Origin of the sequence: Streptomyces sp. rh34 (assembly GCF_002551245.1) — a bacterium.
In the GTDB taxonomy this organism is placed as follows: Bacteria; Actinomycetota; Actinomycetes; order Streptomycetales; family Streptomycetaceae; genus Streptomyces.
Window position 1 is genome coordinate 1 of record NZ_NTGZ01000022.1, and the last position, 50,210, is coordinate 50,210.

Annotated in this window: 41 protein-coding genes, 2 tRNA genes and 2 pseudogenes; 37 read left to right on the forward strand and 8 right to left on the reverse strand. The window is 71.8% G+C overall.

Annotated elements, in window-relative coordinates; all coding sequences use genetic code 11:
• The first annotated feature begins 243 nt into the window (after positions 1-243).
• The 6 genes from CR470_RS07435 (at position 244) to CR470_RS07460 (ending at position 8,466) form a co-directional block, all read left to right on the forward strand.
• On the forward strand, positions 244-3,012 hold the full coding sequence (locus tag CR470_RS07435; RefSeq protein WP_097866770.1) for a CDP-glycerol glycerophosphotransferase family protein: 2,769 nt from the start codon (positions 244-246) through the stop codon (positions 3,010-3,012).
• Positions 3,013-3,183: 171 nt separating this feature from the next.
• Positions 3,184-4,338, forward strand: coding sequence for a glutamate 5-kinase (proB, locus tag CR470_RS07440; protein ID WP_179892174.1), 1,155 nt, complete (start codon positions 3,184-3,186; stop codon positions 4,336-4,338).
• A 128-nt stretch (positions 4,339-4,466) separates the two neighbouring features.
• Entirely contained in the window at positions 4,467-4,958 is a 492-nt protein-coding gene (locus CR470_RS07445; RefSeq protein ID WP_097866772.1) for a hypothetical protein, read from the forward strand.
• A gap of 167 nt (positions 4,959-5,125) precedes the next feature.
• Positions 5,126-6,409: a glutamate-5-semialdehyde dehydrogenase gene (locus tag CR470_RS07450; RefSeq protein ID WP_097866773.1), complete on the forward strand. Its 1,284-nt coding sequence runs from the start codon at positions 5,126-5,128 to the stop codon at positions 6,407-6,409.
• Between the two features lie 95 nt (positions 6,410-6,504).
• A complete protein-coding gene (locus tag CR470_RS07455; protein ID WP_097866774.1) occupies positions 6,505-7,110 on the forward strand; it encodes an SCO2584 family spore wall biosynthesis protein in 606 nt (201 codons plus the stop codon).
• A 207-nt stretch (positions 7,111-7,317) separates the two neighbouring features.
• Positions 7,318-8,466, forward strand: a complete 1,149-nt coding sequence (locus CR470_RS07460; protein WP_097866775.1) for an SCO2583 family membrane protein — start codon at positions 7,318-7,320, stop codon at positions 8,464-8,466.
• Here CR470_RS07460 and CR470_RS07465 read toward each other — a convergent pair.
• Positions 8,381-9,529, reverse strand: a complete 1,149-nt coding sequence (locus CR470_RS07465) for a M48 family metallopeptidase (protein ID WP_097866776.1) — start codon at positions 9,527-9,529, stop codon at positions 8,381-8,383. The two genes, CR470_RS07460 and CR470_RS07465, sit on opposite strands and share 86 nt — an antisense overlap.
• A gap of 111 nt (positions 9,530-9,640) precedes the next feature.
• On the opposite strand from CR470_RS07465, the gene CR470_RS39445 reads away from it, so the two are divergent.
• The 16 genes and pseudogenes from CR470_RS39445 to CR470_RS07530 all read left to right on the forward strand — a co-directional run bounded on the left by CR470_RS39445 (position 9,641) and on the right by CR470_RS07530 (position 24,058).
• On the forward strand, positions 9,641-9,793 hold the full coding sequence (locus tag CR470_RS39445) for a hypothetical protein (protein WP_003969217.1): 153 nt from the start codon (positions 9,641-9,643) through the stop codon (positions 9,791-9,793).
• A gap of 84 nt (positions 9,794-9,877) precedes the next feature.
• Positions 9,878-10,039 carry a hypothetical protein gene (locus CR470_RS39450; RefSeq protein ID WP_018961242.1) on the forward strand — a complete coding sequence of 54 codons (162 nt, stop codon included), beginning with the start codon at positions 9,878-9,880 and terminating at the stop codon, positions 10,037-10,039.
• A gap of 38 nt (positions 10,040-10,077) precedes the next feature.
• Positions 10,078-10,695 (forward strand): nicotinate-nucleotide adenylyltransferase, encoded by a 618-nt coding sequence (gene nadD / locus CR470_RS07470; RefSeq protein WP_026291102.1) that lies wholly within the window; start codon positions 10,078-10,080, stop codon positions 10,693-10,695.
• A 19-nt stretch (positions 10,696-10,714) separates the two neighbouring features.
• Positions 10,715-12,505 (forward strand): LCP family protein, encoded by a 1,791-nt coding sequence (locus CR470_RS07475; protein ID WP_097866777.1) that lies wholly within the window; start codon positions 10,715-10,717, stop codon positions 12,503-12,505.
• A gap of 211 nt (positions 12,506-12,716) precedes the next feature.
• Positions 12,717-13,148 (forward strand): ribosome silencing factor, encoded by a 432-nt coding sequence (gene rsfS, locus CR470_RS07480; protein WP_007449662.1) that lies wholly within the window; start codon positions 12,717-12,719, stop codon positions 13,146-13,148.
• Complete coding sequence (locus CR470_RS07485; RefSeq protein WP_097866778.1) at positions 13,145-13,798, forward strand: histidine phosphatase family protein; 654 nt, start codon at positions 13,145-13,147, stop codon at positions 13,796-13,798. Before rsfS ends, CR470_RS07485 begins: the two co-directional genes overlap by 4 nt.
• 139 nt (positions 13,799-13,937) lie before the next feature.
• Positions 13,938-14,010: transfer RNA gene (locus tag CR470_RS07490), tRNA-Ala, on the forward strand.
• A gap of 132 nt (positions 14,011-14,142) precedes the next feature.
• The gene (locus tag CR470_RS40390) at positions 14,143-14,331 is read left to right on the forward strand and encodes a hypothetical protein (RefSeq protein ID WP_257138486.1); all 189 of its coding nucleotides are present in this window, start codon (positions 14,143-14,145) and stop codon (positions 14,329-14,331) included.
• 3 nt (positions 14,332-14,334) lie between these two features.
• Positions 14,335-14,568, forward strand: a complete 234-nt coding sequence (locus CR470_RS07500) for a hypothetical protein (protein ID WP_097866779.1) — start codon at positions 14,335-14,337, stop codon at positions 14,566-14,568.
• Positions 14,569-14,699: 131 nt separating this feature from the next.
• Positions 14,700-14,772, forward strand: a tRNA-Ala gene (locus CR470_RS07505).
• 395 nt (positions 14,773-15,167) lie between these two features.
• Entirely contained in the window at positions 15,168-18,035 is a 2,868-nt protein-coding gene (leuS, locus tag CR470_RS07510; protein ID WP_179892175.1) for a leucine--tRNA ligase, read from the forward strand.
• 191 nt (positions 18,036-18,226) lie between these two features.
• Positions 18,227-19,003: a hypothetical protein gene (locus tag CR470_RS07515; protein WP_097866781.1), complete on the forward strand. Its 777-nt coding sequence runs from the start codon at positions 18,227-18,229 to the stop codon at positions 19,001-19,003.
• A 144-nt stretch (positions 19,004-19,147) separates the two neighbouring features.
• A complete protein-coding gene (locus CR470_RS07520) occupies positions 19,148-19,993 on the forward strand; it encodes a DegV family protein (RefSeq protein WP_097866782.1) in 846 nt (281 codons plus the stop codon).
• A gap of 739 nt (positions 19,994-20,732) precedes the next feature.
• Positions 20,733-21,077 (forward strand): annotated as a pseudogene (locus CR470_RS41115) (SLBB domain-containing protein); the annotation flags it as partial.
• Between the two features lie 159 nt (positions 21,078-21,236).
• Positions 21,237-21,422 carry a ComEA family DNA-binding protein gene (locus tag CR470_RS41120; RefSeq protein ID WP_306667791.1) on the forward strand — a complete coding sequence of 62 codons (186 nt, stop codon included), beginning with the start codon at positions 21,237-21,239 and terminating at the stop codon, positions 21,420-21,422.
• 218 nt (positions 21,423-21,640) lie between these two features.
• Positions 21,641-24,058: a ComEC/Rec2 family competence protein gene (locus tag CR470_RS07530; RefSeq protein ID WP_257138490.1), complete on the forward strand. Its 2,418-nt coding sequence runs from the start codon at positions 21,641-21,643 to the stop codon at positions 24,056-24,058.
• Between the two features lie 11 nt (positions 24,059-24,069).
• Here the strand turns inward: CR470_RS07530 and CR470_RS07535 are convergent, their stop codons facing one another.
• Positions 24,070-24,528: a pyridoxamine 5'-phosphate oxidase family protein gene (locus CR470_RS07535; RefSeq protein ID WP_097866783.1), complete on the reverse strand. Its 459-nt coding sequence runs from the start codon at positions 24,526-24,528 to the stop codon at positions 24,070-24,072.
• A gap of 121 nt (positions 24,529-24,649) precedes the next feature.
• Between CR470_RS07535 and CR470_RS07540 the strand changes: the two genes are divergently transcribed.
• Both CR470_RS07540 and CR470_RS07545 read left to right on the forward strand, forming a co-directional pair.
• Positions 24,650-25,504 (forward strand): arylamine N-acetyltransferase family protein, encoded by an 855-nt coding sequence (locus tag CR470_RS07540; RefSeq protein ID WP_179892176.1) that lies wholly within the window; start codon positions 24,650-24,652, stop codon positions 25,502-25,504.
• Positions 25,505-25,798: 294 nt separating this feature from the next.
• Positions 25,799-26,680: a YceI family protein gene (locus CR470_RS07545; RefSeq protein ID WP_097866784.1), complete on the forward strand. Its 882-nt coding sequence runs from the start codon at positions 25,799-25,801 to the stop codon at positions 26,678-26,680.
• A gap of 64 nt (positions 26,681-26,744) precedes the next feature.
• Here CR470_RS07545 and CR470_RS07550 read toward each other — a convergent pair whose 3' ends face one another.
• Positions 26,745-26,990, reverse strand: a complete 246-nt coding sequence (locus tag CR470_RS07550; RefSeq protein WP_032791316.1) for a hypothetical protein — start codon at positions 26,988-26,990, stop codon at positions 26,745-26,747.
• Between the two features lie 101 nt (positions 26,991-27,091).
• On the opposite strand from CR470_RS07550, the gene holA reads away from it, so the two are divergent.
• Positions 27,092-28,078 carry a DNA polymerase III subunit delta gene (gene holA, locus CR470_RS07555; protein ID WP_097866785.1) on the forward strand — a complete coding sequence of 329 codons (987 nt, stop codon included), beginning with the start codon at positions 27,092-27,094 and terminating at the stop codon, positions 28,076-28,078.
• 348 nt (positions 28,079-28,426) lie between these two features.
• On the opposite strand, the gene rpsT is transcribed toward holA, so the two are convergent.
• Complete coding sequence (gene rpsT, locus CR470_RS07560) at positions 28,427-28,693, reverse strand: 30S ribosomal protein S20 (protein ID WP_097866786.1); 267 nt, start codon at positions 28,691-28,693, stop codon at positions 28,427-28,429.
• Between the two features lie 216 nt (positions 28,694-28,909).
• Between rpsT and lepA the strand changes: the two genes are divergently transcribed.
• The 4 genes from lepA to hemW all read left to right on the forward strand — a co-directional run bounded on the left by lepA (position 28,910) and on the right by hemW (position 36,503).
• Positions 28,910-30,784: a translation elongation factor 4 gene (lepA, locus tag CR470_RS07565; protein ID WP_097866787.1), complete on the forward strand. Its 1,875-nt coding sequence runs from the start codon at positions 28,910-28,912 to the stop codon at positions 30,782-30,784.
• 256 nt (positions 30,785-31,040) lie between these two features.
• Positions 31,041-32,930 carry an AMP-dependent synthetase/ligase gene (locus CR470_RS07570; RefSeq protein ID WP_097866788.1) on the forward strand — a complete coding sequence of 630 codons (1,890 nt, stop codon included), beginning with the start codon at positions 31,041-31,043 and terminating at the stop codon, positions 32,928-32,930.
• A 208-nt stretch (positions 32,931-33,138) separates the two neighbouring features.
• Positions 33,139-35,139, forward strand: coding sequence for an ATP-binding SpoIIE family protein phosphatase (locus tag CR470_RS07575; protein ID WP_097866789.1), 2,001 nt, complete (start codon positions 33,139-33,141; stop codon positions 35,137-35,139).
• Between the two features lie 122 nt (positions 35,140-35,261).
• Positions 35,262-36,503, forward strand: coding sequence for a radical SAM family heme chaperone HemW (gene hemW / locus CR470_RS07580; RefSeq protein WP_097866790.1), 1,242 nt, complete (start codon positions 35,262-35,264; stop codon positions 36,501-36,503).
• A 15-nt stretch (positions 36,504-36,518) separates the two neighbouring features.
• Here hemW and CR470_RS07585 read toward each other — a convergent pair whose 3' ends face one another.
• The 3 genes from CR470_RS07585 to CR470_RS07595 all read right to left on the reverse strand — a co-directional run bounded on the left by CR470_RS07585 (position 36,519) and on the right by CR470_RS07595 (position 41,213).
• A complete protein-coding gene (locus CR470_RS07585; RefSeq protein ID WP_097866791.1) occupies positions 36,519-39,395 on the reverse strand; it encodes an ABC transporter substrate-binding protein in 2,877 nt (958 codons plus the stop codon).
• Positions 39,396-39,565: 170 nt separating this feature from the next.
• Positions 39,566-40,384, reverse strand: a complete 819-nt coding sequence (locus CR470_RS07590) for a DUF3097 domain-containing protein (protein WP_097866805.1) — start codon at positions 40,382-40,384, stop codon at positions 39,566-39,568.
• Positions 40,385-40,457: 73 nt separating this feature from the next.
• On the reverse strand, positions 40,458-41,213 hold the full coding sequence (locus CR470_RS07595) for an MBL fold metallo-hydrolase (RefSeq protein WP_097866792.1): 756 nt from the start codon (positions 41,211-41,213) through the stop codon (positions 40,458-40,460).
• 163 nt (positions 41,214-41,376) lie between these two features.
• Here CR470_RS07595 and hrcA point away from each other — a divergent pair, with 163 nt between their 5' ends.
• From hrcA to CR470_RS07630, 7 genes are all read left to right on the forward strand, one after another.
• Positions 41,377-42,393 carry a heat-inducible transcriptional repressor HrcA gene (gene hrcA, locus CR470_RS07600; protein WP_097866793.1) on the forward strand — a complete coding sequence of 339 codons (1,017 nt, stop codon included), beginning with the start codon at positions 41,377-41,379 and terminating at the stop codon, positions 42,391-42,393.
• On the forward strand, positions 42,394-43,536 hold the full coding sequence (dnaJ, locus tag CR470_RS07605) for a molecular chaperone DnaJ (protein ID WP_097866794.1): 1,143 nt from the start codon (positions 42,394-42,396) through the stop codon (positions 43,534-43,536).
• A 133-nt stretch (positions 43,537-43,669) separates the two neighbouring features.
• On the forward strand, positions 43,670-44,743 hold the full coding sequence (locus tag CR470_RS07610; protein ID WP_097866795.1) for a nitronate monooxygenase: 1,074 nt from the start codon (positions 43,670-43,672) through the stop codon (positions 44,741-44,743).
• The gene (locus CR470_RS07615) at positions 44,740-45,486 is read left to right on the forward strand and encodes a 16S rRNA (uracil(1498)-N(3))-methyltransferase (RefSeq protein ID WP_097866796.1); all 747 of its coding nucleotides are present in this window, start codon (positions 44,740-44,742) and stop codon (positions 45,484-45,486) included. The genes CR470_RS07610 and CR470_RS07615 overlap by 4 nt, the downstream gene beginning before the upstream one ends.
• Positions 45,487-45,573: 87 nt before the next feature.
• Positions 45,574-45,933, forward strand: a complete 360-nt coding sequence (locus tag CR470_RS07620; RefSeq protein ID WP_097866797.1) for a histidine triad nucleotide-binding protein — start codon at positions 45,574-45,576, stop codon at positions 45,931-45,933.
• A 14-nt stretch (positions 45,934-45,947) separates the two neighbouring features.
• Positions 45,948-46,862, forward strand: a complete 915-nt coding sequence (locus CR470_RS07625) for a ribonuclease Z (protein ID WP_097866798.1) — start codon at positions 45,948-45,950, stop codon at positions 46,860-46,862.
• A 29-nt stretch (positions 46,863-46,891) separates the two neighbouring features.
• Positions 46,892-47,884: an adenosine deaminase gene (locus CR470_RS07630; RefSeq protein WP_097866799.1), complete on the forward strand. Its 993-nt coding sequence runs from the start codon at positions 46,892-46,894 to the stop codon at positions 47,882-47,884.
• Here the strand turns inward: CR470_RS07630 and CR470_RS07635 are convergent.
• Complete coding sequence (locus tag CR470_RS07635) at positions 47,848-49,209, reverse strand: MFS transporter (protein ID WP_097866800.1); 1,362 nt, start codon at positions 49,207-49,209, stop codon at positions 47,848-47,850. The genes CR470_RS07630 and CR470_RS07635 overlap by 37 nt on opposite strands.
• Positions 49,210-49,609: 400 nt before the next feature.
• On the opposite strand from CR470_RS07635, the pseudogene CR470_RS07640 reads away from it, so the two are divergent.
• A pseudogene (locus CR470_RS07640) lies at positions 49,610-50,176 on the forward strand (PfkB family carbohydrate kinase); the annotation flags it as partial.
• Positions 50,177-50,210: the final 34 nt, after the last annotated feature.

Sequence of the window (50,210 nt, forward strand, 5' to 3'; positions counted from 1 at the left end):
GCGCAAGGCCCGCCGGGCGCTGCTCAGCGCCGTGCGCGCCCCCCGCGGCCACCGCGTCTGACCCGGTGTCCGGGGGGTCCAGGCCCCTTCTCCCCGCCCCGGCGACGACCGGGGCGGGTTCGTCCTGTGAGAGGTGTCACGTCATACTGTGGGGCAACCATGAGACGGTTGGAGACGTCTCATTAACGCCCCGTCCTCCTGGGGTTCATCATCTGCACGTCCCCCCGGAAAGGCCCTCCACCCGTGGCGTCCCTCGAAGCGATCCCCGACGAGCTCAGCCGGCTCATGAAGTACTTCCCGGAGACTCCGGTCGAGGAGCGCCCCGAATTCCACCGAGCGGCCAAGGACTTCCTGGCCCGTGCCGCCCCCAAGGTCGTACGGCAGTTCTCCCCGATGGCCCGGGTCAAGTGGCACCTGGCGGCCAGCGGCCGCGGTGACGAGCTGGTGGACCTGCTGCACTACGAGCGCGAGAACCCGGGAGCCTTCTCCGTCCGCGGTCTGCGGCGTGCCCGCATCGAGCTGCCGGGCGTCGAGAGCTCCTCGCTCCCCTCCTCGGTGCGCAACTTCAACCGCAGCGAACTTCCCGTACGCGGCAAGCTCCTCGACCTCGGCTGGGAGGACGGCAAGCTCCTCGTCAAGGGCTACGCCTACATCCCCAACGTCCCCTCGGCCACCGGCAAGCGCTCGCTGCGCGTCGCCGCGCTCCGCCGCCAGGGCAGCCGCTCCGCCCTCCCGCTGCGCATGCGCACCGTCCTGGAGCCCCGCGCCACCGCCGAAGCCAAGGGCGCCCTGCACAACTACGACTGGTCCGGCTTCGAGATCGGCATCGACCCGTCCCGGCTCCGCGTACGCGGCCAGTGGCAGCCCGGCACCTGGCGCCTGGGCATCGGCATCCCGCGCCCCGGCGGCATGTCCGTGGGCAGCATCACCAAGAACAACGCGGGCGCGGCCGGCCACAGCTACACCCGGGTCCTGGACGACGGCGTCCGCCTCGTCGCCGGCTTCGACCGCAACCGGCTCAAGCTCTCCGTGGACGTCGTCCCCGCCGAGATCGTCGCCCAGGAAGCCGACGGCGAGACCCTCACCGTCACCCTGCGCTCCCGCGTCACCACCCCCGCGGGCAAATACCCCACCGCCCTGCGCATCGACCACGAGCCGAGCGGTTTCGCCACCGACCTCCCGCTCCAGCAGGGCGAGACCGGCGCCGACGGCTGGCTCCGCCACACCGCCCGCCTGGACTTCGCGGACCTCCCCGTCGGCGGCGTACGCCCCGGCAAGGCCGTCAAGTACCGCGCGCTGATCGTCTTCGCCGACGGCACCACCCGCCGTGCCACGGGCGGCGCGAAGCCCGTCACCGGAGTCCACCCGCTGCCCGAAGGACGCGAGTTCGCGATCCTCACCGACGGCGCGGGGAACTTCACCCCGCAGGTCCGCACGGTCCAGCCCCTCGTCGACAGCGTCGAGTGGAGCGCCGAGGGCGAACTGGTGCTGTCCGGCGCCTACACCGGCCCCGCCGAGCAGATGAAGATGGTCCTGCGCCACACCGGCCGCAACGAGGACCGCCCGCTGCCCGTCGAGTTCGCCGACGGCCGCTTCACCGCCCGCCTGCGCCCGGACACCATGCCCACCTACGAGGGCACCGTGCCACTGCGCGCCGGCCGCTGGATGCCGCGCCTGCGCCTGCGCACCGAGTGGGACCACACCCGCGACCTTCCCGTCACGATCCGCCCCGACCTCGTGAACACGCTGCCGCTGGCCCACCGGGGCGAGCACCGCACGTACACCGTCGAGCGGCTCGACTTCGACCGGATCTTCGTGGAGTCCGGCCCCGTCCTCGACCCGGAGCTGCGCGGCGCCTACCGCCAGCGGCTGATGCGCGACGTCTACACCCCCGAGCAGCGCAAGCTGCCGCTGCGCGAGGCCGTGCTCTACAACAGCTTCGGCGGCAAGCAGTTCTCCGACTCGCCCCGCGCGGTCTACGAGGAGCTCAAGCGCCGAGGCACCGAGGTCGAGCACATCGCGATGGTCCACGACCAGCAGGTCGTCCTGCCGCCCGGCGTCCGCGGCGTCGAATGGGGCAGCAAGGAGTGGTACGAGGCGCTGGCCCGCAGCCGGTACGTCGTCACCAACGGCGGCATCCGCGAGTGGTTCGTCCGCCGTGAGGGCCAGGTCGTCGTCCAGACCTGGCACGGCACCCCGCTCAAGCGCATCGGCGCCGACCTGCTCGGCACCCCGAAGGCCAACCTGGCCTACATCGCGAGCCTCCCGCAGCGCTCCCGCCAGTACAGCCTGTTCATCACGCCGAACGCCTTCACCACCCCGATCATGACCAACTCCTTCCGCCTCCAGTGCGAGGTCCTGGAAGCGGGCTACCCGCGCAACGACGTCTTCCACGCCCCCGACCGCGTCAAGCGCGCCGCGGCCGTACGGGAGAAGCTCGGCATCCCCGCGGGCAAGAAGGTCGTCCTGTACGCGCCCACCTGGCGCGACGACCAGCGCTACGGCGGCCGCCGCTTCAAGCTCGACAACCAGATCGACGTCGAGGCCGCGAAGCGCGAGCTCGGCGAGGACCACGTGCTGCTCTACCGCAAGCACCACAAGGTCCTCGACTCCATCCCCGGAGCCGGACAGGGCTTTGTCTACGACGTCACGTACTACCCGGACATCGCCGACCTCTACCTGATCGCCGACGTGCTGATCACGGACTACTCCTCGGTGCTGTTCGACTTCGCGCACTCCGGGCGGCCGATGCTCTTCTTCACGTACGACCTGGAGCACTACCGCGACACGCTGCGCGGCTTCTACTTCGACTTCACCTCCCGCGCCCCCGGGCCGCTGATCAAGACCTCCGAGGACCTGGTCTCCGCGATCCGGAACATCGACGCGGTGAGCGAGGAGTACAAGGAGAAGTACGCCCAGTTCCGGGTCGACTTCTGCGAGCCCTCCGACGGCCGCGCCGCCGCCCGGGTCGTGGACCGGATGCTCGCCGTCAAGGACGAGCAGCAGAGCTGAGCNCGCGGCCGCCCCCGCCGCCCGCCCGCACCCCGTTCACCGGCCGTCCTTCGACGTCCACCGGGCGGAACGGGCAGGCGGCGGGGGCGGCCGCTCGCGTACTGTGCTGTGCCGGGGCGGCACGCGGGCCCCGCATCGGAACCGGGGCGATCCAGAGCAGCGAGGAAGCACGTGGCAGAGCAGAGGCCGTCGGGCCGCGAGCCGGCAGTGACCGGCGCCCGCAGGGTCGTCGTCAAGGTCGGCTCCTCCTCGCTCACCACGGCGTCCGGCGGCCTCGACGCCGACCGGGTCGACGCCCTCGTCGACGTCCTGGCCAAGGTCAGGGACGGCGGCGAACGTGAGGTCGTCCTCGTCTCCAGCGGAGCCATCGCCGCCGGACTCGCCCCGCTCGGCCTTGTCCGCAGGCCCAAGGACCTGGCTCGGCAGCAGGCCGCCGCCAGCGTCGGCCAGGGCCTCCTCGTGGCCCGCTACACCGCCTCGTTCGCGCGTTACGGCGTCCGCGTCGGCCAAGTGCTCCTCACCGCCGACGACACCAGCCGCCGCGGCCACTACCGAAACGCCTACAGCACCCTGGACAAGCTCCTGGAGATGGGCGCCGTCCCCGTCGTCAACGAGAACGACACCGTCGCCACCGACGAGATCCGCTTCGGCGACAACGACCGGCTCGCCGCCCTCGTCGCGCACCTCGTCCACGCCGACCTGCTCGTCCTGCTCTCCGACGTGGACGGCCTCTACGACGGACCGCCCGGCACCCCCGGCGCCTCCCGGATCGCCGAGGTCACCGGCCCCGCGGACCTGGCCGGCGTCACCATCGGCAGCGCCGGGAAGGCGGGCGTGGGCACCGGCGGCATGGTCACCAAGGTCGAGGCCGCCCGCATCGCCACCGCCGCCGGCATCCCCGTCGTCCTCACCTCCGCCAGCCGGGTCGCCGACGCGCTGGCGGGCCGCGACACCGGCACGTACTTCCACCGCACCGGACGCCGCTCCGCCGACCGGCTCCTGTGGCTGGCCCACGCCTCCACCCCGCAGGGCGCGCTCATCCTCGACGACGGCGCCGTACGGGCCGTGGTGGAGCGCCGCACCTCGCTGCTGCCCGCCGGGATCTCCGCCGTCGAGGGCGAGTTCAGCGCCGGCGACCCGGTCGAACTGCGCGATCCGCACGGCACCCCGGTCGCCCGCGGGCTCGTCAACTTCGACGCGAAGGAGATCCCCCAGCTGCTCGGCCGCTCCACCCGGGATCTCGCCCGCGAACTGGGGCCCGCCTACGAACGCGAGGTCGTACACAGGGACGATCTGGTCCTCCTCGCGCCGCGCCTCACCCCCTGAAACGGCTGAAAGTCCCGCCTTCCAGCGGGGACCTTCCCCAAAAGCACCCCACGCCCGGCTGTGGACTGGTCCACTTTGTAGTGGGGAAACAGGGGTACCGCACAGCAACACATCACAGGAGGCCGCCGGTGAGACGAGCGCGCCCGGGGGCGCCGCCCCGAGGCACGGCCAACCGCGCCCTGACGAGCGTCGGAGCGGGGGCGGATTTCGACCGGAATCCGACCCCGGCGGACACCGTCGAACAGGAGCCGGTCACGACGGCGAAGGAGGAGTCCCCGCAGTCCAAGCTCTGGCACATCACGCTCAGCGTGTCGGGCGCGGAGACTCCGCTGGGGGAGGTCAGACGGGGCCTGGAACAGCTCGCGCACGACCATCCCTTCCTGCTGACCAGCCGCTACGCGGGCGATCACGCGGAGATCCGCTACTGGGAAGAGGCCCGCGACCTGCACGACGCGGCCGCGGTCGCGCTGCGGCTGTGGGGCGAGCACCGCTCCAGCGCCCAGCTTCCGCCCTGGGAGATCGTCGGCCTCGAAGTCATCGACCGCGAGACCTACCACCTGCGGATCGCCGAGGGTTACGGGCCGCCGCCCGCGGCCCCCGTGGGCGTGCACCCCTACTGACCCGGGGGCTCCGGACCGACCACGGGCCGGCCCGTGGGTGATCACGGGGGATCCGCGAGTGTTCCCGGGTGATCCGGGGGTGATCCGGTCGTCCGCCCCTCGGGTCGTCCGTCTCGCATCACGGGATACGTGACGGATGCCCGCAGAGTGCGCATTACTCTGCGGGCATGACCACGCTCTCGCCCTACGACAACCTCTCCCCGGTCGCGCAGACCGCCTACCGGGCCCGTGCCGCCGCCGCCGACGTCGCGCCGCTTCCGCGCGCGGCCAAGGACGACGCGCTGCTGGCCATCGCCGACGCCCTCGAAGTGCGCACGAGTGAGATCGTCGAGGCCAACGCGAAGGACGTCGAGCGCGCCCGCGAGGCCGGGACGAGCGAAGGCATCATCGACCGCCTCACCCTCACCCCGGAACGCGTCCGCGCCATCGCCGCCGACGTACGGGACGTCGCGGCCCTCCCCGACCCCGTCGGCGAAGTGGTGCGCGGCTCGACCCTGCCCAACGGCATCGACCTCCGGCAGGTGCGGGTCCCGCTCGGTGTGGTCGGCATCATCTACGAGGCCCGGCCCAACGTCACCGTCGACGCCGCCGCTCTCTGCCTGAAGTCCGGCAACGCGGTCCTGCTGCGCGGCTCCTCCTCCGCCTACGCCTCCAACACCGCCCTCGTCCGCGTCCTGCGGGACGCGGTCGGCGGCTCCGGACTGCCGGCCGACGCGGTGCAGCTCGTACCGGGCGAGAGCCGTGACTCCGTGACGGAACTGATGCGGGCCCGCGGCCTGGTCGACGTCCTCATCCCGCGCGGCGGCGCCTCGCTGATCCGCACGGTCGTCGAGGAGTCCACCGTGCCCGTCATCGAGACGGGCACCGGCAACTGCCACGTCTACGTCGACGCGCAGACGGACCTGGCCATGGCGGTCGACATCCTGATCAACTCCAAGGCCCAGCGCCCCAGCGTCTGCAACGCGGCCGAGACCCTGCTCGTCCACAAGGACGTGGCGGACGCCTTCCTGCCGCTCGCCCTGGACGCGCTGGCCGAGGCCGGGGTGACCGTCCACGGCGACGAGCACGTCCTCGCCCGCGCCGAGGGGTCCAAGGCCACCGTGGTCGCGGCGACGGCGGAGGACTGGGAGACCGAGTACCTGTCGTACGACATCGCGGCGGCGGTCGTCGACTCCCTGGACGCGGCGGTCGCCCACATCCGGCTCTGGTCCTCCGGCCACACCGAGGCGATCGTCACCACCTCGCAGGCCGCCGCCCGCCGGTTCACCCAGTTGGTCGATTCGGCCGCGGTCGCCGTGAACACCTCCACCCGCTTCACGGACGGCGGGCAGTTCGGCTTCGGCGCCGAGATCGGCATCTCCACGCAGAAGCTGCACGCCCGCGGCCCGATGGGCCTGCCCGAGCTGACCTCGACGAAGTACATCGTCACGGGGGACGGACACACCCGCTAGGGCATCCTCGGCCGACCGCGCGTTCCTCCGTGCCGATCCGGGGGAGTTCGCGGGGATCCCTGCCCAAATGGTCCCGGCCGGGCTACGCTGAATCCGTGCCGGACGACGTGGGGGGCAAGCCGTTTCCTGACGGCTGGGAGCCCGACGACGACCGCGGGGGCGCGGACGAGGACTTCGCCTCCGTGGTGTTCGACGAGGATTTCGTCCGGTCGGCGCCCGTCCACGAGCCCACCGCCGTGGAGCGCCTGCTCGCCGCCGCCGAGGCCCGCGCCGAGGCCGACGCCGCCCGCGCCCGCCGGAGCCGTCGCGCGGACGACGACGTGTGCGACCCCTACGGCGGCCCCCGGGGCTACCACGACCCCCAGGGCCTCGATGACGACCCGGACCGCGGCAGCGGGGTGGGCCACGACAGCGGGGACGACGACTCAGCCCCGGGACCCTACGGACGCCACGGCGGCTCCCTGCGCCCCTACCGCAACTCCGCCCGCTGGCACCGCCCGGTCGCCTGGCTGCTCGCCCTGGTGATGGGCATCGGCATGGTCTCCCTCGCCTTCACCGCGGTCTACCGGGGCGCATCGAACAACCGCCAGGACCAGGTGCCGCCGCCCGTCACCAGCGGCGTGGACAAGCCCGGGGCCGCTCCGTCGGCCTCCGCGGACTACTCCCGCCCCACGGTCCCCGCCGAGCCCCGGGTGCCCTGAACCCCTCCCTTCCGTCACCCGTTCGCCGACGGCCGCCCCGGACGCTCTCGCGGTTCCCGGCTGTCTCCGCGTTTACACGGGCCGCAATCGACCTACCCTCAAGATGTGACCCCTCGTTCCCAGGGGGGCTTCTCGCTGCGGACGCCGCTCGGCCGAAACAGACCGTTGCGCACCGAACCGACCGGTGTGGAGATCGGGAGAGAAGTCATGACAGGCCGCTCAGAACCACCGGACGGTGCGCCCGAGAACCCCGCGGGCGGTGAGGACGAATACCGCTCGCTCGTCTTCGACGAATCGTTCGTCCAGGCTGCGCGGATGCAGGAGTTCTCGGCGCGGGAACGGATGGGCGAGCACGCCCGTGCCGTCCGGCCACTGCCCGACGCGCAGGTCTCCATCCGCAGCGGCGGCGGCTCCCGGGCCGCCATAGCCCTGGTCGTCCTCATCGCCCTGGCCTTCGCGGTGGCCGTGTACATCGGATTCCGGAGCCCGTACCCCCAACCGGCCACCCGACGCGCCGAACCCCTGCGGACCACCGTCGTCCCCCTGGCCCCCCGCGGCGCCGTACCGGGCGGGTCACCCGAGCGGCTGTACCGGGCCGAGCCGGTCTCCGGATTCCGCGCGGGCGCGGCAGGCATCAACTACCCCACCGTCGAGCGCACACAGAACTTCTCCGACAGCCAGATCACCGCCGCTCTCGCCACCGCCAAGGACTACCTGGTGGAGTCCTCCCTGAACCCCGACGTCCTCACCGGCTCCGTCCGGCGGCCCGTCGAGCACCTCCTCGACCCGGACCAGCGCGCCCAGTTCGAACAGAGCCTGAGCAGCCCGGCGGACGACGGGAGCCACGCCGCCACCGGCTGGCTGGTGCGCTTCGACCCGGAGCGGGTGGAACTCGCGGACCCGCAGATCCGGGTCGAGGGGACCCTCAGCTATGAGGAGGAGGCCCCCGGCGTCCTCGGCGTCGTCTCGGACCACACGTTCACCTACGCCCTGCGCCCGGCGGACGGGCCCCACCGGGACGACGACGCCTCCCTGTTCACCGTCCGGCGCGAGCTGCACTTCCGCTTCGACCGGGAAGACCTGCGACTCCACCGCCTGGAGGTGCGCACCGCCCATGTCCAGGCCGGGCCGCAGTCCTGCTCGGCCGACGCGACCGGGATGTTCCGCCCGCTCCTCGCCGGGGAACGGGCGGACGCCCGCGGACCCGCCGCCACCGACCCGTACGCCACGGGCCGGCCCGTGGCGGCGCTGTGCGGGACCCTGGAGGCCGTCAGCTCCCCGACGGCCCCGACGACGCCCCCGGGCTCCCCTCCTCAGGGTCCTGCGGACGACCGGACGTCTCGCCCCCGTCCGTAGCGGAACCGTCGGACGGGGACTGCGCCCCGCCCTTCGCACCCCCGGTCCCGGTGAACCGGTCGCGCAGCTTGCCGCCCAGGTCTCCCGCGCCGCCGGCGATGTCGCCGACCAGCTTCATCAGCGGGTCCTTGCTGGTGCGCACCGTGTCCGCGTAGTGCGACGCGGACTCCCGGAACGAGTCGGTCACCGAGGTGTCCTTGTCCGCGTCGCGCCGCGGGTAGTGGCCGTCCATGATCCGCTGGAAGTCGCGGGTCTCCGACCACTTCTTCAGCTCGGCGGCCCGCACGGTGGTGAACGGGTGCGTGCGGGGCAGCACGTTGAGGATCTTGAGGACGGAGTCCCGGAGGTCGCCGCCCTTCTCGTACTCGTCGGCCTGGGCGAGGAAGGCGTCCACGTTCATCTCGTGGAGGTGATTGCCGCCCGCGATCTTCATCAGCCCCCGCATGGAGGCCGTGATGTCCTGGCCGACCAGCAGCCCGGCCCGGTCCGCGGACAGCTCCGACTTGCGGAACCACTCGCGCAGCGCCGTCACTATCGCCATGATCGCCACATTGCCCAGCGGGATCCAGGCGACCTTCACGGCGAGGTTGGTCAGGAAGAGCAGTATCGTCCGGTACACCGAGTGACCGGAGAGCGCGTGGCCCACCTCGTGGCCCACCACCGCCCGCATCTCCTCCTCGTCGAGCAGTTCGACCAGGCCGGTGGTGACCACGATGATCGGCTCGTCCAGCCCGATGCACATGGCGTTGGGCTGCGGGTCCTGCTTCACGTACATCGGCGGGACCTTCTCCAGGTCCAGGATGTAACACGCGTCCCGCAGCATGTCGTTGAGGTGGGCGAACTGCGCGTCGCTCACCCGGACGGAGTCGGAGAGGAAGAGCAGCCGCAGGCTGCGCTCCGGGAGCAGCCCGCTGAGCGCCTTGAACACGGTGTCGAACCCGGTCAGCTTGCGCAGGGCCACCAGGGCCGAGCGGTCGGCGGGGTGCTCGTAGGCCCGGGAGGAGATCCCGGGGAATCGCCGGCGCTGCCTGCTCGGCACGTTCTCGTGACTGTTGTCGGTCATGGATGGCCCCCTGTTCGTACGAGACGTTGCTCGTCCCCCGGACAAAACCCAGCGTATGCGCTGGCGCTACGGTGTGCGGGGGGCTGTGGATAACTTTGAGGAGCGCCCGAAATGCCGCACACCGCCGTACTTCTCGCCGCCGCGTCCGAGGAGCAGGGACCGGGTGACACCCTCCGGATCGTGCTGCTCGTCTCGATCCTCGGAGCGGTGCTGCTCGCTTGGTTCCTGCTGCGTGGATACCGCAACGACGACAACAACGACTGAGTCGCCGTGAGCGTGCCCGGGGGTCCCGCATACGATGTGACCGACGTCTTCCTTCCGACTCACGATCGATAGGTCCTGCCGAAGATGAGCCTCACGAGCACCGCACACCAGCTGGTCACTCTCGCCTCCGAGGGCGGCGAGGGCGGCAACCACGAAAGCCTCAACCCCTACTTCGTCGGCGCCGGGGCGTTCCTCGCGCTGATGTTCCTGCTGTGGGTCACCACCCGCTTCAACCGCGACCGCTGAGTCAGGGGCGTACAGCTGTGCCAGTAGGCTCTGCACGCATGGGAGAGCAGGAAGTGCCTACCGGCCCCGGCAAACGCCGTATCGGCGTGATGGGCGGGACATTCGACCCGATCCACCATGGACACCTGGTGGCGGCCAGTGAAGTGGCCGCCCAGTTCCATCTCGACGAGGTCGTCTTCGTCCCGACCGGGCAGCCGTGGCAGAAAAGCCACAAGAAGGTCTCCCCGGCCGAGGACCGCTATCTGATGACGGTCATCGCCACCGCGTCCAACCCGCAGTTCTCCGTCAGCCGCAGTGACATCGACCGTGGCGGACCGACGTACACCATCGATACGCTGCGGGATCTGCGCGAGGTCCACGGCGACGCGGACCTCTTCTTCATCACCGGCGCCGACGCGTTGTCCCAGATCCTCACCTGGCGCGACGCGGAGGAGCTGTTCTCGCTCTCCCACTTCATCGGTGTGACCCGCCCGGGTCACGTGCTCACGGACGACGGGCTGCCCGAGGGTGGCGTCTCCCTCGTGGAGGTGCCCGCGCTGGCGATCTCGTCCACGGACTGCCGTGAGAGGGTCGCGCAGGGGGAGCCGGTCTGGTACCTGGTGCCGGACGGCGTGGTCCGCTACATCGACAAGCGCCAGCTGTACCGCGGCGAATGAGCCACGGAGAGGGGCACCGGTGAACGACCGACAGAACTCGTACGACCCGTACTACCAAGAGCCGCGGATCATCGGCTACGACGCGTACGGGCAGCCGGTCTACCAGCAGCAGGGGCAGCAGCAGTACGACCAGCAGGGTCAGCAGGGTCAGGGTTACGACCCCTACGCCGCCCAGTCGGGTCAGGGGCAGCACCAGACCCAGGACACCAGCTACGGCTACGACGCGTACGGCACCCCCCAGCAGCAGCCCCAGAGTTACGACCCCTACGTCGGCCAACACCCGGGGCAGGCGCCTCAGCAGCCCCAGACGCAACAGGGCCAGGGCGCCGATCAGGGGTACGGCTACGACTCCTACACCGACTACGGCTACGCCACCGGGCAGCAGCCCGCCGCCGTCGACACCGACCAGCACTGGAGCGTGCCGCAGCAGGGCGTGGCCCCCGCACCGGAACAGGCCCCGCAGCAGGCTCCCGCACAGCAGCCGCAGCAGCCGCAGCCGTCACCGGACGCAGCGGAGGCGGAGCCCGCGCTTCCGGGGCAGCGCAAGCCCGCCCCCGACTACCGCACCGAGCAGTTCTCGTTCATCGAGGAGCCCGACGAGGACTCCGAAGACGTCATCGACTGGCTGAAGTTCACCGAGAGCCGCAGTGAGCGGCGCGAGGAGGCACGGCGCAAGGGCCGCAACCGGATGGTCGCCCTGATAGTCGTCGCCGTTCTCGTCGTCGTCGGCGGGGCCGGTTATCTCTGGTCCGCCGACATGATCCCGGGTCTGTCCGGATCGGACGAGAAGAAGGCCGTGGCCGCCGGCGCCCAGCAGCGCGACATGATGGTGGTGCACCTGCACGACACGAAGAAGGGCGGCACCTCGACGGCGCTGCTCGTCGACAACGCCACCACCAAGCAGGGCACCACCGTCCTGCTGCCCAACTCCCTCGCCGTCGCCTCCGACGACGGAACCACCACCACACTCGGCAAGTCCGTCGAGGACGACGGCAGGACCGGCACCCGGGAGTCGATCGACACCCTCCTGGGCACCCGGATCACCGGCACCTGGCGGCTGGACACCCCGTATCTGGAGAACCTCGTCGAGCTGGTCGGCAACATCGAGGTCGACACCGACACCGATGTGCCCGGCGCGAAGAAGGGCGAGTCGCCCCTGGTGAACAAGGGCGAGGGCCAGACGCTCAGCGGCTCGATGGCCGTCGCGTACGCCACGTACCGTGCGCCGGGGGAGCCCGAGGCCAAGCAGCTGACGCGGTTCGGCGAGGTCATGCGGGCCACATTGCGCAAGATCTCCGAGGACCCCAAGGCCGCGACCGTCACCATCGAGACGCTCCTCCAGGTGCTGGACCCGTCGCTGCCCGAGAAGGACCTCGGGGCCTCGCTCGCCAAGCTGGCCTCGCGTGCCAAGGTCGGCGACTACAAGACGGCCCTGCTGCCGGTCCAGGAGGACGGCACGCTCACCGAGGCGGACACCCGTGGCGTCGTCAAGGACATCCTCGGCGGCACGGTGAAGGCCCCCGAGGCGGGTGCTCCGCTCCGGGTCGCCGTCCGCAACGCCACCGGGAACCAGAAGGCCGCGGAAGCCGCCAGGGTCCGGCTGGTCAACGGCGGTTACGCGTTCGTGGACAGCGGCAAGGCAGAGGCCGAGTCGTCGTCCGTCGTGCTCTACCGGTCCGCCGAGGACAAGGAGAAGGCCGTCGAGGTGGCCAAGACCCTGGGCCTTTCCGCAGGTGACGTGAAGAAGGGCGAGCCGGCCGCCAACGCCGACGTGTCCGCGGTCCTCGGTCAGGACTACGAGGTCCAGTAGCCCGCTCGGGGTCGGCGGCCGACGCTCCGGCGTCGGCCGCCGACCCCGATGCGGCCGGTGACCGTCGTGAAAGCCCGGCGGTATCCGCCGGTGAGTCCGGTGAGTCCGGTCGGCATCCGCGTCCGAAGCCCGCCCGTGAAACGCAGTACGGCTCTGTCGGTGGTCCGTGAGACCCTAGAGGTTGCATCCGACCGCCGACGAAAGCCTGCATGTGACCGCCACGGACCGCTCCATCGAGCTCATCAACGCCGCCGCTCAGGCGGCCGCCGACCGGCTCGCGCACGACATCATCGCCTACGACGTCAGCGATGTGCTGTCGATCACCGACGCCTTCCTGCTGGCCTCGGCCCCCAACGACCGCCAGGTCAAGTCGATCGTCGACGAGATCGAGGAGCGGCTCCAGAAGGAGCTCGGCGTCAAGCCGGTGCGCCGTGAGGGCGACCGCGACGCCCGCTGGATCCTCCTCGACTACGTCGACATCGTCATCCACGTCCAGCACAGCGAGGAGCGTGTCTTCTACGCGCTGGAGCGCCTGTGGAAGGACTGCCCGGAGATCGCCCTCCCCGAGGACGCGATCAAGACCCGCGGCAAGGCCGAGGAGCACGCACAGCTCAACGGCGGCACGGAAGGTGACCAGAGCTGAACGGCAGCAGCAGCGGCACGGGCCGCAGGATCGTCCTCTGGCGGCACGGCCAGACGGCGTGGAACCTGGAGCGCCGTTTCCAGGGCTCCACGGACATCGAGCTCACCGAGGCCGGCGTCGGGCAGGCCCGCCGCGCCGCCCGGCTGCTCGCCTCGCTGAAGCCGGACGCCATCGTGGCCTCCGACCTGCGACGGGCGGCGGCCACGGCCGCCGAGCTCTCCGCCGTCAGCGGCCTCACCGTCGCCCACGACGCCGCACTCCGTGAGACGTACGCCGGTGCCTGGCAGGGGCTGACCCACCAGGAGATCATCGAGCGTTACGGCGATCAGTACGCGGCATGGAAGCGCGGAGAGCCCGTACGCCGGGGTGGCGGCGAGCTGGAGACCGAGGTCGCCGACCGGGCGGCCCCGGTCGTTCTGGAGCACGCCGAGAAGCTTCCCGAGAACGGCACGCTCGTCGTGGTCAGCCACGGCGGCACGATCAGGACGACGATCGGCCGGCTGCTGGGCCTGGAGGCGCACCACTGGGAAGGGCTCGGCGGGCTGTCCAACTGCTGCTGGTCCGTCCTCGGCGAGGGTGCACGCGGCTGGCGTCTGCTGGAACACAACGCCGGCACGCTCCCTGAGCCGGTCCTCGGCGACGACGACTAGACGCCGCCGGAAGGCAGTTGAGAGGCCGCGCGCGGGCAGCCCTCGGGCGGCCCGGGCCGGATTTCACTTTCCGGCCGGTCGCACGCTAAAGTTCTTCTTGTTCGCAGCGCGGAAACGCAGGGAAACAACAGCGAACAGCGGGGCTATAGCTCAGTTGGTAGAGCGCCTGCATGGCATGCAGGAGGTCAGGAGTTCAATTCTCCTTAGCTCCACAATCAGGATCCCGTCCCCAGCAGGGGGCGGGATCTTCCGTATGGGGGGTGCCGAGCGGGCTGACCCCCTTGCGGGGTCATGGCAGAATCGGAACGCCGGAGGGGGCGACGTACCGATCGGGAGGGAGCGCGATGTCTGCGAGTCGCGAACACATCCCCGACCAGCCCCTTGTCGCCGCCCCGTTCCCCGGCCCCGTACCGTTCGAAGATCGATCCCGTCCCGGCTGTCCGTCCTGCGGTTCGTCCCATGTGGCCCAGGTTCTGGGTGACAACGGAGGGGTCTCCTACGTGTGCACGGCCTGCGGCCACAGCTGGAGCTGACTGATGGGTGCACACAGGCGTAAGTGCGACTGGTGCGGCAGTGGTACGCCCATCGTCAGGGACATGGACCCGCTCAATGCGGAGTACCAGTACTGGTGCGAGGAATGCGCGCGGGCGCTGATCATAAAAGGCGACCCCATCGAGACCTACCGGGAGCTGGAGGGGGAGCCGATCTACGGGAGGCTCCTGGAGGAGCACTGCACCCTCAAGCGCTTCTACTCCTTCGCGACCGCCTGACCTGCGGCCGGCGATCCACCATCCGGGATGATTCGGGCGTATTGGTGCGGACCGGAAACGATTTGGTGAAGCACCGGGGGGACCGTGTAATGTTCTCGATGTCGCCAGGGAAACCGGGCGGCACGCAGCGAGGGGCTATAGCTCAGTTGGTAGAGCGCCTGCATGGCATGCAGGAGGTCAGGAGTTCAATTCTCCTTAGCTCCACAAGATCGACAGTGAAGAAGCGGGCCATCCGGATCGGGTGGCCCGCTTCTTTGTTCGGGTCAAGTCTGTCCGGATGGCTTCGCGCCGCTCGGAATCGACTCCTCCACGCCTTTGGCGGCCGACAGGGGCGTCACGCGTCGGCCACGGAGAGCGACGGGCGGTCGGCGGGGTTTCCGGCTCGCGCGCGCGGTGTCCGCCCCCTGGTTACTCCCCGCTCCCCTCCGGGCCCGTGCGGTACCCTGACGCCATGCGTGCCGTACGCCTTCTGCTTAGCGAGCCGCGCTGAACCGTCCCGACCGGTGAGAACGCCTGGTCGGAGTCAGCGCGGCGTCCCCTCCTGTGCGAGGGGATTTTTCGTTTCCCGGCAGATGACGATCGATGGAGCTTTGAGGATCATGAGCGAGACGAATTCCGCAGCCGAGACGGCCGCGCCGCACCGCTACACGGCGGCGATGGCCGCCGACATCGAGGCACGCTGGCAGGACTTCTGGGACGCCGAGGGGACGTACGAGGCGCCGAACCCCACCGGTGACCTGGCGGGCGACCCGGAGCTGGCCGCCAAGCCGAAGAAGTTCATCATGGACATGTTCCCGTACCCCTCGGGTGCGGGCCTGCACGTCGGACACCCGCTGGGCTACATCGCCACCGATGTCTACGCCCGCCATCAGCGGATGACCGGCCACAACGTGCTGCACACCCTGGGCTTCGACGCCTTCGGTCTGCCCGCCGAGCAGTACGCCGTCCAGACGGGCACCCACCCCCGGGTCTCCACCGAGGCCAACATGGTGAACATGAAGGTCCAGCTGCGCCGGCTGGGTCTGGGCCACGACAACCGCCGTTCCTTCGCGACGATCGAGTCCGAGTACTACAAGTGGACGCAGTGGATCTTCCTGCAGATCTTCAACTCCTGGTACGACACCGAGGCCGACCGGGCCCGCCCGATCGCCGAGCTGGTCGAGCAGTTCGAGAGCGCCGCGCGGGCGACCCCCGACGGCCGTGAGTGGAGCGCGCTGAGCGCCACCGAGCGCGCCGACCTGCTGAGCGAGTACCGCCTGGCGTACGCCTCCGACGCCCCGGTGAACTGGTCGCCCGGTCTGGGCACCGTCCTGGCCAACGAGGAGGTCACCGCCGACGGCCGCTCCGAGCGCGGCAACTTCCCCGTCTTCAAGGCCAAGCTGCGCCAGTGGAACATGCGCATCACCTCCTACGCCGACCGGCTGCTGAACGACCTGGACGGGCTGGACTGGCCCGAGGCCATCAAGCTGCAGCAGCGCAACTGGATCGGACGCTCCGAGGGCGCCCGGGTCGAGTTCCCGGTGGACACCGCCGGCGGCATCACCGTCTTCACCACCCGCCAGGACACCCTGTTCGGCGCGACGTACATGGTGCTGGCGCCCGAACACGACATGGTCGAGCGGATCATCCCTGCCGCCTGGCCCGAGGGCACCCACCCGGTGTGGACCGGCGGCCACGCGAGCCCGGCCGAGGCCGTCACCGCGTACCGCAAGCAGGCCGCCGCCAAGTCCGACGTCGAGCGGCAGGCCGAGGCCAAGGACAAGACCGGCGTCTTCACCGGTGCGTACGCGACCAACCCGGTCAGCGGCGAGAAGGTCCCCGTCTTCATCGCCGACTACGTCCTGATGGGCTACGGCACCGGCGCGATCATGGCCGTACCGGCGCACGACGCGCGCGACTTCGCCTTCGCGCGCGCCTTCGAGCTGCCGATGCGCTGCGTGGTCCAGCCGTCGGACGACCGCGGAACCGACCCCTCCACGTGGGACGACGCCTTCGGTTCGTACGACGCGAAGCTGGTCAACTCCGCGAACGAGGAGATCTCGCTGGACGGCCTGGGCGTCGTCGAGGCCAAGGCGAGGATCACCGACTGGCTGAAGGAGCACGGCGTCGGTGAGGGCACCGTCAACTTCCGGCTGCGCGACTGGCTGTTCAGCCGGCAGCGCTACTGGGGCGAGCCGTTCCCGATCGTGTACGACGAGGACGGCATCGCCCACCCGCTGCCCGAGTCGATGCTGCCGCTGGAGCTGCCCGAGGTCGAGGACTACTCCCCGCGCACCTTCGACCCGGAGGACGCGACCGCCCAGCCCGAGACCCCGCTGTCGCGCAACGCCGACTGGGTCAACGTCACGCTGGACCTGGGCGACGGCCCGAAGAAGTACCGCCGCGAGACCAACACCATGCCCAACTGGGCCGGTTCCTGCTGGTACGAGCTGCGCTACCTGGACCCGAACAACGACCGGCAGCTGGTCGACCCGGCCATCGAGCAGTACTGGATGGGCCCGCGCGAGGGCCGGCCCACCGGCGGTGTCGACCTGTACGTCGGCGGCGCCGAGCACGCTGTGCTGCACCTGCTGTACGCGCGCTTCTGGTCCAAGGTGCTGCACGACCTGGGTCACATCTCCTCCGCCGAGCCGTTCCACAAGCTGTACAACCAGGGCATGATCCAGGCCTTCGTCTACCGGGACAGCCGGGGCATCGCCGTCCCCGCCGCCGAGGTGGAGGAGCGCGACGGCGCGTTCTACCACGAGGGCGAGAAGGTCAGCCGCGTCCTGGGCAAGATGGGCAAGTCCCTGAAGAACGCGGTCACGCCGGACGAGATCTGTGCCGAGTACGGTGCGGACACCCTGCGCCTGTACGAGATGGCGATGGGCCCCCTGGACGTGTCGCGCCCCTGGGACACCCGGGCCGTGGTCGGTCAGTACCGGCTGCTGCAGCGCCTGTGGCGCAATGTGGTCGACGAGGAGACCGGTGAGATCACCGTCGTCGACACGGAGCCCGGCGAGGAGACGCTGCGTGCCCTGCACAAGGCCATCGACGGGGTCGGCCAGGACATGGCGGGGATGCGGTTCAACACCGCCATCGCCAAGGTCACCGAGCTGAACAACCACCTGACGAAGGCCGGCGGCCCGCTGTCGCGCTCCGTCGCCGAACGACTGGTCCTGCTGATCGCCCCCCTGGCTCCGCACATCGCGGAGGAGCTGTGGCGGCGGCTGGGCCACACCGAGTCGGTCGTGCATCAGGACTTCCCGGTGGCGGACCCGGCGTACGTCGTGGACGAGACCGTCACCTGTGTCGTCCAGATCAAGGGCAAGGTCCGGGCCCGCCTGGAGATCTCGCCCGCCATCACGGACGCGGAGCTGGAGGCGCTGGCCCTGGCCGACGAGGCGGTCGTCGCGGCGCTGGGCGGGGCCGGGATCCGCAAGGTGATCGTGCGCGCGCCGAAGCTGGTGAACATCGTTCCCGCGTGACCACGGCCGTGTGACGACCGCTGGTGACGACCGCCGGGCGACGGCAGCCGCGCGACGGTCCCTGTGCGTGGTGAGGGCCATCCCCTACGGGCAGGTTGGGGGTTCCGAAGGAACCCTCGGCCTGCCCGTTCCGTTTACGGTGGAGGGGGCGTCCGGTACCGGCGGCCGCATCGAGACATCGAGGGGCATTCATGGAAGCCGCGATCACGATCCTGGCGTTGTTCTTGGTCGCGTTCGTCGCGCTGGGTGTCTACGCGACGGTGAAGGCCGTCGGCGCGGCCAAGCGCGGTGTGGACCGCACGATCACGCAGGCCCGGCGCACGGTGGAGGACACCACGCTCCGGGCCAAGAGCTTCGGGCAGACGGGTGTCGCCGGCGAGCTGGCGCAGCTCCGGCTCGCCCTGCGCACCTCGATGCGGGCCACGCAGGACGCGCTGCACGCCGGTGTCGCCGAGGACGCGTCCCTGGCGGAGTCGGTGGCGCTGTTCCGGAGGCTGAGCGAGCACGGTCTCGAACTGGACGACGAGCTGAAGCGGCTGGAGCGCGAGCCGGACCGGGCGACGGTCGCGGGCCTGCTGCCCAAGCTCAAGGAACGCACGCAGCGGATCACGCACTCGGCGGAGTCGCTGCGCTGGGCGGCGCGGGACCGGGCGCGGCAGTTCGCCGACGACGACCTGGACGCGCTGAACGCGCAGATCGACATCGAGGCCGGCGCGCTGCGGCACTGGACCGTCGAGGAGCCGTCGGGGGCATCCGGCGCCGGGGCGTCCGCCTCGACACCGGACCACGGCCCCGGGACGGACTGGCCCGAGCCGGCCGCCTCGGCGGACCCCGCGGCCGGGACGGCCGACCAGGCGTGGTCCGGACCGGCCCGTGAGGAGAGCCCGCAGGCGATCACCGCACCGGACCCCCGGCTGCGCACGACCTACCCCTGGCAGAAGTCCACCCGGCCGGAAACGACGAACTGACGCACACCGGTCCGAGCGACTCCGCCCGTGCGACTCCGCCCGAGCGGGTACGACCCGACCGGATACGCTCCGAAGCGGCCATGAATGATCAGAGGGCCGGGGCCGGGCTGCCGCACTCCCACCACGCCAGGTAACCTCCGGCTCATGTCCCGCCATGTCGCTATCGTCACCGATTCCACGGCCTACCTGCCGCGCCCGACGATGGAACGGCACGGCATCACCGCAGTGCCGCTGACCGTCGTGCTGGGCGACCGGGCGCTGGAGGAGGGCACGGAGATCTCGGCCCGCTCGCTCGCCCTGGCTCTGCAGAAACGCCACTCCGTGACCACGTCCCGTCCCAGCCCCGAGGTCTTCGCCGCGGCCTACCGGACGGCGGCCGAGGGCGGGGCGGACGCGGTGGTGTCGCTGCACCTGTCGTCGGAGTTCTCCGGCACGTACGACGCCGCGCTGCTCGCGGCGAAGGACGCCCCCGTTCCGGTACGCGTCGTGGACACCGGCATGGTCGCCATGGCCCTGGGGTTCTGCGCTCTGGCGGCGGCGGAGACCGCCGAGGCGGGCGGCGGCCTGGACGAAGCGGTGTCGGCCGCGGAGAAGCGTGCCGCCGGCACCTCGGCGTATTTCTATGTCGACACTCTCGACTATCTGCGCCGGGGCGGACGCATCGGCGCGGCGCAGGCCCTGCTGGGATCCGCGTTGGCGGTGAAGCCGATCCTGGAGCTCGACGGGGGACGGATCGAGATGCTGGAGAAGGTGCGGACGGCGTCCAAGGCCATCGCCCGCCTGGAAGAGATCGTCGCTGAGCGGGCGGGTACGGCCCCGGTGGACATCGCCGTCCACCACCTCGCCGCCCCGGAGCGCGCGGAGCGCCTGGCCGAGCGGCTGCGCGAGCGCGTTTCCGGCCTGGTCGATCTCTACGTCAGCGAGGTCGGCGCGGTGATCGGGGCGCACACGGGGCCGGGGCTGCTCGGTGCGGTGATCTCGCTGCGGTGATCCGGCCCCGGTGAAGGCGCGGGTCGCGTCGTGTTGAGCGGCTGACGGCACGGAGCTTCACTCCGACGGGTGGCCGAGTTGTCCACAACTGCCGGACTGTCCACAGGAATCGGCGCTGTTCAGCGGGGTCGGGCGGATGTGCCTAACGTCGTGAGGCATGGCCCTTCGATCTCCTCGGGCGTCGACTCCCGACGCTCCACCCACCCCTGCCCCGTCGTCCGATTCCTCGTCCACCTCCACCCCCAGCGCCCCTTCCTCTTCCCCTTCCTCCTCAACATTCCTGCCTCCGCCCGGCCCGTTGCCCGGGCGGACGCCCGTCCGGGCGCGGCACGGATCCGGCACTCGCCCGAGCGGCCGTGCAGGTGCGGGCCCCGGCGCCCGTTCCGGGGCCCGCACCCGGGGGCGGCGGTCCGCGCAAGGTCGTTCCGCCCTTGCGGTGGCGGCCGCGCGGCGCCGGGCGGATGCGCTGATGGCGGGTGCCACCGGGCTGGGGAGCGTCGCCGAACCCGTACCGGTGAGCGAGCCGGAACCCGTACCCGCACGTGAGCCGGACCCCATTCGCACACGTGAGCCGGAACCCGTACCGGTACGCGAGCTGGCACCCGTACCCGTACCCGTACCCGAACCCGCGCCCGTATCCGAGATCGCGGGGGAGGTGCCCGGTGGCACGCCGAGGGTGCGCCGTCTCGTGTCTGCCGTCCGGGAGCGGCTGCCGTTGTGGGTGCGGCTCCGGTGCGGGATGGCGCCGCGCACGCCGGTGGTGCTCGCCCTGGTACTGCTCGCTGCCGTGGGTGTCGCCGCGTTCCACTTCTGGTCCGTACGTCCCCAGGCCGTACGTGCGCCGGAGCCGGTCGCGGACGAAGCGGCGGCGTCCGCGTTGCCACCGGATCCGTTACGTTCCGGGGCACCCGGTCCGGTCCCGCGTCCGGCGGCGGGGGAGGCGCCGGACACGGGCGGGAAGGCGGGCGGGAGTGGGCAGATCGTCGTCGATGTGAGCGGCAAGGTGCGTCGGCCGGGGGTCCGTCGGCTTCCGGCGGGATCACGGGTGGCGGACGCGCTCGACGCGGCGGGCGGTGTGCGCGCAGGCACGGATGTCACGGGGCTTAATCGGGCACGGGTCCTGATGGACGGTGAGCAGGTTGTCGTGGGTCTACCGCCCGGCCCGCCGGTCTCGGGGGCGGGCGGTAGCGGGCGCCACGGGGCCGACGCGTCGAGTGCCGGGCCGGGCGGGTCCTCGGTACCGATGAGCCTGAACACGGCGACGGCGGAGCAGCTCGAAACGCTGCCCGGGGTCGGGCCCGTGCTGGCCCAGCACATGATCGACTACCGCGCGGAGAACAACGGATTCCGGTCCGTCCACGAGCTCCGGCAGGTCCATGGGATCGGCGACCGCCGTTTCGCCGAACTACAGCCGCTCGTACGCCCGTGAGCAGCCGGGAGGCCCGGCTCGACTCCCGGGGCACGGGCAGGGACATCTTCGGAAGCGGCCACCGGCCCGATGGCGCGGGCGACGGCGCGGGCAGTCCGGCGTGTGCGCCGCGCATTCCGGGGACCCCGCGTGCCCCGGGGACCCCACGTCCTCCGCGTGCTGCGGGTGATTCGGGTGCGCCGGGTGGAACCGGCTCGCGAAGGGAAGGCCCCACGGACCTGCGGCTCGTTCCGCCCGCGCTGGCGGTCTGGGCGGCTGCGGCGTCGACGCTGGGGCTGCCGGGGAGGTGGGTGGCCGCCGTGGCCGTCGCCTGTCTGGTTCCGGCGGTCGTTCTGCTGGTGGCGGCCGCGCGCACCTCTCGGGAGGGGCGGTCGGCCGGGTGGTCCCGGGGCGTCGCCGCCGGGGGAGCCGTCCTGCTGTGCGCGGCGGCGGGCGCGGCCGTGGCCGGACTTCACGGGGCCGATGTGCGGCGCGGCCCTGTCCCCGGGCTGGCGGGGGAGTACGCGCGGATCGACGCCGACGTCCGGGTGACCTCGGATCCCCGGACGACCCGCCCGGCGGTACGGGGCAACCACAGCGTCCCGGCCCTCCTCCTGATCGACGCCGAGGTCATGGAGGTGCGGACGCCGGACGGCCCGAGCGTCCGGGTCCGGACACCGGTGCTGCTCATGGTCGCGCCGGGCGACCACCGGGCGGACTGGCAGAAGCTGCTGCCGTCCACCCGACTCCGGCTCAGCGGCCGGCTCTCGCTCCCCGCCCACGAGGGCGAACGTCTGGCGGCGGTCCTGCGGGTGGACGACGAGGGGGCGCCCCGGATCACCGGGCCGCCGACGTGGATCCAGCGCGCGGCCGGGGAACTGCGCGCCGGCTTGCGGGAAGCGACGGACGAGCTGGACGCGGACGCGCGGGCGCTGTTGCCGGGACTGGTGGTCGGTGACACCTCCAGGGTCCCGTCCGAGCTCCACGACGCCTTCAAGTCGACTGATCTGACACACCTCTTGAGCGTGTCCGGGGCCAATCTCTCGATTCTGCTCTTTCTCCTCGTCGGGCCGCCGGGGTCGGCCCTGAGCGCCGAACGGCGTGGTCTGGCACCCCTGTTGGGACTCTCCCTGCGGGGGACCGCGTTGATCGGTGGTGGGCTGACCCTCGCCTTCATCATCGTCTGCCGTCCGGAACCGAGCGTGCTCCGCGCGGCAGCCTGCGGTCTCATCACGCTCCTCGCGATCGGAACGGGCCGTCGGAGGTCTCTGGTTCCCGCGCTGGCGGCGGCTGTCGTCCTCCTGGTCCTCTACGATCCGTGGCTGGCCCGGAGCTACGGCTTCCTGCTGTCGGTGCTGGCCACCGGTGCGCTGCTGACCCTCGCGCCACGGTGGAGTGTCGCCCTGCGGGCGCGGCGGGTGCCGGGCAGGCTCGCCGAGGTGCTGGCCGCTGCGGCGGCCGCGCAGGCCGTGTGCGCACCCGTGGTGGTGGTCCTGGCCTCGCGGGTCAGCCTGGTGGCGGTCCCGTGCAATCTGCTGGCGGAGTTCGCGGTGGCGCCGGCGACGGTGCTCGGGTTCGCGGCCCTCGCCGTCGCCCCGGTGGCCCCGCCGGTGGCCGAGCTGCTGGCCGGGGTCGCCGGCTGGCCGGTCGAGTGGATCGCCACGGTCGCCCGCACGGGGGCGGGCCTTCCCGGGGCGGAGGCGCAGTGGCCCGGAGGGTGGTCCGGCGCGGCACTGCTGGCCGGCCTCACGGTGCTGGCCGTGCTCCTGGCTCCGAGGCTGGCCGGTCGCCCCTGGATCTGCGCGGCCGCCGGACTGCTTCTCGTGCTGGCGGTGCTGAGGCCGGTTCCGCTGACCCGGATCATGACCGGATGGCCGCCGCCCGACTGGGCGTTCGCGCTCTGCGACGTGGGGCAGGGGGATGCGATGGTGCTCAGGGCGGGGGAGGGCACGGGCGTGGTCGTCGACGCCGGACCCGACCCCCGTGCGGTCGACCGGTGCCTGCGGGACCTCGCGGTGACCCGGGTCCCGCTCGTGGTCCTCACCCACTTCCACGCCGACCATGTGCGCGGGCTGCCGGGTGTGCTCCGGGGCAGGGCGGTGGGCGCGATCCAGACGACGAGCCTCGAAGAGCCGCCGGAACAGGCCGCGTTCGTACGGCGGACAGCGGCTGCGGCACGGGTCCCGACGGTGCGGGCCGTGGCCGGTGAGCGCCGCCGGTCGGGCCCGGTCGACTGGAGGGTCCTCTGGCCGCGTCAAGATCCCGGGAGAGCGGGGGCGGTGGCGGTGCGGGAGCCGAACGACTCCAGTGTCACCCTGCGCGTACGGGCGGCCGGCGGGCTGACGCTGCTGCTCCTCGGCGATCTCGAACCCCTGGCCCAACGGGAGTTGTCGCGCGGCCCGGGGGCGTTGGGCCCGGTGGACGTCCTCAAGGTGGCCCACCACGGCTCGGCCTTCCAGGACGCCGGGCTGCTCCACGGCGTACGACCGAGACTGGCGCTCATCTCCTGCGGCGCGGACAACCCGTACGGGCACCCCTCCGCCCGCACGGTGGGCGCCCTCAGGGCGGCCGGGGCCCGGGTCCTGCGCACCGACACCGACGGCACGATCGCGGTGACGGGCGCCGGGAAGGAACTGCGGGCGGTGGGCCGGTCATGACCTCGCGCGGGTCAGACCAGCCAGGTGCCGGAGAGCATCAGGTCGCGGTCGGCGAGTTCGTTCACCTCGCGCCAGGCGCGCACGGTGTGGGGGGTGATGCGCAGGAACACCCAGGGGGAGCTGCGCGGGTCCCATCGGAGCTTCGCGACGAAGGCGTCCCTCGTCGCGGCGGGAAGGTCCCTTCCCTCCAGGATGCTCGCCTCGCCCTCGATCAGCACCACATCGCGGGTGGGGCCGAGGGTCACGCGGATCGGGCCGCCGGGAGTCACGTTGACGGCGGTCGGATTGGTCCGCCGGGTGGCCATGACCAGGGTGCCGGTGTCGTCCTCCCAGAGGAACGACAGCGGCACCAGAGTGGGGACACGGTCCGGGGAGGCCGTGGCCACCCACGCGTCCTCGTCCTGGCGCAGGTGGTCCAGGACGTCCTGCTTGCGCTGTTTTCGGCTGCGCGGGGGAGCGTGTTCGGTCATGCGCGACACGCTAGACGAGGATCACCGTGCCGGGCCTCGGGCAACGGTCCTCGGCCAGGAGTCCTAGGACCTGCCGGGGGACCGGTGGTTCTCGGGGCGGGAGCGGGAGCAGACTGGGCCCATGACCTCGCAGACACCCACGGCGTCCGGTGCCTCCGTCCCGGGGCCCGACAACGGCATCACCGCCGCCGCCGTTGACGCCTATCTCGCCCGGATCGGCGCGGACCGTCCGGCACGGGCCGACATCGAAGCGCTGCGCGGCCTGCAGCACCGGCATCTCCTCGCCGTTCCCTTCGAGAACCTCTCGGTCCACCTGGGTGAGGACATCGTGCTGGAGGAACGGGCGCTGATGGACAAGGTGACCGGCGGTCGCGGCGGCTTCTGCTACGAACTGAACGGCGCGTTCGGGGCGTTGCTGCGTGCCCTCGGTTTCCGTGTGACCCTGCTGCAGGCGCGGGTCTTCGGCGACGGCGGCCGTCTGGGCATCCCGTACGACCACATGGCACTGCGGGTGGAGACCGAGGACGGTACGGGGCCCTGGCTGGCGGACGTCGGGTTCGGCGACAACGCGCTGTGGCCGCTGGCGCTCGACGACCGGACGGAACAGGAGGACCCCCGGGGCGTGTTCCGGCTCCGCCGGGCGCCGCAGGGGGACCTGGATCTGCTGCGTGGCGGCTCACGGCAGTTCCGGCTCGACCTGAGGCCGCGGACGCTGCCGGAGTTCCGGGGCGGGGCCTGGTACCACCGCACCTCGCCGGACTCGCACTTCACCCGGTCGCTCGTGTGCTCCCGGTACACGGAGACCGGGCGGGTGACGCTGAGCGGACGGACCCTGGTCACCACGGTCGGCGGGGATCGGCACCGCACGGAACTGGTCACGGACGAGGAGGTGCTCGCCGCCTACCGGGACCACTTCGGGGTGCGGCTCTCCCGGGTTCCCGAGCTCCGGGAGGCGGGCGCCGTGCCCGGGGCGTGACGCCGGACGGGACTCGCGAACGCCGCGCCCGACTGATCCACACAAGTGGAACCAGCAATTCGGACCTTCGGTAACACCTGTGTACAGCTCGTCACAGCTCGTCGCACCTCGCCATACCTCCGCACACCTCATTACACCTTGGAGCAGCTCGGTACAAGACCCTCCGAGGCCCTCCGTTTGCCTCGAACGCCGCAATAGTGATCGAATGCATGCTCGTCGGCGGGCCGCTGATCCGACAAGGACGTCCACCTGTCAGGGGCCCGAAGCAGGAAGCGCCCCTGGGGGTACGTAGAGATGTTCGGCCGTTGGCTGGGAAACAGAGGCCAGGCGGGTGGGCGCGGTGGGGCCCTCGCCGGATTCCAGGTGCCCCGTACCGCGGGCGTGCTCAACTGCCGGGTGCTGGACCCGGTCAACGAACCGGTTCAGCACGCCGAGTTCGTCGTGACCGACAGCGCGGGCCGCAAGGTGACAGGCGGCGAGACGGACCCCTTCGGCACTGTTCTCACCACGGTCCCGGCGGGCGACTACCGGCTGGCGATCACGGCCGAGGGCTTCACCCCGTTCCACGGGGCGGTGACGGTGGCCGAGGGGGCGCACGCCACCCTGGGCGATGTGACCCTTCAGGTGGCCCAGCCCCCGCAGCTGCCCGACCCCGGCGACTGGGACATCGAGCCGAACCACTCGCAGATCGGTTTCACCGCCCGGCACATCGGGCTGGCCCGCATCCACGGCAGGTTCAACACCTTCGCCGGGGCGGTCCGGATCGCCGACCGCATGGAGGACTCCGCCATGCACGTGATCATCGACGCGGCCTCGATCGACACCAACGTGCAGATGCGCGACGACCACCTGCGCTCCGGCGACTTCCTCGACGTCGGCCGTTACCCGACGATGGAGTTCTACAGCGAGCGCTTCGTCCACCGGGGCGGCAGCCGGTGGGGCGTCACGGGCGCGCTGACCCTGCACGGCGTCAGCCGTACGGTGACGCTGGACACCCAGTACCTCGGCATCGGCAACGGTCTTGAGGGCGAGACGCGCGCCGCCTGCCGGGCCACCACCGAACTGCACCGCGAGGACTTCACCCTCACCTGGCAGACCATGCTCGCGCGCGGGATCGCCGTGGTGGGGCCGAGCATCGTCATCGACCTGGACATCCAGATCGTCCCCAAGGGCTGAGCTGCCCGGAGGTTCCCCGGGGCCGTGCCGGCCGGATCGTTCTCCAGGCGGTGGCGGCCGGACGTCACGGCTTCTCCAGCCAGCCTTCGTACTCCTCCGCGAACGCGTCGAGCGCGGCCGGGTCCAGGCGCCCGGCCGCGTCCTCCACGACCACCAGCCACTGGGCGTCCTCGGCGTCGTCCTCGCCGGCCAGCGCGTCCCGTACGAGCTGAGGCTCCTCGGCGACGCCGAAGCGGTCCGCCAGCTCCCCGGCCACCTCCTCCGCGGCGTCGCGGTCGGGCAACACCAGTACATGTCTCACATCGCTCACCCGGTCATTCTCCGGTACGGGCATCCGTGCCCCGCGCCCCGGGGCGGCCGGGCCGTCGGGGCTGCCCGGGCTGTCAGTGGGGCGTGGGATGCTGGATCGCGATGGCCACCAGGAAGAATTCCACCGACGATCCGCTCGCGCCCCTCACCCTCGCCGTGGGCCAGGAGGACCTCCTCCTGGACCGTGCGGTGCAGCAGGTGGTGGCGGCCGCCCGCGCCTCCGACGCCGACACGGACGTACGTGATCTGGCGTCCGACCAGTTGCAGCCCGGCACGCTCGCCGAGCTCACCAGCCCCTCGCTCTTCGCCGAGCGCAAGGTCGTGATCGTGCGCAACGCACAGGACCTCTCGGCCGACACGGTCAAGGACGTCAAGGCGTATCTCGGCGCGCCGGTCGAGGAGATCACGCTCGTCCTGCTGCACGCGGGCGGTGCCAAGGGCAAGGGGCTGCTGGACGCGGCGCGCAAGGCCGGGGCGCGGGAGGTCGCCTGCCCGAAGACCACCAAGCCCGCCGAGCGGCTCTCCTTCGTACGGTCGGAGTTCCGGGCGCACGGGCGGTCCGCGACGCCGGAGGCGTGCCAGGCGCTGGTCGACTCCATCGGAAGCGATCTGCGGGAGCTGGCGAGTGCGGTGTCCCAGCTGATCGCGGACGTCGAGGGCACGATCGACGAGGCGGTCGTCGGGCGCTATTACACCGGGCGGGCGGAAGCCTCTTCGTTCACCGTCGCCGACCGGGCGGTCGAGGGGCGCGCGGCGGAGGCGCTGGAGGCGCTGCGGTGGTCGCTGTCGACCGGGGTCCCGCCCGTCCTGATCACCAGCGCGCTGGCGCAGGGGGTGCGGGCGATCGGGAAGCTGTCCTCGGCCCGGGGCGGCCGGCCGGCTGATCTGGCCCGGGAGCTGGGCATGCCGCCCTGGAAGATCGACCGGGTGCGGCAGCAGATGCGGGGGTGGACGCCGGACGGGGTCGCGGTGGCCCTGCGGGCGGTGGCGGCGGCGGACGCGGGGGTGAAGGGCGGGGGGGACGATCCCGAGTACGCCCTGGAGAAGGCCGTCGTCGTGGTCGCCCGGGCCGCGCGGGCGGGGCGATAGGCCCTCTCGGGGCGGGGTGGGCGGCGCCGCGGCGTGCGGGGCCTCGGGAGCGCCGGTTCCGTCCTCAAGCGCCGGGCGGGCTGGGTGTGCCCCGGGCGGGCTGAACGTGCCGCCCCTGCCCACGCAGGCTGCGCCGACCCCGGACCGGCGGGACATCCGGATGCGCGGAAGCCCCGGCCCTCGATCTGGGGAGATCGTGGGCCGGGGCTTCCGGGTCACACTCTGGGTGCGCCGCACCCGCGTGGCGAACGCAGGTTCGGTGTGCGGCGCGGGGTGCCGGTCAGGGGCGGGAGAGAGGGCCCGTCTGGTCCGTTCCGGCGGTCACATCAGTGAGCTTCGGGAAGAAGCTCAGGCCTGCAGGGAGGCAACCTTGGACGCCAGCGCCGACTTCTTGTTGGCGGCGGCGTTCTTGTGGATGACACCCTTCGAGACAGCCTTGTCGAGCTGACGGGAAGCGTCGCGGACGGCCGTGGTGGCCTTCTCGACGTCACCGGCAACGGCGGCCTCGCGGGCCTTGCGGATCGCGGTCTTGAGCGACGACTTGACGGCCTTGTTGCGCAGGCGCGCCTTCTCGTTGGTCTTGTTCCGCTTGATCTGGGACTTGATGTTCGCCACGAATAGAGCCTTTTCAGGTTCGTTGGATCTTCCAGGTGAGCCACGCCGCTCGTGAGAGCCACGAGGCACAGCTGTCCACGGTAGCAGTCACCCTCCGACCGGCCCAAACCGGTCGCTGTCCCGCGGGCGTGGGACGATGGAGCCTACGTATCGATCCGACCGACCCGACATCGACCCGAGACACGGCGTTCGGCGTCTCAAGAATCAGGACCCTGCGTGCCCGCGACTCCTTCCAATGTGCCCGAGCCGAGCCGTACCGACCCGGCGCTGATCCGCAATTTCTGCATCATCGCGCACATCGACCACGGCAAGTCGACCCTTGCCGACCGGATGCTTCAGCTGACCGGAGTGGTCGATCAGCGGCAGATGCGTGCTCAGTACCTCGACCGGATGGACATCGAGCGCGAGCGCGGCATCACCATCAAGTCCCAGGCGGTCCGGCTGCCCTGGGCCCCCAACACGGGTGAGGACACGGGCACCACCCACGTCCTCAACATGATCGACACCCCGGGCCACGTGGACTTCACCTACGAGGTCTCCCGTTCGCTCGCGGCCTGCGAGGGCACGGTCCTGCTGGTCGACGCCGCGCAGGGCATCGAGGCCCAGACGCTGGCCAACCTCTATCTCGCGATGGAGAACGACCTCACCATCGTCCCGGTGCTCAACAAGATCGACCTCCCCGCCGCGCAGCCGGAGAAGTTCTCCGAGGAGCTGGCCAACCTCATCGGCTGCCAGCCCGAGGACGTGCTCAAGGTCTCCGCGAAGACCGGCGTCGGCGTGGACGCGCTGCTCGACCGGGTCGTGCGGGACGTGCCGGCCCCGGTCGGCGTCGCGGACGCCCCCGCCCGCGCGATGATCTTCGACTCGGTCTATGACGCGTACCGCGGTGTCGTCACCTATGTCCGTGTCATCGACGGGCAGCTCAACAAGCGCGAACGCATCCGCATGATGTCGACCGGCGCCACCCACGAGCTGCTGGAGATCGGAGTGTCGTCCCCCGAGATGACCCCGGCCGACGGCATCGGTGTGGGCGAGGTCGGCTACATCATCACCGGTGTGAAGGACGTCCGGCAGTCCAAGGTGGGTGACACGATCACCTCGCTGCACAACGGGGCGACCGAGGCGCTGGGCGGCTACAAGGAGCCCAAGCCGATGGTGTTCTCCGGGCTGTATCCGCTGGACGGCTCGGACTACCCGGACCTGCGCGAGGCGCTGGACAAGCTCCAGCTCAACGACGCCGCCCTCATCTACGAGCCGGAGACCTCCGCCGCGCTCGGCTTCGGCTTCCGTGTCGGTTTCCTCGGCCTGCTCCACCTGGACGTGGTCCGTGAGCGGCTGGAGCGCGAGTTCGGCCTCGACCTGATCGCCACCGCCCCCAACGTGGTCTACCGCGTCGAGATGGAGGACGGCACCGAGCACGTCGTCACCAACCCGAGCGAGTTTCCCGAGGGCAAGATCGACAAGGTGCACGAGCCGGTGGTCCGCGCCACGGTGCTGGCCCCGAGCGAGTTCATCGGCGCGATCATGGAGCTGTGCCAGAACCGGCGCGGCACCCTGCTCGGCATGGACTACCTCTCCGAGGACCGGGTCGAGATCCGCTACACCCTGCCGCTCGCGGAGATCGTCTTCGACTTCTTCGACCAGCTGAAGTCCAAGACCCGGGGTTACGCCTCCCTCGACTACGAGCCCACCGGCGAGCAGTCGGCGCAGCTCGTCAAGGTCGACATCCTGCTGCACGGCGACAAGGTGGACGCGTTCTCCGCGGTCACCCACAAGGACAAGGCGTACGCGTACGGCGTACGGCTCGTCGCCAAGCTGCAGAAGCTCATCCCCCGGCAGAACTTCGAGGTGCCGATCCAGGCGGCCATCGGCGCCCGGGTCATCGCCCGTGAGACCGTCCGCGCCATCCGCAAGGACGTCCTCGCCAAGTGCTACGGCGGTGACATCTCCCGTAAGCGGAAGCTGCTGGAGAAGCAGAAGGAGGGCAAGAAGCGGATGAAGATGGTCGGCAACGTGGAGGTTCCGCAGGACGCCTTCATCTCCGTCCTGTCGACCGACGAGTCCGCGGGTGAGAGCAAGGGCAAGAAGTAGTCCGCTCTCCAAGGGCCCCCATGCCGCAGCACCGGCGTGGGGGCCCTTTCGTTATGAAAGCAGCGGCCTGTTGCCTCTTACGTGGCGGACACGCGCGCTCTACTCTGATCACGACTCGATGGTTACTGGTGAGTTAAACAAGCCGAACGAGCAGGTTGCACAGCAGGACGAGAGCAGTAGGCAGAGTAGGACGACAGCAGTCAGTCGCCGTATCAGAGAAGCCGGTCGTAGCAATGCCGCAGGCCCGGAGGACGTCGTGAGCGACACACAGACCTTGATCGATAACCGGCCGCCCTCCGTGGCGGTCCTCTTCATGGACCGCGTGGCGGCGACCCCGGACGGGGAGGCGTACCGCTATCCGGTGCCGTCGGCCTCGGGCACGGGTCCCGACGACTGGAAGTCGCTGAGCTGGGGCCAGGCCTCGAAGCGGGTCTACGCGATCGCCGCAGGGCTGATCGCGCTCGGCGTGCGGCCGGAGGAGCGGGTCGCGCTCGCCTCGGCCACCCGGGTGGAATGGGTCCTCATCGACCTCGGGGTGATGTGCGCGGGCGCCGCGACCACGACGGTCTACCCCTCCACGAACGCCGAGGAGTCCGCGTTCATCCTGGCGGACTCCGAGAGCCGGATCTTCATCGCGGAGGACGCCGAGCAGCTGGCCAAGGCCCGGGAGGCCCGCGCCGACCTGCCGGACCTCGCCCATGTCGTGGTCATCGACCCGGCCGGAGTCGAGCCCGCCGAGGGCGACCCCGAGGGCTGGATCATCACCCTCGCCGAGCTGGAGGCCCGAGGCGCCGAGCTCCTCGCCAAGACCCCGGACGCGGTCACCGAGCGGGTCTCCGCGATCACCGCCGACCAGCTCGCCACCCTCATCTACACCTCGGGCACGACCGGCCGCCCCAAGGGCGTGCGGCTGCCGCACGACAACTGGTCGTACATGGCCAAGGCCACCGTGGCGACCGGGATGATCACGGCTGAGGACGTGCAGTACCTCTGGCTGCCGCTCGCCCACGTCTTCGGCAAGGTCCTCACCTCCGGGCAGATCGAGGTCGGCCACGTCACCGCGATCGACGGCCGCGTCGACAAGATCATCGAGAACCTGCCGGTTGTCCGGCCGACCTACATGGCCGCCGTGCCCCGGATCTTCGAGAAGGTCTACAACGGGGTCGCCTCCAAGGCCCGCGCGGGCGGTGGCGCCAAGTACAAGATCTTCCAGTGGGCGGCCGGGGTCGCCCGCGAGTACGCCAAGGTCTCCCAGGACAACTTCCGCCGCACCGGGAAGGCCTCCGTCCCCTTCGCGCTCGGCGCCAAGCACAAGGTCGCCGACGCCCTCGTCTTCGCCAAGATCCGTGAGGCCTTCGGCGGTCGGCTGCGCGCCTGTATCTCCGGCTCCGCCGCCCTCGCCCCGGACATCGGCTACTTCTTCTCGGGCGCCGGCGTCCACATTCTGGAGGGCTACGGCCTCACCGAGACGAGCGCCGCCTCGTTCGTCAACCTGGGCGGGGCCTACCGCACCGGCACCGTCGGCAAGCCGCTCCCCGGCACCGAGGTGCGCATCGCCGACGACGGCGAGATCCTGCTGCGAAGCCCCGGCGTCATGCAGGGCTACCACAAACTGCCCGACAAGACCGAAGAGGTCCTGGAGTCGGACGGCTGGATCCACACCGGGGACATCGGCGAGCTGTCGGCCGACGGCTACCTGAGCATCACCGACCGCAAGAAGGACCTGATCAAGACGTCCGGCGGCAAGTACGTCGCCCCGGCGGAGGTCGAGGGACAGTTCAAGGCGGTCTGCCCGTTCGTCTCCAACATCATGGTGCACGGCGCGGACCGTAACTTCTGCACCGCGCTCATCGCGCTCGACGGGCCCACCCTCCTCGGCTGGGCCGCCGAGAACGGCATGGAGGGCAAGTCGTACGCGGAGGTCGTCGCTGCCCCGCAGACCGTCGAGCTGATCGACGGGTACGTCAAGCGCCTCAACGAGGGCCTCCAGCGCTGGCAGAGCATCAAGAAGTTCCGCCTCCTGCCGCGCGACCTGGACATCGAGCACGGCGAGCTGACCCCCAGCCTCAAGCTGAAGCGGCCGGTCGTCGAGCGGGAGTACCGGGGGCTCATCGACGAGATGTACGCGGGCTCGCGCGAGGCGTAGGAGCTTCTCCCCGGAAGCGCGGGCGGGGCGGGCGGGGCGCCCGGACACGATGTGTCCGGGCGCCCCGCCCGTCGTCCATGTCCCGTTGCGTTTCCCGAAGCCTTGCGTTCGAACCTGCTCGATTTTCTGCCCACTTCGGTAACTCGGTGCTTATGGGTGCGGCCGGTCTGTCACTCTGTCGGTGTCGTCGGACCGGAGGAGCCGCACCGTGGCGCCCATTCCCTTGCAGCGGGACACCGTGCAGCGCCCCGGCACCACCCGTGCCGGGGACGCGCCCGGCCCGCGCCCGGCCAGCCGCACCAGCCTGCCCGGCATCCCGCTCGCCCCGTCCGCCGCCCGCCGGTTCGTGCGGGCCGCGCTCGCGGAGTGGACCGGGATCGGGGTGCCCGCGGCCGTGGGCTTCAGCGACCGGCTGGCCGACGACGCCGTGACCGTCACCAACGAGCTGGTCACCAACGCCGTGGTGCACGCCGGGACCACCGTCGACCTGGTCCTCAGGCTGGAGGAGGAAGGCGGCGACGAGCCGTCCGCCGCCCTCGTCCTGGAGGTCACCGACCACCACCCGGCCCGCCCGGTCAGCGGCGACGAGCGCGGGGCGGGCCCCGGACCGGCCGGGGCGTACGCGGGGGAGCTGCCCGACCCCGCCGAGTACGGCCGGGGCCTCCAGCTCGTCGCCACCCTCGCCGACTCCTGGGGCATCACCTACCGCACCGGCCTCAAGACCGTCTGGGCCCGCCTCCCCGTCGACGACTGGAGCGCCCCGCCCGCCCCGCCCGACGAGGAGGCCCTTAGACGCGGCCTGCGCGCCGCCGAGATCCTCGCTCCCGCGGCCAGGCGCACCGAGCGCGACGACGCGGTGTGGGACAGCCGGGGCGCCCCGGCCTTCCTCGCCGAGGCCTCCGATCTGCTCGCCGGGCAGCTCGACGAGGACCTGGTGGCCGCCATAGCGGGCCAGCTGCTGGTGCCCCGGCTGGCGGACTGGTGCGCGATCTGGCTGGAGACCGAGGGCGGGGGACCGGCCGCCGAACCCCGGCTCGCCCGGGTCTGGCACAGCGACGAGACCGGCACCGAGCCCCTGCGCGCCGCCCTGGAGAGGGAGCCGCTCCGCCTCCCGGCCGGCGTCGGCTCCGGCCCGGTGTCCGTCCCCGTGCCCTGGCCGGCCCACCTCGCCGAGGAGGACCGGGAGGGCCGTGAGGACCGGGAAGGCCGGGAGGGCACCTCCGCACCGCTCCCGCACCCCGGCGGCCGGGACGGGGCCGCGCTCGCGTTCCGGATCACCGCGGGCGGCCGGGCGCTCGGCACCGTCCTCGTCGGCCGCGAGGGCGTCGCCCAGGTGCCGGAGGCGGTGGCGTCGCTGATCGAGGACTTCGTCCGCCGCCTCGGCCTCGCCGTCGGCGCGGCCCGCGCCTACACCCGGCAGGCCACCATCAGCCGGATCCTCCAGCGCGGCCTGCTCCCGAGCAAGGTCGCCGAGATCCCCGGCGTCACCAGCGCCCTCGTCTACGAACCGAGCGACGACGGGGTGGTCGGCGGTGACTTCTACGACATCTTCCCGTGCCCCGGCGACCGCTGGTGTTTCGTCCTCGGCGACGTCCAGGGCAGCGGCCCCGAGGCCGCCGTCGTCACCGGCCTCGCCCGCCCCTGGCTACGGCTGCTCTCCCGGGAGGGTTTCGGCGTCGGGGAGGTCCTGGACCGGCTGAACCGGCTGCTCCTCGACGACGCCATGGAGGCCGCCGAGGCCGCCGCCCTGATGGTCGCCGCCGCCGGGGGCCAGCAGCTCCACGACGGCACCCAGTCGCGGTTCCTCTCCCTGCTGTACGGGGAGGTCGTGCCGCTCCCCGACGGCGGGGTCCGCTGCACGGTGGCCAGCGCCGGGCACCCGTTGCCGCTGGTGCTGCGCCCCGACGGCTCCGTACGCCCGGCCGCCGAGCCGCAGGTGCTGCTCGGGGTCGTCGAGGACGTGGCGTACGAGAGCCAGATCTTCGACCTCACGCCCGGGGACACCCTGCTCTGCGTCACGGACGGGGTGACCGAGCGCCGGTCGGGCCCGCTGATGTTCGACGACGGGGACGGGCTGGCCCGGGTGCTGGCCGGGTGCGCCGGGCTGCCCGCCGAGGCGACGGCCGAGCGCATCCGGCGGGCCGTCCACGAGTTCGCCGAGCAGCCCCCGGACGACGACGTGGCCCTGCTGGTGCTGCACGCGGACTGAACCACGCCGGACAGAAGCGGCCCGGTGCGGACTGAAGCCCGCCGGACAGAAGCGGCCCGGTGCGGACTGAAGCCCGCCGGACAGAAGCGGCCCGGTCAGGACAGCTTCCGCGGCGAGTGACAATGGACGGTATGCCTTCCGTACTGCCCGATGGTGAGCCCGTGCCCGACGACGGGGCGCTGCCCCGCCACGCCCTGGAAGGCGCAGCCGACCGCCCGCTCGGCTTCTACCTGCACGTCCCCTACTGCGCCACCCGCTGCGGCTACTGCGACTTCAACACCTACACCGCCACCGAGCTGCGCGGCTCCGGCGGGGCGCTGGCCTCCCGCGACAACTACGCCGCCCACCTGATCGAGGAGGTCCGCCAGGCCCGCAAGGTCCTCGGCGACGACCCCCGCCCCGTGCGCACGGTCTTCGTCGGCGGCGGCACGCCCACCCTGCTGCCCGCCGCCGACCTCGTGCGCATGCTGGCGGCGATCAGGGAGGAGTTCGGGCTCGCGGACGACGCGGAGATCACCACCGAGGCCAACCCGGAGTCCGTCGACCCGGCCTACCTCGCCGCGCTCCGCGAGGGCGGCTTCAACCGGGTCTCCTTCGGCATGCAGAGCGCCAAGCAGCACGTCCTGAAGATCCTGGACCGCACGCACACCCCCGGCCGCCCCGAGGCCTGTGTCGCCGAGGCCCGCGCGGCGGGCTTCGACCACGTCAACCTCGACCTGATCTACGGCACCCCCGGCGAGTCCGACGACGACTGGCGGGCCACCCTGGACGCCGCGATCGGCGCGGGCCCCGACCACGTCTCCGCGTACGCCCTGATCGTCGAGGAGGGCACCCAGCTCGCCCGCCGCATCCGGCGCGGCGAGATCCCGATGACCGACGACGACGCGCACGCCGACCGCTACCTCATCGCGGACGAGGCGTTCGCCGCCGCCGGCTTCGACTGGTATGAGGTCTCCAACTGGGCCACCACCGAGGCCGGCCGCTGCCTGCACAACGAGCTGTACTGGCGCGGCGCCGACTGGTGGGGCGCGGGCCCCGGCGCCCACAGCCACGTCGGCGGGGTCCGTTGGTGGAACGTGAAGCACCCCGGCGCGTACGCCCAGGCGCTCTCCGAGGGCCGCTCGCCCGGCGCGGGCCGCGAGATCCTCGGCGCGGAGGACCGCCGGGTCGAGCGCATCCTGCTGGAGCTGCGGTTGCGCGAGGGCTGCCCGCTGGACCTGCTGAAGCCCGACGGTCTCGCCGCCTCCCGCCGCGCCCTGGCCGACGGGCTGCTGGCCCCGGAACCGTACGGGCGGGGCCGCGCGGTCCTCACCCTGCGCGGGCGGCTCCTCGCCGACGCCGTCGTCCGCGACCTGGTCGACTGACCCGGGCGGGGCGCCTCACGGACGGCAGTCCTTCGCCGTCAGCGGGGGCGCGGCCCCGGCGGGCTTGCCGCAGACCAGGGTCCGCTCGGCGCTCGGCCCCGGGCGGACCACCTTGACGATGTTGAGGCCGTGCACGTTGTCGGAGACCGAGGACCTCGCCCGGCTGAACGAGATCGTCCCCGTCGGCATGCTGTTCAGGTCCACCGTGTGCAGCGTGGCCCAGGTCTCCGCCGCGCTCCGGCGCTTGTCACCGCGCGCCGCCGCGTCGTACAGGGCGGCCGTCGCGCTGTAGGAGATGACGGTCTGCCCGCTGGCGAACAGATCGTCCTCGTACACCGGACGCCCCGACGCCAGCGCGGTCACCTCCCCCTCCGGGTGCAGCGCCCGCAGCGTGCGGTAGGCGTCCCTGTAGAAACCGAGGTTCTTCCCCCGGTCCAGCGGGGCGAGCGAGCTGTGGTAGAGCGTGACGTTGGCCGCGATCGACGTGCTGTCGTCGAACGTCCCCTTCGTCAGATCGTCCCCGGTGAACACCGTCATCCGCCGGTCCGAGCACCCGGTGGTCTCCGACAGGCCACGCATCAGCGTCGGCACGTCCTCGACCCGCCCGGCGAAGTACAGCGCGTCGGGCACCCGCTCGGCCCGGCAGATGGTCGTCAGCGGGGTGTTCAGGCTCGCCCCGCCCGCCAGGTCGTACGTCACGTCCTTGCCCGGCTCGAAGCCCGCGTCCTCCAGCATCTTCCGGCCCGCGTCCCGCTGCTCGGCGGTGTACCGGTCCAGGTCCCCGTTGTGGTCCTTGCGCGACAGCACGAGCGCGTGCGGGCGGTCGAGGTCCTCCGCGATCTGCCGGGCGACCAGCCCCAGCACATGCGTCTGCTCCTCGTCCGTCGCCGCGAGGCCGAAGTAGTTGGGGAACTCCCGGGGCAGGTCGCTGCTGGAGTTCGTCGTGTTCACCACCGGCAGCCCGGCCTCGCGCAGCAGCTTCACCGCCTTCTCGCTCTCCTGGGTGTTGCGGCCGAGGCCCACCACCCCGACCACCGTCGGATCCCGCCGGGCCACCTCGATGATCTTCCGTACGGCGGTGAGCTGCCGCAGCATGTCCTCGCCGCCGTTCGCGGTCAGCACCCGCAGCTTCACCGACCGGCGCACGGTCTTGTTCACCGCCCGCTGGTGGAGATAGACGCCGGCCAGTTCCTCCAGGCCCTTGCGGGTCGCCTCCCGGTCCTTGCCCGTGGCGGTGAGCGGACCGGCGTACACGACCGTCACGTACGCGTCGTCCGGCTCGATGTCGGCGTTCTCGTCCCGGATCGCCTGCTCGATCCGCTCGAAGGTGATGCCCTTCCCGGCCCCGTTCAGCTCCAGGTCGTTGCCCCGCGCGAAGAGCACCTCGGGCGCGGTCGCCACCCCCACGCACTCCCGGTCGTCGCCCTTCCCCTCCCAGATCGCGTCCGTGTTGCGGTCGGTCAGCGGCCCGTGGCAGTACGTGTCGCGCCAGTGCCCGGCCCACAGGAACGCCCCCAGCAGACTGCCCACGACGAGCACGGCGACGCTCGCCCGCGACATCACCCACCACGCCCAGGTCCGTCGCACCCGGTGGGTGACGAGCTGCGCGTGCGCGTGCTCGTGGGTCAGCTTCTCGGTGGACAACGGCAGCAGGAGCACCCACGCCAGGGTCGCCGCCGCCCCCGGCGACTGGCCAAGACTCAGATCGTCCACCCAGCGCTCGTAGCGGGCCCGCGCCCCGGACGAACCGGTCGGCGCCCCGGGACCCGGCCGCTCCGGGGGCAGTGGCGGGGTGTGCCGCATGATCTCGGGGGCCTGGAGCGAGGCGAGCAGCAGCAGCGGATCCACCTCGCTGCGCCGCGACCGTACGCTGTTGATCGCGTTGATCAGCAGGATGCCGCCGTTGTCCTGGGTGGCCCGGGGCAGGAACACCACCGGGGGGACCGTGCGCTTGCTGCGCCGCCAGTCCAGGGAGTGCGGGCGGTAGTTGTGCCGCAGATCCTCCAGCAGCGCCTGCACCCGCAGCTCCAGATGGAACTGGCGCGCGTGCTCGTCTCCCGCCCCCGCGTCCGCCACCCGCTCCGCGACCGCCGCCGCCCGCGCCCGGATCACCCGCCACGAACCGCTCGGCGACAGCCACGACCAGCCGTCCGACGGATGGCCGGTGCTGGACGCGGCCAGGGACGAGGTGGTGGCGAACCACCGGCTGGCCCGGCGCAGCCACAGCAGCGGCGGCGCGGCCCGGCTCGCCAGCCCCACCACGACGAGCCCGATCAGCGCGAGGGCCGCCACCAGCACGGTCAGCAGCCAGTCGATCTCCCCCAGCAGCACGCTGAGGAGGGCGATGAAGAGCGCGCCGACGAAGGTCTCGGGACGCACCGACCGCCGCAGGGAGTCCCACCAGGTGCCCCGGCGGGGCCGGCCGGACCGCCAGCGCAGCCGGCTCAGCTGTTCCAGGATCCTTTCCTCGCGTACCTCGGAGGTGTTCCCGTCGGACTGCTCGACCACCGCCGCGGTGGCCTGCTCGATCGCCCCGAGCAGCCGCGAGCGGGGAAAGGAGAAGGTCTTGTACTGGGTGTTCTCGCGGGTCTCCCAGGGCTTCTCGGAGAGCGTGCGCACCATGTCGAGCGCCGCCTCGTACGGGGTCGCCCCCTCGCCGTCCAGCAGCCGCACCGGCACCCGCCGCAGCTCGTTGGCCCGGTGCACCTGACGCACGAGCTGCTCCACCCGCGCGTCGATCTCCGGACCGGCCCCGGCGTCCGCCGCCTGGACCACGACGAGCGGCATCACCGGCCGGTTGACCCGGTACCGGTCGATCAGCTGCTGTATCAGGTGGAAGACGGCCGAGGCCGCCTCGTTGTCCGCACTGTCCCGCCAGACCTCGCGCGCCATCGCCCCGTGCCCTTCCCCCGTGAGCCGTTCGGCTCGTGAACCGCCTGCCCGTTCTTCCCCCTCAATAACCGATGGTGCGTGTGGGACGCAGGCATTCATAGGGATCGGTACGAGATCCTCTTCGACAGTCCGCAACGGGCCGGTACCGGGCCGGTTTCAGACCCCGGACATCAGTCCGGAAGGGTGACGAAGTCGATCAATTCCTCCACGCGGCCCAGCAGTTGGGGTTCGAGGTCCTTGTAGCTGCGAACCTTGGACAGGATGTGCTGCCAGGCCGCCCCGGTGTTCTCCGGCCACCCCAGCGCCCGGCACACGCCCGTCTTCCAGTCCTGGCCCCTCGGCACCACCGGCCAGGCGTCGATCCCCACGGAGGACGGCTTCACCGCCTCCCACACGTCGATGTACGGGTGCCCCACCACCAGCACATGCGCACCGGTCACCCGCTCGGCGATCCGGGACTCCTTGGAGCCGGGCACCAGATGGTCCACCAGCACCCCCAGCCGGGCGTCGGGCCCCGGCGCGAACTCCCCGACGATCGCCGGGAGGTCGTCCACCCCCTCCAGGTACTCCACGACCACGCCCTCGATGCGCAGGTCGTCGCCCCACACCCGCTCCACCAGCTCCGCGTCGTGCCGGCCCTCCACATAGATCCGCCCCGCCCGCGCCACCCGGGCCCGCGCCCCGGGCACCGCCACCGACCCCGAAGCCGTACGGGTGGGACGTACGGGACCGCCGGGGCCCGGGCGCACCAGCGTGACGACCTTGCCCTCCAGCAGGAAGCCGCGCGGCTCCATCGGGAACACCCGGTGCTTGCCGAAGCGGTCCTCCAGGGTCACCGTCGGCCCCTGCGCCGTCTTCTCGCAGCGGATCACCGCCCCGCAGAAGCCGGTGGAGACCTCCTCCACGACCAGATCGGGCTCGGCGGGCACCTCGGGCACGGGGGCGGACCTCTTCCACGGCGGGGTCAGGTCCGGCTGGTAGCTGCGCATGGGCACGACGATATTCGCCCGACCCGCGCCGGCCGTGGCGGACCCGGCCATGATCGGCGGGACGGCCCGGGGCTCACCCCCTGTCGAGGGACACGTCGAGGCACACGGCGAACCGCTCCGCCAGCGACGCCCGCTGCGCCCGCACGAACGCCGCGTCCACCACCGCCCCGTGCCCCGGCACGTACAGCGCGTCCTCGCCGCCCAGCGCCAGCAGCCGCTCCAGCGCGGCCGGCCAGCGTGAGGTGATCGCGTCCCGGCCCGCCTGCGGCTCGCCCGACTCCTCGACCAGGTCGCCGCAGAACACCACCGGAGGCTCGCCGTCCGTGCCCGGCACCAGCGCCGCGAGGTCATGGCCGCTGTGCCCGGGGCCCACGTTCACCAGCAGCACCTGACGGCCGCCGCCCAGGTCGAGCGTCCAGTCGCCGCACACCTCGTGGTGCGGGACCACCAGCGTGTCCACCGACCGGGCCGCCTCGCCCTCCGGCACCCCGTGGCGCACCGCCGAGGCGCACAGTCCCTCCGCCCCGCCGCGCAGCAGGGCCGCGACGCCCACCGCCCCGTACACCTGGGCCCCGGCGAAAGCGGCGGTGCCCAGCACATGATCGAAGTGCGGATGGCTCAGTGCGATATGCGTCACTCTTCGCCCGAGCAGCGCCTCGGCCTGCCGCCGCAGCTCGACGCCCTCGCGCAGCGTGGCGCCGGTGTCGTACAGCAATGCGCCGTCCGGCCCGGCGGCCAGCGCGGCGGTGGCATCCCAGCCGGGGAGGCGCCGCCTGCCGATACCGTTGCCCAACCGCTCCCAGCCGAAGTCTTCCCAAGCGACGTCCATACCACGACGCTATCGGCAACGACCTGCGCGGTCTCGTGGGAGCGTGGCCGGTCGCCCTTGCCCCGGCCCCACCCCACCCCCGTACACTGACGGCGGGATTGCTGGCACTCCAACGCACCGAGTGCCAGACAGACACCGAGAATCACAGCTGGAGGTGTGCGCGATGCTCAGCGAACGCAGACTCGAAGTGCTGCGCGCCATCGTCCAGGACTATGTCGGCACCGAGGAGCCCGTCGGCTCCAAGGCGCTGACCGAGCGGCACCGGCTGGGAGTCTCCCCGGCCACCGTCCGCAACGACATGGCCGTGCTGGAGGACGAGGGCTTCATCGCCCAGCCGCACACGAGCGCGGGACGCATCCCGACCGACAAGGGGTACCGCCTCTTCGTCGACAAGCTCGCGGGCGTCAAGCCGCTGTCGTCGCCCGAGCGGCGGGCCATCCAGAACTTCCTCGACGGCGCGGTCGACCTCGACGACGTGGTCGGCCGGACGGTGCGGCTGCTCGCGCAGCTGACCCGGCAGGTCGCCGTCGTGCAGTACCCCTCGCTGACCCGCTCGACGGTGCGGCACGTGGAACTGCTGGCGCTCGCCCCCGCCCGGCTGATGCTCGTCCTGATCACGGACACCGGCCGGGTGGAACAGCGTATGATCGACTGTCCTGCGCCGTTCGGCGAGACATCGCTCGCGGATCTGCGGGCCCGGCTCAACAGCCGGGTCGTCGGACGCCGCTTCTCGGATGTCCCGCAATTGGTGCAGGAGCTGCCGGAATCCTTCGACAGCGAGGACCGCGGGACGGTTTCCACGGTTCTTTCCACCCTCCTCGAAACCCTGGTCGAGGAGACGGAGGAGCGGCTGATGATCGGCGGCACCTCCAACCTCACCCGCTTCGGACACGACTTCCCGGTGATGATCCGGCCGGTGCTGGAAGCACTGGAGGAACAGGTCGTCCTGCTGAAGCTGCTCGGTGAGGCAACGGACTCCGGCATGACCGTACGGATCGGGCACGAGAACGCCCACGAGGGGCTCAACTCCACGTCCGTCGTCGCGGTCGGCTACGGTTCGGGCGACGAGGCAGTCGCCAAACTCGGCGTGGTCGGACCGACCCGCATGGACTACCCCGGAACGATGGGAGCGGTACGCGCAGTGGCACGTTACGTCGGACAGATCCTGGCGGAGTCGTAAGTGGCCACGGACTACTACGCCGTACTCGGCGTGCGCCGCGACGCATCTCAGGACGAGATCAAGAAGGCATTCCGTCGGCTCGCACGCGAGCTGCACCCGGATGTCAACCCGGACCCGAAGACCCAGGAGCGGTTCAAGGAGATCAACGCCGCTTACGAGGTTCTCTCGGACCCGCAGAAGAAGCAGGTCTACGACCTCGGCGGCGACCCGCTCTCCGCCGGTGGCGGCGGCGGTGGCGGCGCGGGAGGTTTCGGAGCCGGCGGCTTCGGCAACTTCTCCGACATCATGGACGCGTTCTTCGGCAACGCCGCGCAGCGCGGGCCCCGTTCGCGGACCCGGAGGGGCCAGGACGCCATGATCCGGCTGGAGATCGACCTCAACGAGGCGGCCTTCGGCACCACCAAGGACATCCAGGTCGACACGGCCGTCGTCTGCACCACCTGCAGCGGCGAGGGCGCGGCCCCCGGCACCTCCGCCCAGACCTGTGACATGTGTCGCGGGCGCGGCGAGGTCTCGCAGGTCACCCGGTCCTTCCTGGGCCAGGTCATGACCTCGCGGCCCTGCCCGCAGTGCCAGGGTTTCGGCACGGTCGTGCCCACCCCGTGCCCGGAGTGCGCCGGCGACGGCCGCATCCGTTCGCGGCGCACCCTGACCGTGAAGATCCCCGCGGGCGTCGACAACGGCACCCGTATCCAGCTCGCCGGCGAGGGAGAGGTCGGCCCCGGCGGCGGCCCTCCCGGCGATCTGTACGTGGAGATCCACGAACTGCCGCACGCCGTGTTCCAGCGGCGCGGCGACGATCTGCACTGCACGGTCACCATCCCCATGACGGCCGCGGCCCTCGGCACCAAGTGCCCGCTGGAGACGCTGGACGGCCTGGAGGAGATCGACATCCGGCCCGGCACCCAGTCCGGCCAGTCCGTGCCCCTGCACGGGCGGGGCATCACCCACCTGCGGGGCGGCGGCCGGGGCGACCTGATCGTGCACGTCGAGGTGACGACCCCGTCCAAGCTCGACGCGGAACAGGAGCGGCTGCTGCGGGAGTTCTCCAAGCTGCGCGGCGAGGAACGGCCCTTGGGTCAGTTTCAGCCAGGTCAGCAGGGTCTCTTCTCCCGCCTGAAGGACGCGTTCAACGGCCGCTGAACCGCTTTCCGCCTTTCACCGCACCGCCCGTCGGTTCCGAACCGGCGGGCGGTGCGGCGTACGGCGGGAGAACCGGTCACGGTGTCGCCTGGCTGATTCGGCCCTGTTGGACGGGACGTGGCACGATGCGGTCATGTCCTCCGAGTTGACCGATCTCTGCCGGTATCCGATCGTGCAGGCCCCGATGGCGGGCGGCACGTCCGGGCCCCAGCTCGCCGGGGCCGTCGCCGAGGCCGGCGGGCTCGGATTCCTGGCCGCCGGGTACAAAACGGCGGACGGGATGTACAACGAGATCAAGCAGCTGCGCCGGCTCACCGGCGGACCGTTCGGCGTCAACCTCTTCATGCCGCAGCCCGCGCTCGCCGACCCCAGCGCCGTCGAGGTCTACCGCCACCAGCTCGCCGGAGAGGCCGCCTGGTACGAGACCCCGCTCGGCGACCCGGACAGCAGCGGCGACGACGGCTACGAGGCGAAGGTCGCGATCCTGCTGGAGGACCCGGTTCCGGTCGTCTCCTTCACCTTCGGCTGCCCGACCCGCGACACCCTGGACGCCTTCGCCAGGGCCGGGACGCACACCATCGTCACGGTCACCTCGGCCGAGGAGGCCCGGAGCGCCCAGTGGGCGGGCGCCGACACCGTCTGCGTCCAGGGTGTCGAGGCGGGCGGCCACCTGTCCACCCACCGCGACGACCCGCAGCTCGACCAGACCGGCACCGGACTGCTCTCCCTCATCACCCAGGTCCGCGAGACCGTGCAGATCCCCATCGTCGCGGCCGGCGGCCTGATGCGCGGCGCGCAGATCGCCGCCGTCCTCGCGGCGGGCGCGGACGCCGCCCAGCTCGGCACCGCCTTCCTGGTCTGCCCCGAGTCCGGGGCGCACCCGCTGCACAAGCAGGCCCTGACCAACCCGCTGTTCGTCCGCACCGAGCTGACCCGTGCCTTCTCCGGGCGGCCCGCCCGCGGCCTGGTCAACCGCTTCGTCCGCGAACACGGCCCCTACGCCCCCGCCGCCTACCCCCAGGTCCACTACGTCACCAGCGGGCTGCGCCGGGCCGCCGCCAAGGCCGGGGACGCCCAGGGCATGGCCCTGTGGGCCGGACAGGGCCACCGGATGGCCCGGGAACTGACCGCGGGCGAGCTGATCGAGCTGCTCGCCGCCGAACTGGAGGCCGCCCGGTCGGCCCTGAGCGTGAGGAGCCCCCGGTGACCGCACCGGTCTTCGTCGTCGAACGGATGCCCGCCGGGCCGGAGTTCGTCCTGGAGGGACCAGAGGGACGGCACGCCGTCTCCGTCAAGCGGCTTCAGCCCGGCGAGGACGTCGTCCTCACCGACGGGCTCGGCCACTGGGCGGAGGGCGTCGTGCGGGCCGCCGAGGGCAAGGACCGGCTCACGGTCACCGGCCTCGACACCATCCACGAGGAGCCCGCGCCCGCCCCGCGGATCACCGTCGTCCAGGCGCTCCCCAAGGGCGACCGCGGCGAGCTGGCGGTCGAGACGATGACCGAGACCGGCGTCGACGCGATCGTGCCCTGGCAGGCGGCCCGCTGCATCACCCAGTGGAAGGGCGAGCGAGGCGCCAAGGCCCTGACGAAGTGGCGCAGTACGGCGAGGGAGGCGGGAAAGCAGTCGCGCCGGGTCCGCTTCCCCGAGGTGACCGACGCCCTGACGACCAAACAGGTCGCCGCCCTGCTCGCCGCCGCCGACTTCGCCGGGGTCCTCCACGAGGACCGTGACCACGACAGCACCCCCCTCGCCACCGCCGAACTCCCGGCCTCCGGCAGCCTCGTGCTCGTCGTCGGACCGGAGGGCGGCGTCTCCCCGCAGGAACTGACCGCCTTCGCCGGGGCGGGCGCCCGCCCCTACCGGCTCGGCCGCAGCGTGCTGCGCACCTCCACCGCCGGGACGGCCGCGACCGCGCTGCTGCTGGGGCGGACCGGGCGCTGGGGCTGACAGCGGGCGGGGCACCGCACCCCGGACGCGCGGGGCCCGGCGATAGCATGCCCCTGTACTGATCACCAGCGACGAGGAGGCCCGGCCATGGCGGGAGAGCCGCAGTCCGACTGTCTGTTCTGCAAGATCGTCTCGGGAGACATCCCGGCGACCATCGTCCGCGAGAGCGAGACCACCGTCGCCTTCCGCGACATCAACCCGCAAGCCCCGACCCACGTCCTGGTCATCCCCAAGGTCCACTACCCGGACGCCGCCTCCCTCGCCACCGCCGAACCGCAGATCGCCGCGGACGTCCTGCGCGAGGCCGGAGAGGTCGCCGCCGAGGAGAAGGTCGACGGCAGCGGCTACCGGATCATCCTCAACACGGGATCCGGCGCCGGCCAGACCGTCTTCCACGCCCACGCACACGTCCTGGGCGGCCGCGGCCTCCAGTGGCCTCCCGGATAACGGAGCCCTCCACCATGTCCGTACGCGAGCTGGTGGTGCTCGGCACCGCCAGCCAGGTGCCCACCCGGCACCGCAACCACAACGGCTACCTGCTGCGCTGGGACGGCGAGGGCATCCTCTTCGATCCCGGCGAGGGTACCCAGCGCCAGATGCTGCGGGCCGGGGTCGCCGCGCACGACATCGACCGGATCTGCGTCACCCACTTCCACGGCGACCACTCCCTCGGCCTCGCCGGGGTGATCCAGCGGATCAACCTCGACCAGGTGCCGCACCCGGTGACCGCGCACTACCCGGCGAGCGGGCAGCACTTCTTCGACCGGCTGCGGTACGCCACCGCCTACCGCGAGACCGTCGAGCTGAACCAGGCACCGGTCGCCGGAACCGGCACAGTCCTCGCCACCACCCCCGCGTACACCCTGGACAGCGCGAAGCTCTCGCACCCCGTCGAGTCGTACGGCTACCGCCTCACCGAGCCCGACACCCGGCGCATGCTGCCCGCCCTGCTGAAGGAGCACGGCATCGCCGGACCGGACGTGGGCCGCCTCCAGCGCGAGGGCGTCCTCGGCGGCGTCACGCTGGAGCAGGTCTCCGAGGAACGGCGCGGGCAGCGGTTCGCGTTCGTCATGGACACCCGGCTCTGCGACGGGGTCTACACGCTCGCCGAGGGCTGCGACATGCTCGTCATCGAGTCGACCTTCCTCGACGAGGACGAGAAGCTGGCCGTCGACCACGGGCACCTGACCGCCGGACAGGCCGCCCGGGTGGCGAAGGAGTCGGGCGTCCGCCACCTCGTGCTGACCCACTTCTCCCAGCGCTACGGCGACCCCGAACTCTTCGAGACCCAGGCCCGCGCCGCCGGCTTCGACGGCGAACTCACCGTCGCGCAGGACCTGATCCGGGTCCCGCTCCCCACCCGGCACCACCCCTGATCCGACCCCACCCCTGTTTGCGAGACACCGTGCACCTCCCCAAGGCAGAACTCCACCTCCACATCGAAGGCACCCTCGAACCCGAGCTGGCCTTCGCTCTCGCGGAGCGCAACGAGGTGGCCCTGCCCTACGCCACCACCGACGAACTGCGCGCCGCCTACGAGTTCGAGGACCTCCAGTCCTTCCTGGACCTGTACTACGCGCTGATGGCCGTCCTGCGCACCGAGGACGACTTCGCCGAGCTCGTCGACGCCTACCTCGCCCGCGCCGCCGCCCAGGGCGTCCGGCACGCCGAGATCTTCTTCGACCCCCAGGCCCACACCGCCCGGGGCGTCCCGATCGGCACCGTCATCGAGGGGATCGGCCGGGCGCTGGAGCGCAGCGAGGAGAAGCACGGCGTCTCCACCCAGCTGATCATGTGCTTCCTGCGCGACCTCTCCGCCGAATCGGCCCTCGGCACCCTGGACGCGGCGAAGCCGTATCTGCATCGGATCAGCGCGATCGGCCTGGACTCCGCCGAGGTCGGCCACCCGCCCGCCAAGTTCCGTGAGGTGTACGAGGCGGCCACCGCCCTCGGCCTGCGCAAGGTGGCCCACGCGGGCGAGGAGGGCCCGCCGGAGTACATCAGGCAGGCCCTGGACGTCCTCGGCGTCGAGCGCATCGATCACGGGCTGCGCTGCCTGGAGGACCCGGAGCTGGTGAAGCGGCTGGTCGCCGACCGGGTGCCGCTCACGCTCTGCCCGCTGTCCAACGTGAGGCTGCGCACGGTCGACACGCTGGGGGACCACCCCCTGCCGAAGATGATGGCCGCCGGACTCCTGTGCACGGTGAACTCCGACGACCCCGCCTACTTCGGCGGGTACGCCGGGGACAACTTCGACGCCGTCCGCGACGCGCTCGGCCTGGACCCGGAGCACCTGCGCGCCCTGGCCCGGAACTCCTTCGAAGCGGCCTTCCTCGACCACGACGAGGAGCGCCGGGCGCGCTATCTGTCCGAGGTCGAGGCGTACGCGTTCGACTGACCGGAACCGCCGTCCGGACCGGCCGTCCGGATCGCGCTGCGCACCAGCCGCCTGCGCCGCAGGGCCGGTACGCGCAGCTCCGTGACGGCCTGCTCCGGTGAGCCGAGCTTCGGCACCGCGCCGGGCAGGCTCCCGGTGGTGGCGGCGAGCAGGGCGGCCGGGGCGCCACCACGACGGCGCACCGAACCGGGCACCAGCGGACGGCCGCCGGTGTGCAGCGCCACGGCGGTCACCGGGGCGGCGACCAGCAGGGTGGCCGCCCCCAGGATCAGCCCCATCACCGGATATCCGGCCTCCTCGGAGAGCACGCTGCCCAGCAGCGGACCGCAGGCCACCCCCACGGAGGAGGCGGAGCCCGCCAGCACCGCCCAACGGCCGCGCACGTCCAGGGAGGCGGCCAGCCCGATGAGGTAGGAGAGGACCACCGGGTAGACGGTGTTCCACATGATCTCCCCGGTCGCGAACGATCCGAGGTCCCGGGCCGAGGAGCTGAGCACGATGCTCGCCGCGATGACCACGGTCCCCAGCCCGATCGGCACCGCCCGGCCGAGCCGCGCCCCGAGCAGCCCGGCACCCGTCACACCGAGCAGACCCGCGCCGAGCGCGGCGGCGAACACCGCGCCGACGGTGACCTCGGACAGCCCCGCCTGGACCAGGCCGATGCGGCTGCTCACGCCCCACAGCGCGTTCTGCGCCATGGACCAGACGAGCATGCCGCCCGCCAGAACGAGCCCGGAGCGACGGTGCGGGAGCCGGCCGGTGACCGGTGAGGCGGTCTCCTCCGCCGTCGTCGCCCCGCCGAGCCGGGCGGTCGCGGGCCAGACCAGCACGGCGACCAGGGCGATCGCGGCGAACGGCAGCCGGTGGCCGCCGCCCAGGTGGGGGATCGTCAGATAGAGGACGCCCGCGGTGGCGGACACGGTGAGCAGCCCGAGCGAGGACGTCCGGTGCGGGTCGCGCCGGGCGGCGATCCCGGCCGCGGCGACCGCCGTCGCCGTGCCGGAGCCGAAGCCGCCGACCACCACACCGAGCACCACCAGCGGTACGGACCCGGCGAGCGCGGCGCAGCCGTAACCGACGGTGGCCAGCACCAGACCGAAGCGGGCGGGGGTGCGCGCCCCGTACCGCTCGACCCGGCCCGCCAGGGAGAAGCCGGCGCCGGCCGAGCTGATGAGCAGGGCGCTGCCGACGAGACCCGCCTGGGCGGGACTCAGCCCCAGGTGGGCGCTGAGCCGGCCGACGACGGTGGGGAGCAGGTAGGAGGCGAGGTAACCGGCGGTGAACACGGCCACCAGGGGCCACGCGGCGCCAGGGCGCGAGGACATGGGCGTTCCTGAAGACATGCCTGAGCAGGCAGGAGGGAGGGGAGGGGTGGAGCGGGGCACAGCGAAGCGAGCGTGGGCATGCGAAGGCATGGGGTGGTGCAGTGGTTTGCAGCGAGATGCTGAGATATGCGGCTCTCGTCGGAGAAGGCCCCCGAAGGTGCTCGCGGGGCAATTTGTATCAAGCGCTTCCGACTCCCCGAAAGCCGCCTCGCTGTGATCCGGGTCACTTATGCGTTTATGCAGGAAAACCCCGGGTATTAGCGCATGTTTATGCAGGTCAGGCGTGCTGCGAACACATGGCCGCGGACGCTGCGTTCCCACGGGCGTATCGGGCAGACTGGCCGCACCTCACACGGTCCGGATCCCGCCGAGATCCGCCGCACGACCCCGGGAGCGCACGGTGAGCACAGACACTCCGGGTATCGACCCGCTACAGGCGCTGCGCGCCCCCCGGGACCCCGCCTGCGACGTCTTCCTGACGGGCCCGGTCTTCCTGGACATCATCTTCACCGGCCTGGACAGCGCCCCCGTGCGCGGAACCGAGTCCTGGGCGCGCGGCATGGGCTCCAGCCCCGGCGGCGTCGCCAACATGGCCACCGCCCTCGCCCGCCTCGGCCTGCGCACCTCACTCGCCGCCGCCTTCGGCGACGACCACTACGGGGAGTACTGCTGGGACGCCCTCGAACAGGGCGAGGGAATCGACCTGTCGATGTCGCACACCGTCCCCGGCTGGCACTCCCCGGTCACCGTCTCCATGGCGTACGAGGGTGAGCGCACGATGGTCTCGCACGGCCACGAGGCACCCGCCCCCACCGGAGCCGCCGTCCGCACCGGAACTGCCGCGTCCACCGGAGCCGCCACGTCCGCCGGAGCCGCCGCCCGCACCGGAGCTTCCCCGTCCGCCGGAACCCCCGCCCCCGCCCCGGCCTTCCCGCACTCCCCGCCGCGCCCCCGCGCCGCCATCGCCCCACCTCTCTCTTCTACACACCTCTGAGCGGGCT

Bases quoted from the DNA above. Each gene is read 5' to 3' on its own strand.
- CR470_RS07450 (WP_097866773.1), top strand. From the start codon at position 5,126: ATGACCACGCTCTCGCCCTACGACAACCTCTCCCCGGTCGCGCAGACC.
- CR470_RS07460 (WP_097866775.1), top strand. From the start codon at position 7,318: ATGACAGGCCGCTCAGAACCACCGGACGGTGCGCCCGAGAACCCCGCG.
- CR470_RS07465 (WP_097866776.1), bottom strand. From the start codon at position 9,529: ATGACCGACAACAGTCACGAGAACGTGCCGAGCAGGCAGCGCCGGCGA.
- CR470_RS39445 (WP_003969217.1), top strand. From the start codon at position 9,641: ATGCCGCACACCGCCGTACTTCTCGCCGCCGCGTCCGAGGAGCAGGGA.
- CR470_RS39450 (WP_018961242.1), top strand. From the start codon at position 9,878: ATGAGCCTCACGAGCACCGCACACCAGCTGGTCACTCTCGCCTCCGAG.
- nadD (WP_026291102.1), top strand. From the start codon at position 10,078: ATGGGAGAGCAGGAAGTGCCTACCGGCCCCGGCAAACGCCGTATCGGC.
- CR470_RS40390 (WP_257138486.1), top strand. From the start codon at position 14,143: ATGTCTGCGAGTCGCGAACACATCCCCGACCAGCCCCTTGTCGCCGCC.
- CR470_RS07500 (WP_097866779.1), top strand. From the start codon at position 14,335: ATGGGTGCACACAGGCGTAAGTGCGACTGGTGCGGCAGTGGTACGCCC.
- leuS (WP_179892175.1), top strand. From the start codon at position 15,168: ATGAGCGAGACGAATTCCGCAGCCGAGACGGCCGCGCCGCACCGCTAC.
- CR470_RS07515 (WP_097866781.1), top strand. From the start codon at position 18,227: ATGGAAGCCGCGATCACGATCCTGGCGTTGTTCTTGGTCGCGTTCGTC.
- CR470_RS07520 (WP_097866782.1), top strand. From the start codon at position 19,148: ATGTCCCGCCATGTCGCTATCGTCACCGATTCCACGGCCTACCTGCCG.
- CR470_RS41120 (WP_306667791.1), top strand. From the start codon at position 21,237: ATGAGCCTGAACACGGCGACGGCGGAGCAGCTCGAAACGCTGCCCGGG.
- CR470_RS07535 (WP_097866783.1), bottom strand. From the start codon at position 24,528: ATGACCGAACACGCTCCCCCGCGCAGCCGAAAACAGCGCAAGCAGGAC.
- CR470_RS07540 (WP_179892176.1), top strand. From the start codon at position 24,650: ATGACCTCGCAGACACCCACGGCGTCCGGTGCCTCCGTCCCGGGGCCC.
- CR470_RS07545 (WP_097866784.1), top strand. From the start codon at position 25,799: ATGTTCGGCCGTTGGCTGGGAAACAGAGGCCAGGCGGGTGGGCGCGGT.
- holA (WP_097866785.1), top strand. From the start codon at position 27,092: ATGGCCACCAGGAAGAATTCCACCGACGATCCGCTCGCGCCCCTCACC.
- hemW (WP_097866790.1), top strand. From the start codon at position 35,262: ATGGACGGTATGCCTTCCGTACTGCCCGATGGTGAGCCCGTGCCCGAC.
- CR470_RS07585 (WP_097866791.1), bottom strand. From the start codon at position 39,395: ATGGCGCGCGAGGTCTGGCGGGACAGTGCGGACAACGAGGCGGCCTCG.
- CR470_RS07590 (WP_097866805.1), bottom strand. From the start codon at position 40,384: ATGCGCAGCTACCAGCCGGACCTGACCCCGCCGTGGAAGAGGTCCGCC.
- CR470_RS07595 (WP_097866792.1), bottom strand. From the start codon at position 41,213: ATGGACGTCGCTTGGGAAGACTTCGGCTGGGAGCGGTTGGGCAACGGT.
- hrcA (WP_097866793.1), top strand. From the start codon at position 41,377: ATGCTCAGCGAACGCAGACTCGAAGTGCTGCGCGCCATCGTCCAGGAC.
- CR470_RS07610 (WP_097866795.1), top strand. From the start codon at position 43,670: ATGTCCTCCGAGTTGACCGATCTCTGCCGGTATCCGATCGTGCAGGCC.
- CR470_RS07620 (WP_097866797.1), top strand. From the start codon at position 45,574: ATGGCGGGAGAGCCGCAGTCCGACTGTCTGTTCTGCAAGATCGTCTCG.
- CR470_RS07625 (WP_097866798.1), top strand. From the start codon at position 45,948: ATGTCCGTACGCGAGCTGGTGGTGCTCGGCACCGCCAGCCAGGTGCCC.
- CR470_RS07635 (WP_097866800.1), bottom strand. From the start codon at position 49,209: ATGTCCTCGCGCCCTGGCGCCGCGTGGCCCCTGGTGGCCGTGTTCACC.